Consider the following 57,671-nt stretch of genomic DNA (forward strand, 5'->3'; position numbering starts at 1 on the left):
ATGACTTTCGATAGAGACAAGCATCAACTGATAACTCGTTCTTGAAAAAAGCTCTACGGTTTTTTGTCCAAGCAAGCCGTTACTGCCGGTAATAAGAATTCGTTTCAACGTAAACTTTCTTCGAGGATTAGAGAAACATTTGTTTTCTCATCGCGATATTTTATGATGATTGGTGTGTATAGCGAAAGTTGGTACTCACGCGCGAATTGGTTATCCATCTGTCTGCTTCCCGGCACTATAACCGCTCCCTCGGGAATTGTTAGAGGGTTTGTAGCCGAACTACGGTGAATGGTTTTCTTCGCTATATCATAGACGGGTGTCGCTCTGGTCAGTATAACGCCGGCAGCCAGAACGGCGTTTTTCTTCACTATCGTGCCTTCATAAACACCGCAATTACCACCGATGAATACGTCGTCTTCAATAATAACTGGCATAGAACCAACAGGTTCCAGAACTCCGCCAATTTGAGCGGCTGCACTCAGATGAACCCGCTTACCGATTTGAGCGCACGATCCGACCAGCGCGTGCGAATCTATCATCGTACCTTCATCAACATACGCCCCGATGTTAACATACGAAGGAGGCATCATCACAACTCCCTCGCCAATGAACGCGCCGTCGCGAACGATACTGCCGCCAGGAACGATCCGAACACCGTGATTGACCGAGAATTGCCGGACACCCATAGTATCTTTATCGAAGAATTGAAAAACATCATCTTCCGACATTTCACTCAGTTCACCGATTCGGAAAGCGAGAATAATTCCCTTCTTGACCCACTGGTTAACACACCACCAACCGCTGTAGTAATCAGCCGAGCGAACCTCTCCGCGGTTCAATGCGATCTTTAATTCATCTATCGCTTGCAATGCGTCGTTTCGGTTTATTTCCTCAACCGGCATATCGTACATTTTCTCGATAATTTGTTGTAGAATCATTTTAGATTTAATTCCTTCAAAATATTTTTCATTGTCTGCCTGTGCTTGTCGCTCAACGGAACGAGCGGTAGACGGTAATTTTCTTCGATCAATCTCATCGATGAAAGAATCGCTTTCACGGGTATCGGACTTGATTCAATAAAATTAAAATTCATCAAATCAAGCAGATAGTTATGAAGTTTCAATGCTTTACTGAATTCACCCTTCAAACAAAATCTAACCATATCTGAAAATAATTTAGGAGTTATATTTGATACGACAGAAATAATACCATCAGCACCTAGGGTGATAAGAGGCAATGTGATTGCATCGTCGCCCGACCAAACAGCGAAACCGTCAGGTCGATTTTTGAGGATTTCCATAATTTGTCCGAAGTTTCCGGATGCTTCTTTAATCCCGACAATATTCGGAAAATCTTTTGCAAGGCGAATTGTTGTTGATGCGTCCATATTACTTGCTGTTCTACCGGGCACGTTGTACATAATAATTGGGGCGTCGATTGCAGCGGCGATTGACGCATAATGCCGGTAAAAACCTTCTTGCGTGGGTTTATTATAGTATGGACAAACGGAAAGAATTCCGTCCGCTCCCTCTGCCAGCATATGTTTCGCAAGCGTTATAGCGTGGCGCGTTGAATTACTGCCGGCACCCGCGATGATTTTTACTTTACCATTCACATATTTAACAACAGTCTTAACCACCAACGCCTGTTCATCTTCTGTCAGAGTGGCGCTTTCACCCGTTGTTCCCGCCGGAATGATCGCCTCAACACCGCCTTTGATTTGAAACTCAACAATTTTTTTTATCGACTTGATGTCGATTTCATCGCCGGCAGTGAAAGGGGTTATAAGCGCAGTGCCTGTGCCTCGAAAAAATATTTTTCTTTTCATAATATTTTAGATTGAAGTGATTACATCTTTCATTGTATAAATACCTTTTTTCCCTTTAAGAAATTCTGCCGCAATAAGAGCGCCCATCGCGAATCCTGTCCTGTTTTTCGCAGTATGCACAAGCTCTATCGTATCGGCTTCGGAATCGAAAATAACCGCGTGCTTGCCTACAACATTGCCGACGCGTGTTGACGAAATATGAAGCTCGTCGGGTTTCAATTGTTTGTGAGGAGTTTCTTGAAACATTTTTCTTTTCCGCCTCATATTGCCGATTAAAATTTGAGCGAGTGTTAAAGCTGTTCCGCTCGGACTATCTGTTTTACCTCTATGATGAGTTTCTTGAATAGCCGGATCGTAGCAGTCGAATTTTTCAAAAATATGCGACGTGGAAGATAATATTTGATAAAATATATTCATACCGAGAGAAAAGTTAGGAGAATAAAGAAAACCTATTTTATTCACCTTTACAATTTTCTCGACCTCTTTGATTTTATCGTACCAACCGGTTGTACCAATCACCATATTCTTACCGAGCTCGGCAACTGCCTTGATATTTTCAACGACGGCGGTTGGAACCGAGAAATCTATGCAAACATCAACATCTTTGAGGGCATCTTTTGTTATACCCATCGCCCTTAAGTTATTTTCGATTGTAAAAATCTTTTTGAGAATTATATTCTTTTCTTTTGCTAAACGCTCCACTTCCTTCCCCATATTTCCATATCCAAACAGTGCAATATTCATAACTCAATCTCCGTTTCTGAATAATCGTAAACTGAAAATTTTGATAACTTCTCGATTTGCTGTGAACCGGGAAGTTGGGCGTTGAGTGAGGCAACTCTGTTTGCGAATTTTGTCGCTGTCGAGATGTTTTTTAATTTTAGATAATACGCACAGTATGCCGCGCCAAAAACATCTCCACAACCTGTTGTATCTGTTGACGCATCCGGTTCGAAAGCAGGATAATCGATGCGCTTAATTCGTTTATGAACATCTATAAAAACAGTGCTTCCCAACTTTCCACGTGTAATATGCAGAGCTTTTGTATCTAATGCAAGAATTTGATTCGCAAGTTGTTCGTCGGATAATTTCTGACCGGTTATACTCGCCGCTTCTGCTTCGTCCATTTGAACCGCGTGCAGCATGAACAGCCACCTCCGCCATGTTTCAACTGCTTTATAATAGCGTGTGAAATCTTCTCTTATGCCGCAGGGCAAACAATGAACATCGAGATAAATGGGCGTCTTACCGTCGCGCGTTTCCATCCGTATCTCATCGAGAGTATCGAGATTTATATCGAATCCGGAAATCATGTTGATCAGAATCAAATCCGTTTGAAGAAACGGTTTTATTTTTTTCCACGGGATCGGTTCCGCGATTTGTTTTGAGCATTCAATTCTTTTTTCTTTTGATGAATATGTTAACCGGACCCGATTTGTTTGTCCATTGAATTTGAATATCCCCGATGTGTCAACATTGGGATAACGTTTCAAGATGTCGATGAAATCATCGTAATCCGCTTTTCCGATTCCGAATACAGGTAATATCCGATCATTGCTCCGCAAAATATTCGCGAGTGTTGCAACCGTGAAATATATCCCGCCCGGATTTTGAGTTTCTTTTCCGTCTGGTTGTTCAATCACATCGTAGCATGGATGACCGATTACCGTGATAGTCATGATCTTTAAGAATTATTTATGTCGTTGTTTTTCAAAATAATCATATTCATATTCTCGCCGTGTAAGGATAATTTCCTTTTTCGCACATGCGCCATATTTGTTGACAAGAAAATTTATTTTCGTACAAAGCCCTGCCGATGATCACCGAATCAACTCCGATCGTTTCCAACTTTTGAAGAGCCAGCAAGTCCTTAAGACTTGTTACGCCGCCGGAAACTGTAATTCTCATTTTAGTATTTTCAGCGATGAGTTTGATAGATTCCATATTGATTTCGCGCGAACTGTTTTTTGCAATGACATCGGTGTATATGATTCGCCTGAAGCCGAGACCCTTCGCGTTAAGCGCCACGGAAATCGGAGTTAATCCCGTATCGGCACCGTCTCTGAATTTTGTCCTGAAATTTTCCGCGTCAATCGCAAGCACAACTTTACTCGCGTTGAATTTATCGATACACTTTTTCGCTTCGTCAGGATTTTCAATAAACATTGTTCCGATAACGGCGCGATAAATCCCGTTATCCATAGCATCTTTCACCGCGTTAAAAGTCCGCAGACCGCCGCCAAGTTCAATCGGTATATCAACGGTTCGCACCATACTTTTGATGATATCGAAATTCACCGGGAATCCGGTTCTAACGGCATCGAGATCGGTTACATGAATAGATTTCGCGTTCTCTTTACGCCACAGTTTTGCCATTTCAATAGGATCGTTGCTATAGAGTTCGCCGCTGGTACTTCGCGTGGAACGGACACATTTCCCGGCTAAAATCTCTATTGACGGAATAACGAGAAGCATCGATCTATTTATGGATTATCATATGATTTACTAAATTACGATGAACTAAAAATGCAGAAAATTTATATGAAATTCAAACATTGGAATTCAAGGAGAATGATTTAAAACACCCCTCCCGCATCCGCTTCAGACTAACTTGAATTTCGAATATCGAATAGACGAATTATAAACTCTAATTTAAACTTTCAATAAAGATTTTACGATTTAACGATTAATTAGGATTGAACTTTCTCCCTGATTATATTTTATTATGACTCAAGCAAAACCGCTTCCAATAGATGCCGTCATCCCTGAACTTCACGCTGCGTTCAAACGCAAACGCAACATCGTTCTTTCTGCCGATCCCGGCGCCGGAAAAACAACGCGCGTTCCGCTTGCGCTAATAGACGAACCGTGGCTTAACGGGAAAAAAATTATCATGCTTGAACCGCGGCGTTTAGCGGCTACGCGCTCGGCATCGTTCATGGCACAACAGATTGGGGAGCGGGTTGGCGAAACAATCGGCTACCGGATACGCGGCGAGACACGTGTCGGTAAATCGACCCGTATCGAAATTGTAACGGAAGGAATACTAACTCGATTTTTGCAGCACGATCCGTCTTTGGCTGATGCAGGATTGGTAATCTTTGATGAATTCCATGAGCGAAGCATTCACGCCGATCTCGGCTTAGCGCTGACTCTCGATGTTCAGGAAAATCTCCGCAACGACCTTCGCATTCTCGTAATGTCGGCAACACTCGATGGCGTCGCAATCGGTTCGCTTCTCGGCGATTCTGAAATTGTAAAAAGTGAAGGCAGATCGTTCCCCGTTGAAACAATTTATCTTAAACAACAGCACAACGAATATATCGAACCGCTCGTTGCCGCAACAGTTGCGCGCGCGTTGCGTGAGAACTCGGGAGACATACTTGTTTTTCTTCCGGGTCAGCGCGAGATAAGAAGAGTGGATTCCATTCTCAGAGAAAAAAAACTTCCTGAAGATGCTGAAGTTCACCTCTTGTTTGGAGATGCTTCTCCCGCACTTCAACAGAAAGCTCTTGCTGCGGGCGTGAATGGAAAACGTAAAGTCATTCTCTCAACAAGCATTGCTGAAACAAGTCTTACTATAGATGGTGTAAGTGTTGTTATAGATTCAGGACTTTCACGCGTACCGAAATTCGATCCGAGACGGGGAATGTCGGGACTTGTAACCTTTCCTGTTTCACAAGCCAGTGCCGATCAACGGCGTGGGCGCGCCGGCAGACAACAACCCGGTGTTTGCTATCGGTTATGGACCGAACGGCATCATCCGCAGTTGCATAAATTTTCACAACCTGAAATTTTATCTACCGATCTCGCACCATTAGCATTGGAACTTGCACTCTGGGCCACGCCAAACGGAGAAGGACTTCGATTTCTCGATCCGCCACCGACACCGCATTTAAGTCAGTCTATTACACTTCTAAAAGAACTTGGTGCGGTCGACTCGAAAGGTGGTAAACTTACAAATCATGGCAAGGCAATGAGCGAACTCGGCATTCATCCTCGTTTCGCGCACATGCTTATTCGCGGTAAAGAGCTTCGCATTGGCGCACTTGCATGCGATGTCGCCGCACTTCTTGAAGAGCACGACCTTTTACGCGGCGATGCCGATGCAGAGATTGATTTACATTCGCGATGGGTCGCACTTCACGGTAAACGCGTTAAAGATTCATTCGCCCGTGACCGCGCCCTAGCACAGTCATCGCGTTTAATGGATTTGTTAGGTGTTCTCAATAAAAATAAATCCGGAGAAAAACTGGGTGTATTATTGGGACTTGCATATCCTGAACGAATCGCAAAACGCCGTGAAGAGGAAAGTTTGAAGTATCAATTCGCTGGAGGAACCGGAGGTATTTTACCTAAAGGAAGCACGCTTTCGAAAGAAGAATATCTTGCCGTTGCGGATGTTGACGGAGCGGGTAGTGAAGTAAAAATATTTTTAGCCGAACCGATTTCGGAAAAAGAAATTTTTGAGAACTTTGCAGAGCTACTTAACGACGAAGAAGAAATCCGCTGGGATGATCGGCTAGAGATGGTTATCGCGCGGAGAATGAAGAAGTTGGGCAACATCATCATTTCTGAAACCGCGATCAACACCGACTCCGACGCTGTACGTTCCGCAATGATCGATGGAATTCGGAGAATGGGTTTCGATTTGCTGCCATGGACGAATCATGCGACCTCGTTAATGGTAAGAAGTGAATGGCTCAGGAAACAAAATCTGAATAAATTAGATTTGCCAAATCTTGAAAGAGATCATTTGATGAATACAATTCACGAGTGGTTGCCTCCATACCTTGGGGGAATAACAAGGAAATCTCATTTATCTAAACTGGATACAAGTCAGATCATTGATTCATTTTTCTCTTACCAACAGCGGCGTGAACTAGACATTCTGGCGCCGACACATATTACGATAAAAAATAATAAGCGAATTGCACTCGAGTATCAAATTGGTTCAACACCCGTTCTAGCAGTGCGGCTTCAGGACATGCTGGGAGAAAAAACAACGCCAACTGTTTGTGGCGGAAAAGTGAAAGTATTGATACATCTCCTCTCACCCGCCCGCCGCCCGATTGCCATCACTCAAGACCTGCCGAGTTTCTGGAAGAATGCATATCCCGAAGTGCGCAAGCAGATGCGCGGAAGATATCCGAAGCATAATTGGCCCGAGGATCCGGTGAATGGTTAGTGGTAATTAGTTATTAGTTATTGGTGATTTGTGATTAGCGATCCGGAAAAAGTGATCTGCTATAGACACTCTAAATATTCACAGCAGTTGGTTCAGCCAAATGAATAATGCAATCCTTTCTGTATTTGCGCAGTTCATTTTTTGTTTACTCACATACTCAACTACTCAACAACTCACATACCTTCCCACTTCTTGCATCTCACCTCCTTTCTATGTAATTTTAAATTGAAATAATCGAAATTAGTGAATTGCCATTTTAATTTTCAATTATATCTACAATATCGAACGAACAATATATCATGTCTATTAAAACATTTCTTTTCATATTTCTTATGTCAGCAATAGAAACTATATCAGGTTCCGGGCAAATGTCGGATATGAGCCGGGCAGAGAGAGAAAAATTTTTCGGATCACTCTATTCAAAAAAAGAATTAGGATGCATCGTTAAAAAAGACGGAACAACATTCCGGCTCTTCGCGCCACGCGCATCTCAGGTGTGGGTGATAATTTATGAAAATTACGACGACGAAAAAGGTCAGGAAATTAAAATGGTGCGCGATTCAACGGGTGTGTGGGAATATTATTCGTTCGGCAGATTATACGGAAAACTGTACAACTACCGCATCGATGGGCCAAAAGGGAACGGAGAAAAATTTGATTCGCTCGTAACTGTCGGAGATCCATACTCTAAAGCTGTTGTAACTAAGAACAACTATCATCATCAGGCAAAGACAATAATTCTCGATACAAAATATAATTGGGAAGGCGACACTTTTATTGTTCCGAAAAATCATAACGAGTTGATTATTTACGAGGCACATCTGCGCGATCTTACCGCACATCGCTCGTCCGGTATCGATTCGCGCGGAACATTTTTAGGATTGACAGAAAAAGGAAAAACAGGCGGCTTATCTTATCTGAAGGAATTGGGTGTGAATGCGGTAGAGTTTCTGCCTTTACAAAAGTTCGGAAATATCGAGATACCTTATCGCGACAGCACTGTATTAGAAGATGGCGGCGAGTTCAATACATGGAATCCATACTCGCGAAACCACTGGGGGTATATGACGAGTTACTTCTTCGCGCCCGAAAATTATTACGCTTCAGACGGTACCATGACGAAAGAAGAATATAACGGAGTAGGCGGCAGAGCGGTTAATGAGATGAAAGATATGATAAAAGCGCTGCACCGCGAAGGAATTGCGGTTATAATGGATGTTGTTTACAACCACGTTTCGCAGTACGATTACAATCCTTTCAAGTACATAGATAAGTTTTATTACTTCCATACCGACTCGAACGGAAATTTTTTAAAAACATCCGGATGCGGAAATGATTTTTACACGTCGCGACCGATGGCGCGGCGACTCATTATTGAAAGTGTAAAGCACTGGATGCAGGAATACCATATCGACGGTTTTCGTTTCGATCTCGCAACCATGATAGATTGGGAAACCTGTAAGCAAATCGCCGAAGAAGCGAAGAAAATTAATCCGAATGTAATTTTAATCGCCGAGGCGTGGGGCGGCGGTAAATACGATCCGCCGGGATTCAGCGATATCGGCTGGGTATCGTGGAACGATCGTTTCCGCAACGGTGTGAAAGGACAAAATCCGTACAACGATGCCGGATTCATTTTCGGAAGGTTTCAGGATAAAAATTCCAAGCAATCGGTTATGAGTTTTGTTAACGGAACGCTGCGCGAGGACGGCGGAATGTATCTTCAAAAAGAACACAGCGTTAATTACCTCGAGTCGCATGATGATAATACGATGGGTGATTTTATTCGCATTGCAACCGGCACCGCGACCGAAACGACACGTGTTTCAAATCTCGATAAACATGTTAAGTTAACGCCGGTGCAATTAGCGCTCAATAAACTTGCTGCAATGTTCCTGCTAACATCTCAAGGACCGACGATGATTCACGAGGGACAGGAATACGCGCGAAGCAAAGTCATTGCACCATCCGGTTCACCCGATCCGCGAATTGGAATGATTGACCGCAACAGTTACGATAAAGACAACGAAACAAATTATCTGAATTATCACCATCGCGATTTAAACCGTGAGTTGTTCGATTATTATCAGGGATTGATTGAACTACGGAAACAATATCCAATTTTCAGTAGCGCACCTAAAGGAGCGGTTGAATTTTTAAAAAACGATTTTGAGTTTGTGATCGCATTCAAACTCGATTCGAAAAAAGCCGGTAAGTTTGCGGGCAAAACCGATTTCATAGTAATACTAAACGGAAGTTCCGCAACGGAGACAGTAAATATTCCAAAAGGAAAATGGTCGGTAATAGCAAACGATAAAAAGATTTCTCTCAAGAAACCGCTTGCCACAGTATTGAAGAGTGTAACTTTGCCTGCCACATGCGGAATGATACTTATGCAAACTGGAAAATAAATTAGCCAATATCGAACATCGAACGACCAACAACTAATAACCACTAACTACTCACCACTCACCAACCGCTACTCACCTATGACGATAGAATTCCTCGGAGCCGCCCGAACTGTAACAGGTTCAATGCATCTTCTTCACGCCAACGGATCGCGCATCTTATTAGACTGCGGATTATTTCAGGGTAAGCGGACTGAAGCAAATGAACGTAACAGAAATTTTCCGTTCGATCCCAAATCAATTGATGCGGTAATACTTTCACATGCGCATATCGATCACAGCGGTAATTTACCTAATCTTGTTAAACAAGGATTTTCCGGTAAAATTTATTCAACCACCGCGACAAAAGATTTGTGTGAAATCATGTTAGCCGATAGCGGGTATTTGCACGAACGGGATGCGGAGTTCATAAATAAGAAGCACCGGAAAAAGCACGAGCCGCAAGTTGAGCCGTTGTATACGGTTGAAGATGCAGCAGAGACAATGAAGCTGTTTGCCGGAATTCCGTATGAAAAAGAATTCGCGGTGTTAAAAAATATCACGGCAAAATTCACCGATGCCGGACATATTCTCGGCTCAGCCTCGATAAAAATTATTGCAACGGAAAAGGGGATCAAAAAAAATATAGGTTACAGCGGTGATATCGGTAGATGGAGCATGCCGATAATCAGAGATCCGCTTCATATGGGAAATGTTGAAGCGTTAATTACAGAAAGCACCTACGGCGGCAAATTGCACGATCCGCCCGACGATATGGAAAAACATCTCATCGCCGATCTTGAACGTACCATTAGTCGCGGAGGGAAAATTTTAGTACCCGCATTCAGTGTCGGCAGAACTCAAGATTTAGTTTACTCTCTGCATAAATTATTTGACGCAGGAAGATTGCCGCGGATTCCGATATATATAGATAGTCCGCTTGCGATTAACGCGACCGAAATTTTCAAGAAACATCCTGAATGTTTCGACGAGGAGACATTCAAACATATAGCAGAGCATCACGATCCGTTCGGATTCAAACAACTGCAATATGTCCGTACCGCCGATGAATCGAAACTACTCAACGATAAAAAAGAGCCGTGTATGATAATTGCGGCGTCCGGTATGTGCGAAGCGGGACGGATACTTCATCATCTTGCAAACAACATCGAAGACGCTCGCAATACGATTATGATGGTCGGTTATTGCGCCGAGCATACTTTAGGCAAGCGTTTAGTTGATAAAGAGGAATATGTGAATATTTTCGGTGTGCCGCACAAAAGGAACGCGGAAGTTGTGGTACACAATTCATTCAGTGCTCATGCAGACAGCAATGAGTTGCTAAAATTTATCGACCGTTTTGATAAAAAGCAGCTTCAAAGAATATTTATCGTACACGGAGAGATTGAGAGATCGAACGATTTGCAGAAAAGCATTGACAAAATCGGGAAGTACGAGAGTAGTATTCCACTGAGGGGAGAAAATATTCAGATCTAAACGGCTTCCGCGATTTTATAAGATTTAATCTTTTCATACAGTGTTGTTCGTTGAACCGGTGTGAACCCTGAATCGTGAATCAATTGAACTACTTCCCCCACTGTCGTTTTATTCACAAAATTGGCTTCGGCGTGAACGTTTTCTTCCAATAGTGTTCCGCCAAAATCGTCGGCGCCAAAATGCAACGCAACTTGTCCGATTTTTTTTCCTTCCGAAAACCACGATGCCTGTATATGATCAAAATTGTCGAGGTAAATACGTGCCAACGCAATCATTTGCAAGTAACGTATCGGCGAGGCAAAATGAGGAATAATCTTTTCCAACGGTGTATTTCCCGGCTTAAAACTCCACGGTATGAAAGCTGTGAATCCGTGAAATTCGTCCTGAAGTGAGCGTATTCGTTCGAGGTGCTCGATAATTTCTTCGTCATTTTCTAAATGACCGTACATCATCGTTGCTGTTGTTTTATAACCTATCTTGTGTGCTTCTCTCATCACGTTAAGCCAATCTTCAGCGGTACCTTTTTTGTGACCCATTTTTTTACGCACGCGATCCGATAAAACTTCGGCGCCGCCGCCCGGAATTGTCCTCAATCCGGCATCCCAAAGTTTCTGTAACACATCGGGGATAGATAAACCTGAAACCTCAGACATTCCGATTATTTCCGTCGTTGAATAAAAATGTGGATGAATTTCGGGAACTTCTTTTTTTGTCCGCTCGATCATTTCAATATAATATTCGAAAGGTATTGCCGGATTCACACCGCCCTGCAGCAATACCGTGGTCACTCCGTTTGCTGCCGCTTTTTTAAAATTCTGAATCATCCGATCAACGGTATAGGTGTACTCGCCCGATTCACCCGCGTGGCGATAGAAAGCACAGAACACACAATCAACATTGCAGATATTTGTGTAATTTGGATTAGTATCGATAACAAAAGTCACTTGCGGTGCGGGATTTTTTCTGAAGCGAATTTCGCTCGCTAATTCTCCCAAATCAAGAAGCTCGTTTTTTTGTAATAGATATAATCCTTCTTCGCTCGTTATTCGAACTCCGGATTTCACTTTTTCATACATCAATGAGTAATTCATAATTTTCATAATAGAGGTACTGAGATCATCCGGAGTGTTTACGCTTTAATATTAATCTCGTTAACCAATTTCCGGAAGATCGACATCGCTTCTTTTTCCCGCTCTCCCAACCGGTAGTTGAAACCTTCGAGGTATTCCTTTGTTTCGTTTGAACTCAGACCGATGGTTCTTCCATGACTGGCTCCGATTTTGTCATATTGAATCTCCGATTTGCTCAATGACGTACAGATCATTTTTTTTAATTCTTGTTTCCGCTCGGCACTCAAACTTTTTTTACATGCCCAAACGGCGAAAACGAACGGAAGTTTTTGCCAATCGTACCACTCTTTTGCAAGATCAAAAACGAGTTCGAAGCCATTCAATCCTATCTTGTTATACTTCAATGCATCATCTCCAATCAAGAGGATGGCGTCGTAATATCTGTAATCGTTAACCCCGGGATGCAGACGAACAAACTCTGTGCGAATATTATATTTCTTCTCTAAGATTACTTTTAACAGATGGACTGATGTTGCGGTATCATCTGTTATTCCAATCTTCTTTCCATTCAAACCGATCCAACCTTCTTTAGAAAAAAGCATGACACTTTTAACCTGATCTCTCGTCGCTATACACCAATCCAACAACTCAAAACTTTCTTCTTGATCAAAATAATCGATCAGCGAAAATAGTCCTGTATCAATTTGTCCTTCTTTGCTCAGCATTCCCATCCTGCGCGGTGCGACGGGAAGAATTTTGAAATCATTTTTTTCTAAATCATTATAAAACGGGACAGAATTCAAATAAGGAATTTTGCCGATAACATTTTGCGTATACGAGTTCAGCGGATTATAAAAAGCATCTCGTTCAACCGGAATCTTTCCGCCATCTGTTATTATTTTAATGAGTTTATCTTTCGCGAGCTTCATCGGACTGATTGCGCCTGCATCGTGAGCTATTCGTTCCTGCCCGACTGTTCCGTCGATATCATCCGCCCCGAAATTTAACGCAACCGATGCCACTTCTTCGGTCAACATTACCCAGTATGCTTTGATATGTGGGATATTATCGAGCATGAGTCTGGATATTGCAATTGTCTTTAAATCATCGATCGCTGAAGTAAATTGATTTTTGGGTTTAATGCCGGTATCTCCGGGTTGAAAAGCGAGCGGAATAAAACTCAGGAAGCCGGCTGTTTCATCCTGCGCTTCGCGCAGTTTGATCATATGAATCAAACGTTCCTCGATCGTTTCGATATGTCCGTAAAGCATGGTGCAATTTGTGGGAATGCCAAGTTTATGCGCAGTCTTGTGAACTTCGAGATATCCTTTTGCTCCGATCTTTTGCGGAAATAAAAGCTTACGCACACGCTCGGTAAAAATCTCTGCGCCACCACCGGGCATCGTACGTAAACCCGCAGATTGAAGTTGACTCAGAACATCTTCAATCGATAATCTGAATTTTTTATGAAAGAAGTCAATCTCGACAGCCGTATATGCTTTTACATCGGCATCGGGAAATTTATCATGAATGCTTTTAACGATATCTATGTATCGGTCCCATCGCCAATCGCGAGGCATTCCTCCGGTGATGTGAACCTCTTTTATCTCGGGTGTGATTTTTGAAAGAATTTCTTCGGTGGTCATCTCATATGCGTCCGGTTCACCTTTTTTCTTGGCGAAATCACAGAACTTGCACGAAAGAATACAAACGTTCGTATGCTCTATTTTCTGATTAAGTACGAAGTAAACCGCGTCGCCGCTTTTTTGCTGCTGAACGTAATGAGCCATTTTACCAAGGGAAATAAGATCGTTCGTATTGAAGAGGATTAATCCGTCTTCAAGCGAGAGACGTTCTGACCTGAGAATCTTTTCCCATATAGCGGTTAGTTGATTATCTTTAAACGAAATTATCATTCTACTGATTTGAAAAAAATATCATCGTAAGAGACATAAACAATCTGTTTAGAATCGGGAGACCAGCTTCCATCGGTAGTTTGCACTGCGATCTGCTGAGCGTTTCCATCAGATAAATTCATTGTATATAAATATGTTGTGTTTGAAGATCCGTATAGATAGTAACTTATTTTTTGTCCGTCGGGGGAATACCTCAGAGATGCTATCTGGGTATCGTCCGTAAAATGCAAGCGGCGGATAGTTGTCGCGGTAAAAACATTCGTCGTATAAACATCCGAATCATAGTTGAGATGTTTGGTGTAAAGAATTGTAGCTCCATCCGGTGACCAGCGGGTTGCATTAAAAAACGCAGAACTGTCGATAAGCATTTTTCCCGTACCATCGGTGTTAATAACAGCCAAGCCGTTTGTAGAATCACGAGAAAACACATATGCGAGTTGATTATTTGCAGACCAAGACACCGAGCCGGTATGTATTGAATCGGGTAGAAACAACGATGACACACCCGTTGATGCATTTACAATATTCAGTGACGGATGAAGGCGCGATCCGCGCAACGCCGAACAAACGATTTGTGAACCATCGGGCGACCAGTCTGCATCATACGTATACTTGAGCGAATCGGTTTTAATATATAAACCGATCGTATCCACTATATAAAGAGTCGACATTCTTCCGCTGTACAAAATAAATTTATCGCCAAGTGGGGACCATTTAATTCTATTCGGAGGCATTACGCGTTCATTTTTAAAAAGTTGTTTTAATTTGGTCTCACCGGTATCGGATATAAAAAGGGCATAATCCGGTGGCCGCACATTCTCCGTTACAACGTCTGACCCGCACCCCGAAGTGGCACCGATAACTTCATCATACTCGTCTTTAACTATAATGAGTGTATTGTATGAGGTCGTTGACCATTCCGCGGAGGCAACATAACGGAAGTGTTTATTCTCGCCTTTTTTTCCACACTGAGTAACGAGAAGGGCAATGGTTATAAAAAATATTATCCGTGCCGAATTTTGTTTTATTTTTTCCATATTTTATTCCATTTCTCGTCAACTCGTTTAATAATTTCTTCCTTCATTAACAACGGTTCGGGATAGCCGGGTTTCCACGTCGAATCAATTCCCATAATCCCTCTATATATAGGTGATATACCTGCAAGTTTTTGTTCGGTAAAAATAACGTCACGCTCGCAATCAAATCGCGTGAATATACCCCAAATGTAGCTTTCTTTATCGTGTATTTCGATATCTGAACTGACAATTGCGATCATCTTGATGGTTGATAATTCGGGCAATGAAACAAGTTTTTTTAGAAGTTCTTTTCCTGCAGTATCCTGGAGTTGAGAACTATTCTTGTCCAGAAAGGGATCCGCCTTCGGCGACGTGTATTGGATTGGCGCGTCAATTTTCACCAATAGTAATGTTTCATCAACTAAATTTAGATCAAGAATTCGTTTGTCACTCGCATAGAGTTTAGATCGTATAGCAGGAAGATCAAAAACTCTCCGCTCTCTGCTCTCTGCTTTGTACTTCTTCGTCGCGTCTATTATCATCTTGCTTCCTAAGTTCATCTTATAACTCGTGAAGTCGAGTGTATCAAGAGGAACTTTTGGTATCATTATGAAATCGAAATGAGGATCGAAGTTTTCTTTGATCTCACGAAGTACAGATTTCCAATCACGCACATCGACGCCTGCAGAAACAAGGACGATACATTTAGTAAGAGACAGTTGATCCGTTCCCATCATTCCGAGCGCAGCTTTAATCGCTTCTTTTTGATATCGTTGTTCAATTGAAGCAACAAGAAGATTATGAAATCCGGCTTCATAGTATGCCCAAATATCTGTTACTTCTTTGTGAATCAATTTAATCAAAGGACCGAGCATCTGCTGTGTGGCGTCGCCTAAAAATTTATCTTCCATCGGTGGTTTACCCACCACGGTCGCGGGATAAATCGGATTGCGCCGATGTGTAATCGTTTTAATTTGAAATATTGGAAATGCGGATGCGGCAGAATAATGCCCGAAATGATCACCGAACGGACCTTCCATCTTCCTGATTTTATTCGGGACAATTCCTTCCAAAACAAATTCAGTATCTGCCGGAACATCTATAGAGATCGATTTACCGCGAGTGAAATTTATTCTTCGGTTCTGTAAAAAGCCAGCGAAGAGTGCCTCATCGATACCTTCAGGTAACGCGGCAATGGTTGCGAGAGTAAGAGCGGGCGATGTTCCAAGCGCGACAGCGATCTCAAAATCTCTACCTAATTTTTCAGCGTAATGATAATGGAAACCGCCCCCTTTTTGAATTTGCCAGTGCATCCCTGTTGTAATCTTATCGAATACTTGCATGCGGTATACACCGATATTTCTTCTTCCATTCATCGGGTGATATGTGATAACTTGCCCTAACGTTAAAAAACGTCCGCCATCTTGAGGCCAGCAAATTTGAATAGGCAGCAAATCCAGATCGGGCAATTCAACAACTTCTTGAGACTGCGCGGTAAAAACTTGTTTAGGGCGTGATTGCCAAAATCTTTTTATCGTATTTTTATTGTTTAAAATTGATTGAAATGTCGGCGGAAATGCTTGTTCAAAAAAGCCTATTAACTCATCGCCGATGCTTTCCGGATGCCTGCCGAGCGCAAGTTCAATTCGTCGTGCACTTGCAAAATGATTAATAACAAGCGGATAGTTTGAATTTGTGGGATGTTCGACTAACAGAGCAGGTTTGTTTTCCAGAATAGCGCGGCGTGCGATTTCCGTTAATTCAAGAACGGGATCAATCTCGATTTCAGTTTTATGCAGTTCACCAGCATCTTTTAGCGTTTGTAAATAAGATTGTAAATCGTAAGAAGGCATCAATTTTCAAATTTGAATTGGCGATAATTATTATTGAAGCTCATCTTCGCGCCACCCCTTACCGATCTTAAAACCCAGTACTCCAAGTACGCGGTTAACGAATCCTTCTACATATTCCGAAACATTTTTCGGAACAAAATAGAGCGGTGGAGATATTGGCATCACGATAGCTCCGTCTCGTGAAAGCTTAGCGCATTGTTCAAGGGTCACCGTTGAAAGAGGTGTTTCACGCACACAAAGGATGAGTTTATATCTTTCTTTAAGGGCCACTTGCGCCGTGCGTGTGATCAGTGAATCTCCGATTCCGGATGCAATTTTTCCGATTGTGGAGGTAGAGCATGGAATGATAACGAAAGCATCGAATCGGTTCGATCCGGAAGCTATTGGCGCGGTGAGGTCGTCGTTCGAAAATTGTTTTTTCACGAAGGGTAGTAAATCATTTTCGCTCATTTTAATTTCATCTTTAATGAGAGCTTTCCCCCACTTACTTATAATAAGGAATTTATCTGCAGGGCATCTCTTTAAAAAATCTAGCGCATATATTGCACCGGAAGATCCTGTGATAGCTACAATGATTCTCATCGGGCAATAACCCCGGTTATAATCATTGCAAACACAACGAAACCGAGTCCTGCGTTGATTTTAAAGAATGCAAAATCCACATTGCGTGTACTTCTTTGTTCGAACCAAAGCAATCCTCCTGTTAAAAGAAGGAATGGTGTCGCGTACCATGTACGGATTGTGTTGAAAAAAAGAACGACTAATGCCACAAAACCGATGAAATGAAAAATTGCAGAATAGGCCAGAGCTTTTTTCTTTCCGAATCGCGAAACGAAAGAGAAAAGATTTTCTTTTTTATCGAACTCTTCATCAAGCGTCGCGTAAATTATATCAAAACCCGCACCCCAGAAAATCGTGAAGAGTGAAAGAAGAACAGCGGGAAAAATATTTTCAAAAGAGGGATTCACTGCGAACCAACCGCCTAAAGGAGCCATCGCCATGCTAACACCCACGCCAAAATGGGCGAAGGCGGTGAACCGCTTCATGTACGGATAAATAATAAATATTACAATCGGTATCGGTGAAAGAATTAAGCAAAATGTTGAAATCATCGCAGCGCATACAACGTACAGAGCAAGTCCGAAAATTAAGACAAGAATCGCTTCCGACAATTTCATTCTGCCGCTGGGAAGTTCTCTGTTTGCGGTGCGAGGATTACGGAAATCGATAGCTCTATCTATGATCCGGTTAAACGCAAAAGCCACTGTTCTAGCTCCTACAGCTGCAAGTAAAACCAGAGCAAGAATATTAAGCGGCGGAAAATTGTGCGAGCCAAGCATAACTCCGCTGTAAATTAGCGGAAGTGTGAATAAAGTATGTTCTATTTTGACAAAACTAAAAAACTTTTGCAAGAGAGGATTTCCATAATGATGAACTAAAAAATATATCGAAAAAAGGTATGGTAAACAAAAAACAGATGTGAATAGAGCCGTTTTTTTTGATTTTTTCACAAATTTTGGTTATACTTTCTATTCAATGTTTAAATTTCCAACCTAATATTTGCAATTGAAAGGAACTGCATATATGAAATTCACAATGGGGATATCCATCGTTATTATTATATTTTCGTCTATCTTCGGTTGTTCACCGAAATCGAGTGATCTCTTGGTGCTTGAAGTAGGTCAACAGAAAATATCACTCGCAGAATATGAAAATTTCTACACACGCAACAGCGGTGGATGGGAGATGGGACAAAAAAGTTCGATTGAAGAACGAGAACGGTTTTTAGACCTTCTTACAAATTACAAATTGAAACTCCAATATGCATACGATCATAATCTTTTAAATGATCCGGAAATTATTAACGAATTGCGCGAGTATAGGGCAACGCTTGCAACAACATTTTTAATCGAAAGAGAAATAACCGATCAGGGCGTTCGCAGATTGTATGATAGGCGACGTGAGGAGATCCGCGCTCAGCACATTCTGATAAAAATCACACCCGACGCGAAACCGGAAGACACTCTCCAAGCTTATTCTAAAACAATCGATTTGCTGAAACGCTTACAAGCAGGAGAAAGATTTGATTCACTTGCGCTCCAATATTCTGAAGATCCGTCGGCTAAATATAACAGCGGCGATATTTATTATTTCACCGGTGGACAAATGGTAACGCCTTTCGAGAATGCCGCTTTTAACATGAAGAAGGGAGAACTTCTTTCTTATCCTGTCCGTTCGGCATTCGGTTATCATATAATAAAAATTTTAGATCGCCAACCTGCGCGCGGATCAATCAAAGTCTCGCATATAATGACGCGCTTCCAAAAATCTGCTGCCGACTCTGCGGACACTTCTGCAGCATTGAGCAGGATAATAGATTTGCAAGACAGCATCAAAAAAGGTTGGGATTTTCATAAACTCAGTGTAAAATTATCGGAGGATGCGGGCAGCGCCCCACAGGGTGGTGATTTAGGGTGGTTCGAGAGACGCCGTTTTGTTCAACCGTTTGATGAAGCTGCATTTAAATTATCACCCGGACAAATTTCCCCGGTCATTAGAACACCTTTTGGTTACCACCTTATCAAATGCGATAGTGCTAAACCATTTCCATCGTACAAAGAATTACGTGAAGACATTAAAAAAGTTTATCAGCAACAAAGATATAACGAAGATTACAATCAGTACATCGCCAATCTTAAAAAAGATTTTGGTTTTATTCTCGATGAAACAGTGTTATCTTCTTTCATATCCGCGCTTGACACGACTAAGACAACGGAAGACAGCGCGTGGTCGGCAACCGTTCCGACTGATTTGAGATATAAACCTCTTATGACACTTAACCATAAAGGAATAACGCTCGATACCGTGATATCGATTCTTGAAAATAAACCCGAGTATCAAAATACACCGCTTAGAGAAAACGAGTTAAAAACCAAATTAAAGAAAATAACCGAAATAATTCTTTTGGAAGAAAAAACCATCGGAATGGAACAAAGATCAGCAGAATTTTCTTCTCTCATGAAAGAATATACCGACGGTATCTTACTTTATAAAGCCGAACAAATGGAAGTATGGAATAAAACTTCGGTTACCGACAGCTCACTTCGCGAATACTTCAAACTTCACTCCGATGATTTTAAATTTCCTGATCGTGTGAACCTGATTGCTCTCATTTTTGAAACCGACACGACGGCATTTCTGGTTTATGATTCATTGAAAAATGGAGCCGACTTTGCCGAGGCACAGAAAAAATATCATGAAAATCCCGCTCCGCGTTCCACGGACGGATCTCGCGGTTTACAATCGGTTGAGACTGATGAGATTACTAAGCATGCAAGAACATTGCAGATGGGCGATTTATCGGAGCCATTTGCGCTTGAAGACGGTTCTTACACCATCGTGAAGGTTGTTGGAAAGGATGATTCACGATTGAAGACTTACGAGGAAGCAGGCGCCGAAGTTTCCAATGCTTATCAGGAATTTTTATCCAAACAATTGGAAAAACAATGGCTCGACTCTATAAAGTCGCGCTATCCGGTGAAGCAGTATAAAGAAACACTTGTTAAAGCTTTTACTAATCCTCCACAGGATAAATGATTCGGATACTTTGCATACTCTTACTCGCGCTTGCAATTCCAATAGGGTGTCAGCGTGAAAAACCCGATGTTGTTTTGGCGCGGGTCGGAGATGCAGTATTAACCGAACAAAATGTTCGGAAACATCTTAACGATTTCAAGTCGATAACTGAAACCGAGTTGCGGCAGTATATTCAGAGATGGATTAACGAAGAGCTTTTGTATCAGGAAGCTTGCAGAAAAGGAATAGATAAAACGGAAGATTACACGGAACAACTCGAGTTGATCAAGCGACAGATCGCGGGTCAACAATTATTGGAGAAAGAAATATATTCCGATACTTCCACGATATCAGACAGTGCGACGCAAAATTATTTTGAAAATCATAAAGAAGAATTTCCGATTCGGGAAGATGTCGTAAAATTACAGATTGCGCATTTTGACGATAGAGATGTTGCCGCGTTTTTTGCGGCCACCCTCGCGCGGGGTGTATCTTGGGATAGTGCCGTAACGGTTGTTAATGAAGATGCCGGCAAGAAAAACTTCCTGATTAAGGCAACTCTTCCGGCCTATTATACCGCGCACACATTATTTCCGGAAGAACTGTGGAAAGTTGCAGCAACACTCAGCCCAAATGATATTTCTTTTCCGATAAAAATATCGGACCGTTATGCAATCATCACTTTACTTGAGAGAAAACGTAAAGACGATACACCGACATATGAAGTAGTGCGGAACGAAGTCAGGGAACGACTCAATATTGAAAAACGAAAATACAAGTACTCAGAATTACTCGATTCTTTACGCAAACGGTACCGGGTGGAAATAAATCTCAATAAAAATCAATTTTCTATAAATCAACAATAAAATAATTTCCATGATTAATAAAACAATTCGCTTTTCAATACTGTTTTTCATAGCGTATCTATTCATGCTAACCTATTCAGTTGCACAACCGACGGTTGTCGACCGCATTGTTGCCGTGGTTGGTAAAGAACCGATACTTTTATCCGACTTAAATGCACAGATAGAATTATTCGTATTTACAAACCGCGTAGATCCGAACATGCCGGGTTTACGCGAACAGGTTCTGGATGCTTTGATGAACGAAAAACTAATTCTCGCTAAAGCACTCGATGATACAAATGTAGTTGTAACGATAGACGAGGTGAATAACGAGTTAGACGCTCAAATTGCGCAGCGCGTTCAACAACTCGGATCAGAAAAAAAAGTTGAAGAGGCATTTGGAATGCCGCTCGCCCGATTGAAACGTGAATACCGCGACGGTATGAGGAAGCAGATTTTGTCTTCGAAACTCTGGGAGATGAAAAAAATGAACATAACTGCGTCCCGCAGAGAAGTGGAAGAATTCTTTACTCAATTCAAAGACAGCTTGCCCAAAGCACAGGAAGAAGTAGAATTGTACCACATATTCATTGTTCCTAAAGTCAGCAATACCTCAAAAAATTTATTAAAAGCGCAAGCTCAAAATATTTTAGATTCCATCTCGAACGGAGGAGATTTTGCTGATTTTGCAAAACGCTACTCCGATGATCCCGGCACCAAAGCGCTTGGTGGAGACCTTGGATTTGTGAGAAGAGGTGAATTTTTTGCCGAGTTTGAAGAATCTGTATTCTCGTTAAAAGATAAAGAGCTTTCCCAAATCGTTGAAACCCCGATTGGTTTCCATATAATTCAACTTCTCGAGCGACGGGGTGAGCAGGTTCACCCGCGTCATATATTGTTCAAATTCAAGCGCGATGTTTCTGAAGCGGATTCAACTATCGCATTTCTGAAATCTTTAAAAGACAGCGCAAGTAAAGGAGCGAATTTTTCTGATCTTGCCAAACGTTATTCCGAGGACAAAGAGTCTGCTTCGCTCGGCGGATTTTTAGGAAGAATCCCGATCGCACAGCTTGATCGAACAATGTCGGATGTGTTGAAGAATATGAAAGAAAAAGAAATCAGCGAACCGTTTGAGTATGTTTCTGAAAAAGCGCGTGGTTATCAAATCGTTTATCTAAAAAAACTTGTCGCGGAGCATACCTTAAATCTCAGTGACGACTGGTCTCGACTTGAACAACTTGCTACTTCATATAAAAGAAATGCCGAATATCAAAAATGGATTCAAGAACTTCGCTCTGAAATTTATTGGGATGTACGATTAAACGGAAATTAAATTGAAAACACAAAAAGAAATACAACAACTCACCGACGTTGAAGCGGTCAACGCGCTTAAAAAATCTTTCGATGAAATCAAAAATGAAATCGCCAAGGCGATCGTCGGTCAAAATCAAATAGTCGAGCAACTTATCATCTCTCTTCTTGCCCGCGGACACTGTTTGCTTGTTGGCGTTCCCGGGTTGGCTAAAACGCTTTTGATTAAAACTCTCGCGGAAGTACTTGACTTGAGATTCAGCCGCATCCAGTTTACACCTGATCTGATGCCAAGCGATATAACCGGTACGGAAGTAATAGAAGACGATCGCGCTACAGGTTCAAAATCATTTCGGTTTGTAAAAGGTCCGGTTTTTGCAAACATTCTTCTAGCTGATGAAATTAACCGCACTCCTCCGAAAACTCAGGCAGCTTTGCTCGAAGCGATGCAGGAACATCATGTAACTGCCGCCGGACAAAAATTTCTTTTAGAAGAACCTTTTTTCGTACTGGCAACACAAAATCCGATTGAGCAAGAAGGAACTTATCCCTTGCCGGAAGCTCAACTCGATCGTTTCATGTTCAATCTCTGGCTCGATTATCCGACTATGCAAGAAGAGGTTCAGATAGTACAATCGACAACCAGCATCTATCTACCTTCGCTCATACATATTTTGAATCGAGATGAAATTCTGTTCTTTCAGGAATTGGTGCGGCGAGTTCCTGTTGCCCAAAATGTTCTTGAATATGCGGTGAACGTTGTTACTAAAACCAGACCCGCCGAACCTGCATCTCCTCAGTTTATAAAAGATTGGCTGCGCTGGGGTGCCGGACCAAGAGCGTCGCAGTACTTAATACTCGGCGCAAAGACACGCGCGATCTTAGATGGCAGGCACACACCGGATATTGAAGACGTTCGGAAAGTTGTCGCTCCCGTACTTCGGCACCGTATAGTTCCGAATTTTAATGCTGAAGCTGAAAGTGTAACTCCTATACAAATTATTGAAAAATTACTTCAAGCGGTTTAACAGAGATTTCTGTAATATGTCGCAACACCTTCTCAGGTATATTTTTCTATTTGGAATTATTCTCCTGATATTGACTGCAAATGCTTTCGGTCAGAAAGAAAAATATTGGGTTTTCTTCACGAATAAGGGGTACTCAACTCAATCTACCGGATTGCTTCAAAAAGACTCACGAGAAAATGAAATCGTTGAATCGTATCTCGATAAGCACGCCCTGGCGCGCAGAGCAAAAACATTACCTGCCGGTCATTTAACAGATGCAGCAGACATTCCTATTTATGAACCATATATAAAATCTATTGAACAAGCGGGAGGTATTCTTGCACGCCAAAGCAGATGGCTAAATGCGGCAAGTTTTTATCTTTCATTGACTCTAAAAAATGAAATCCTAAAACTTCCGTTCGTTCAGAAAGTTCAACCGGTAATAATATTCCGTGGAAAATCTATTCAACAAAAAATTAGCGATGCTCAATCGGAGATAATGAAACAACAATCTTTTGATTACGGCAGATCGGCGGCGCAGTTGAATGTTATAAACGTACCGCCTTTACATACACTCGGCTTAACAGGCAAAGGTGTTCGTATCGGATTGTTAGACAGTGGTTTCAGATGGAAAACTCATGAGGCATTAAGTTCCCGCAAAATAATCGCAGAACATGATTTTATTTTCAACGATAACAATACAGCGAACGAAAAGAACGACAGCAACAATCAGGATGCGCACGGAACGCTCACATTTTCTATCATTGCAGGTTACCAGCTGGGTAAACTTATCGGTGCTTCTTTCGACTCGGAATTTCTTTTAGGAAAAACTGAATACATTCCAAGCGAGACAATTCAAGAAGAAGATAACTGGGTTGCCGGAATTGAATGGATGGAATCGTTGGGCGTTGATATTATCAGCAGTTCGGTTGGTTACGATATTTTTGATGATGGAACAGGTTATTACTGGGCGAACGGTGATTTTAACGGCAGAACATCACTTGTAGCTCGTGCTGCGGTTCGCGCCACGCAATTCGGCGTACTCGTATGTACATCAATGGGTAACGAAGGAAATGGAAACGGCACCGAGGGAACTTTATTAACACCGGCAGATGCAGACAGCATTATTTCAGTAGGTGGTGTTGAGTTCGATAAAAATAACAATTTACATTTATGGCAATCAAGCTCAACCGGACCAACAAACGATGGAAGAATTAAACCCGATGCTGTTGCTCTCGCAGTTGGTGTATACCACGCCACAGTTCCGGGACCCGCAACATACGGATCATCACAAGGTAACTCAGTGTCAACACCGCTTGTTGCGGGTGCAGCGGCATTGATTCTTTCTGCCAGGCCGGAATTAACGCCGATTCAAATTCGCAACGCGATTCGTGAAACCGCCAGACATGTGGACACTCTTAACTATCCTTCTTTCCCGAACAATTTTCTTGGATGGGGATTGGTAGATGCTTTCCGCGCGGCAACATATTATGGACCGATTTTCTCTAATGAACCATCAGTTATTACACGCTCAGGAAAGAGTATCGTTTCTGTTCACGCAATCTCATCATACGGTTTGAATCCGGACAGTGTATTAATTCATTTTACTGATGGTAGTAAGGCCGATCGTACATTAACGATGGTGCTCGACTCATCCGCATATTTTTCTACTTCGGGAAAATACATTATCGAAATTCCCGAAGAACAATTAGGCACAGCGATCAAGTTTTATATAACCGCCGTAGACAGTGCCGGAAAATCTTTTCAAACTCCTGCTCCTTCGCAAGATCGGTTTTGGTGGATTTATTATGGAATTCCCGGATTACAATCGGAACCTCAAATCGTCAGAACGATTTCGCTTCAGCAGAATTTTCCAAATCCGTTTTACTCGGCTCAAAGTTTTCCGGGTGGATGGATCCCCGGTAATATTACCGTAATTCCTTTCGAGTTAACGAAAACAGAAAAAGTGATCATAAAAATTTATAATATGCTCGGCGAAGAAATAGATGAAGTAGCAAACGGTATATACGGCGCGGGCCGCAATTCGGTTGTCTGGAATGCGGCACGATTTCCCTCGGGTATTTATTTTTACAGATTGTCTACTTCTGCCATGAGCACTACAAAAAAAATGGTATTTTTGCGATAAACGAATGATCCCGGCCAACATCTCACTTGCTATTAACGGAAACATTTTAGTTTTAATCATCGCGCTCATCGTTGCGGTCGCAGCCGGTTTCTTCTTTTATCGCTACACACTTCCACGTGTTCCTTTAAGCAGCCGGATCTTATTTTCCATGTTAAGATCGTTATCATTAATCTGTTTGATCCTCATGCTATTTCAACCGACGCTTCGCTTCAACACATCAAGTAATCAACTCCCGACAGTAGCGATATTAGTCGATGCTTCTCAAAGCATGACTCTGAGCGATAATAGTGGAAGCAGGTCTGAAATAATTTTGCAATACTTGCAAAGCGATGCGCTCAATGGTTTTCCGAATAATGTTCAGTTGAAATATTATTCATTTTCTTCAACGCTTCGCTCGATTCCTGACATCTTAAAAAATCCCATTTCATTTTCAGGAGAGGTAACCGATATCGCCTCAAGTATTTTGATGCTGAAAGATTCTTTGCTTACTCAAAATATTTCGGCAGTCGTTCTGATCACAGATGGAAATTATACCGAGGGAAAAAATCCGATCTATACAGCGGAAGAAATATCTATACCCGTTTTTACGGTTGGGGTAGGCGACACAACCGAGAAAAAAGATCTGGTTGTCTTACGTGCTATTACAAACAATATCACATACGCCAATACGAAAACACCCGTCGATATACGGATAAAATGTTCCGGTTATTTGGACGAGAATGTGGATGTTGTACTATCGGAAGGATCGAAGATCTTAAACCGCACAACCATTACACTTGAAAAGAACAAAAGAGAATATCCGGTCCGCTTATATTTTGAACCTGAAAATGAGGGAATAAAAAAATTAACGGTAAAAATATCTAAATTGCCGGGCGAGTTTACCGACAAAAATAATTCACAATCTTTTTTTGTTAAAGTTTTGAGGAGCAAAATACGCGTGTTGATGATTGCCGGCGCGCCAAGCCCGGATGTTTCGGCGATCCGTCAATCCCTGAATGAAAACGATCATTTCCGGGTTGATGCAATTATTCAAAAATCATCGGATGAATATTATGATTCACCAAAACTTAATCAACTTCTCGATAGCGCAGATTGCATGGTGTCGGTCGGATATCCCCAAGCCGCAACATCCCAAAAATTACTGGCACAAGTTGCCGCCGCGATTGAAAAGCGACGTGTACCGCTGCTATTTATCAATGCAAAAAACATTGATTACACAAAATTATCAGGCATAGCGGAATATCTGCCGTTTTCCTGGATGTTAGTAAATAACAATGAAATATTCATCCGCGGCGTTGTACCTGAGAAAGTAAAAAAGCATACGCTCATTTCTTTGGGAAGCGGAATTGATTATGAATCGTGGCAGAAGATGCCTCCGGTTTATAAAACTAAAACAATCTTCAAAGCAAAACCGGAATCGGAAACGATTCTTTCTTGTGAAAACCCGGATATTCAAAATAGTGAACCGCTTATAGGAATCAGGAATATTAACCATCATAAAGTTATCGGTATAACCGGTTACGGATTATGGCGATGGAAATTACTATCGCAATATGATGAGCGCACCGAAAAATTATTTTCATTATTTTTAAACAACTCTGTCAGATGGCTTACCACACCCGACGATAATAAGAAAGTTCGTGTAGTCCCGGTAAAAGAATTTCATACGACATCCGAACCGGTTGAATTTACGGCTGAGGTTTATGATGACCAACTAAGACCGGTGGAAAATGCGAGCGTTATCGTCCGACTGCATCAAGGTGATGAGACGACGCTTAGCTACGTCGGAAACGGTCGATATGAAGGTTCTTTTGAGAATCTCGGAAGCGGAGATTATTCTTATATCGGAATCGCCGCGAATAACGATTATCAGATTGGGACCGATAGCGGAAAATTTGCGGTTGGGCAAACCAACGCGGAATACATCGAAATAAAAATGAACAAATCTCTTCTTCAGCAAATTGCATTCAGAACTAACGGCAGTTACAACGATATCGAGCAAGTAGAACAGCTTTCATCTGAAATTTCTGAAAAAGTAATATTTGAATCGAAAGAAATAATAAAGACAGATGAAATTGAGTTGTGGAATTGGAAATATTTAGCCGGTTTAATAATCATTCTGTTCGCGTTGGAATGGTTCCTTCGTAAGCGGAGCGGGATGATTTGAAAAATGATACTCTATTCGCATTAGAATATTTTTTGAGATATTAAAATCTTATTCGGTATTAAATACGATTATTTTTACAATTATTTTGATCAAAGAATCAAAATAATTCCTTTTTCAAAAATTGTCCCGTGTACGATTTATTATTCTTTGCCACATCTTCCGGTGTGCCTTGTGCGATGATATAGCCGCCTTCATCTCCCCCTTCGGGTCCGAGATCAATAATCCAATCGGCAGTTTTTATTACATCCATGTTATGCTCTATTACAAGAACGGTATTTCCTTTGTCTACAAGTTTATTCAGCACCGAGAGCAGCATGCGAATATCTTCAAAATGCAATCCAGTCGTAGGTTCATCGAGAATGTAAAATGTTTTTCCCGTCCCGATTTTTGAAAGCTCGGTAGAAAGTTTAACGCGCTGCGCTTCTCCGCCGGAAAGTGTTGTTGCCTGCTGACCAAGGCGGATGTAACCAAGCCCAACATCAAATAATGTTTGGAGCTTCCTCTGAATGCGTGGATTATCTTTGAAAAATTCGAGCGCATCTTCAACTGTCATATTGAGCAGATCAGCGATCGATTTTTCCTTATATAAAATTTCAAGCGTTTCCCTGTTATAACGTTTTCCACCACAAACATCACAAAGAACGTAGACATCGGGCAGGAAGTTCATTTCTATCTTTCTTACACCGTCGCCTTCACATTCTTCACATCTTCCACCTTTTACATTGAAGCTGAATCGTCCCTGTTTATAACCGCGCATTTTTGCTTCTGGCAGTTGAGTAAATAAATCTCTTATGAATGTGAACAATCCGGTGTAAGTTGCCGGATTAGACCGTGGTGTTCTGCCTATCGGCGATTGATCTATATCTATAACTTTATCTATATGCTGAAGACCTTCGATTGATTTATGCGGTAGCGGAACATCTTTCGAGTGATAAAATTTCCTGGCAAGAATTCTATAAAGAGTGTCGGTGATCAAAGAGGATTTTCCCGAGCCGCTTACACCGGTAACGCATACGAATTTACCAAGCGGAACATGAAGATCAATAGATTGCAAATTGTTACCGTTGCAATTTTTAAGTTGAATATTTTTACCATTCCCATTACGACGTATTTGAGGGACTTCAATTTTTTCTTTGCCGGAAATATAAAGCGCTGTCAGCGACTTTGTACTTTTACCTCTACTTCCATTTTTTACTTTTGAAATTTTATTTTTGAATTGATTTGGCTTCCCCACCGTAACCACATGTCCCCCATGCTCTCCTGCGCCCGGTCCTAAATCAACAACATAATCTGCGCTCAAGATCATCTCTTTATCATGCTCAACAACAATTACTGTGTTACCCAAATCGCGGAGCTCTTTCAAGCTGTTAATCAATTTGATGTTATCACGCTGGTGTAAACCGATACTCGGTTCGTCCAGTATGTAAAGGACGCCGACAAGCTGTGTGCCGATTTGAGTCGCAAGACGTATGCGCTGAGCCTCACCACCGGACAAAGTGCGCGCGGAGCGGTCTAACGACAGATAATCCAAACCGACGTTAAGCAAAAATTTTAGCCGCTGGTTTATTTCTTTCAATATTTGATGAGCTATCTCTTTCTGTCGTTCGGTGAGCGAAAGGTTCGAAAAAAAATCTAACGCTTTTTTGATCGAAAAATTTACCGCCGTCTGGATTGTAGTCTCTTTTTTCGTTTTCAAATCGATTAGCTTGATTGCCAAACTTTCCTTCCGCAACCGCCCGCCTTTGCATTCATGGCATGGTGTGGTGTTCATATAAGCTTCAATCCATTGTCTCATGCCTTCTGATGAGGTTTCATCCCAGTAATGTTGAAGCGTTTTAATGATGCCGCTATATCGCTGTTTGTACGTTACCGATCTGCCTGAAGGGTGAGTATATATAATTTCTAATTTTTCGTCACCGGTCCCATTCAATAATAATTCAATATTTTCTTTGGAGATATTTTTAATGGGAATGTCAAGATCGATATTGTATTTCTTTGCAACCGCTCTCACCTGACTCCACAACCATGTTTCGCGCGGCTTACCGATTGGAGCTAATCCCGACTGATTAATAGACAGGTTGCTATCCGGCATAATCAAACGTATGTCGAATTCTCTTGTCTCACCAAGTCCGCTGCAAGTTGGGCACGAACCGTAAGGTGAATTGAACGAGAAAGAATTCGGCGCGGGCTCATCGTAGCTAATGCCGCATTCGATGCATGCAAGATGCTGACTGTAAAGATGATCTGCTCCATCGGCATCGATGATTACGAGTCCTGAACCCATTTGTAGAGCGGTTTCAATAGACCCGGCTATGCGGGATCGCATATCTGAATTTGTGAAGAGACGGTCTACAACTATTTCGATATTATGAATTTTATATCTGCCCGTCTGCATTCCTTTGGTGATTTCTTTGATCTCACCATCAATACGAACGCGAAGAAAGCCGTCTCGCAGAATTTCTTCGAACAACTCTTTATAATGCCCTTTGCGGCCCCGAACAACCGGCGCGAGAATTTGAATCTTTGTCCCCGATTTGTAACTCATGACCGAATCGATAATCTGATCGACAGATTGTTTTTGTACGATTTTACCGCACTTATAACAATGCTGTACACCCACTCGGGCAAAAAGAAGCCGGAGGTAATCATAAATTTCTGTAACAGTTCCAACGGTTGAGCGGGGATTATGCGAAACGGTTTTTTGCTCGATCGAGATTGCTGGACTGAGTCCATCGATGTAATCGACGTCGGGGCGTTCCATCACACCTAAGAACTGCCTTGCGTACGCGGACAGAGATTCAACATAGCGGCGCTGTCCCTCGGCATAGATCGTATCGAAAGCAAGCGATGATTTGCCAGAGCCGGAGAGTCCGGTTATCACAATGAGTTGATCGCGCGGCATCTCAACATCTATGTTCTTGAGATTGTGAACACGCGCCCCTTTAATTATTAATTTATCTTGTTCCAAATGAATAAAAAATGATTTGCTAAAAAATGATTAAAATAAAGTATAAAATGATGAAGAGAAATACAAAGGTTCAGCGCGGTTCGGCTGTGGTAAATTCCAATGTGAATGGGACTAGCGGTTTGCCTGATACCGATCTGATGGATGATGTCAGATTAATTGTGTACTTGGTTGATGATGCGAACGGCTCGGACTGATTGAACAATATTTTATATGATTTGCCATTGGTTCCCCAAAAATAATACTTGATGGGCGGCTCTATGATGATTCCATTTTTAATGGATGAAGTGTCGATTGGGGCTGTAAGCGAAAAAGATATTTGTCCCAACGTGATTGGAATATCCGTCGTTCCATTTTTAATAGATGTTGACGACACTCTATAAGGAATAGTCGTGAATGTCGATTTAAATTCTGTGGCAAGATAGTTACCAAACTTGTCGTGAGCGGAAGGATGTATGATGATATTATACTGAGTGTCGGCTTCTAATCGAATGTTCGCAGCTATGGAAGCTACTATTCGAAAATCTGAACTCAAAGACCACTTTAATGCAATCGGTGGTGTAATAACTATTGATGAAAAAATTGATGAGTCAATTTGACTATTAAAAGTTACACTGATTTTTGGTGTAACACTGGTATTAATCGACATATTCTTTGGTGTAACAGTGCGAACTCGAAAATATGGTTCGGGCGAGAATGTTGCCGAATATGGCGCCATCAAATGATTGTTATAAATATCACTCGCATCTGTTCCAATCCGAATTATGTAAGAGGCGCCCACTTTCCACACAACCGGATTACCCAATGAATCAGCAGCGCTAAAGGTTATAATGTCTCCTCCAACAGTTGAAAAATTCAATGTGTCCGGCGAAATCATTCCATCAGACGCGGGGAAGGTAATTGCTTTTCGAAGAGAAGTTAAATCCATTATTTTATTGAAACGTATTTGAAATAGATTGTAATTGTCGTAAGGACCACGACTATTATTGGAAGGATATGTATAAATCACTCTTGGATGTGTGAACAAATCGGCAAGAGTTTCATATCCTTTTCCATCGTAACCTTTCGATCCTGCAGGACCTTCAGATTCTTTGCAAGAACTTATAAATAAGAAAGCGACCGCACAAAACACGGCAGCCCAGATTTGCGTTAATTGCTTATGAGGAGGAATGATCATCGATTCTCAATATCCTGTGGTAAAGGAAAATATATACGGTTCAACAAGATGTTTGCCTGATTTGGTCCCAAGCGTTGTCGAAAGAGTTACCGTGTATTTTGTCGAAGCGGTGTATACTGACGTTGGAATAAAAGCAATATTAATTCCCCCCATTATGAAATATCCCTCTAGCGATGGCGAAATGCTAAAAGCCCCTCTAACTGTATTTGTGTCTATAATTCCATTTAATCCTATTGAGATCAACTGCAATGGTGAGACATTTGTTGACCCGTTTTCAGGATATGCTGTTGTAGCGCGAAATGGTTCGGTGTAAAAAGTAGAAGTAAAAATGTTTTGCAGTTTGTTTCCCCGTTTATCCATTGCTAAACTATCGATGCTGAGATAATATATTGTACCCGGCTCTAATAGTTGCAGGTGGTTAAATGATGTTTGAGTTGAATCGCTATAATAATTAATAAACCAATCGCCTACTAACGGTGGCGAAATATGTATGTGCGGAAATATCGATGAATCAACAGCACTATTAAAATAGATATCGAAAGAGGAGGAAACATTCACGTTGGATGCAGATGAAGGCGGATTTATGTTTTTTACGCGAAACATTGGCTCCGGTAAAAAAGTCATAATATATCTCTGCATCATAGTGTTGCCGTTAATATCTCTCGCGCCCGGCCTTATTTTGAGAGAACATACCTGACCGATATTCCATCGATTACTATAATTCTGGCCAAGGGAATCAACTGCGTTGAAGGTATAAACATCGCCGCCTATGGTTCGGAAACTGTTGGTGTCAGCGAAAATATTTCCAATCGATGAATAAAGTTTGACGTTTCTCCGAATCGAATTGTGATCCATTATTTTATTGAAACGCAGCATAATGGTGGAATTGAAATCCGTGTAAGGTCCAACGCTGTTTGCCGGCGGATTAGTATAAATAACACTTGGCTGAACAGAAGGATCTGTCAACGATTCTATCGAATTATTACCAGAATGACCCGCAGGTCCTTCGGGACCCTTACAACTAAATGTTATAAAAACAGTTATTCCCAGAAAGAAGATAATATGCTGCTTCATAAATTTTCTTTTAATGATAATATGCAAAGTACCAAATGGTAAAGTGAAATGCAAAAGATTAGAGCTGTATGATTCACTAACATCTCGCCAATCCTGAAAAATGTTCTATTCTATCCTATCCGCTGCCGCTTATGCAAATATTCAAAAAGAGCTTTATCGAATGGTGTTGCGGTGTCGAGCAGAACGTAATCTATATTGTGCTCGCGGCATTCTTTTTTATAATATTCGATGAATTTTCTCATTTCTTCCTGGTAAGCTTTTTGAATATGCCATGGCCGTGTCATCATTTCTTCGCCGGTTTCCAAATCTTTGAAGACGGCATCTTTTCCGAACGCAAAATTTCTCTCCAACGGATCGAGTATCTGCATTACAATCACTTCATTTTTCTTGTGCCTGAAATGTCTTAATGCCGACATCACCTCTTGTGGATTATCAAAAAAATCGCTGATGATGATTACGAGTCCTCGTCGTTTTATTCTCTCGGCAATTGTATGAAGCGAATTCGCTGTGGATGTTTTGTTGCTCGCTTTCAATTGAACAAGCTGATGCAGTATTTCTTTAAGATATGATTTTGTTGCGTGAGGTGGCATGTATAACCGCACACGTTCATCGTAAATTGTGAAGCCAACCGCGTCGCGCTGCTGAACCATAAGCTGCGCCAACGCCGCAGCGATATATGAACCATAGTTAAGTTTAGATATGCGGTTTTCCGAAGCATACGCCATTGATTTACTTGCATCAAGGATGATGTATGCTTTAAGGTTTGTCTCTTCTTCGAATTGTTTGATATAATAACGGTTGGTGCGGCCGAAAATTTTCCAATCGATCTGTTTTATCTCGTCGCCGGGCATATACTGGCGATGTTCTGCAAACTCTACGCTGAAACCATGGTACGGACTTTTATGCAGTCCGGTTATAAAACCTTCCACAACCAAGCGTGCAACCAATTCCATGTTGGCAAGTTTTGCAACAACATCGGGTTGCAAGTACTTAAGATAATCTTGCGGAAGCTGGTTCACTTCTTTCCGGTCTTATTATCTGTTGACAGTGCTGTTGTTTCGGTGCCGAACGCCTGTCCCGGATCTTTTCCCAGGGTTTCAAGTTCGAATTTTGCTGAAGCCGCTAGTTCATGCTCGGGATATTTTTGAAGAAAATTTTCGTAAGCAATTTTAGCGCTATCGAGAAGGTGAAGTTCATTATTGTAAACGAATCCGGAGAGGAACAGCATAGTTGGTGTGTGTTTGCTCGCGGGAAAAAGAGTTATGAAGCGATGATATGATTGAATCGCTTTGCGTGAATCTTTCATGTCATTATTATACATGAACGACAAGCGAAGGAGAGAGCTCTCGGCGTATGCCGTGGTTTGGAAGCGATCGATCGCTTCTTCATAAAGCTGTGCTGCGGTTTGAAAATCTTTTTTCTCTTCTGCAATTTTGCCTTCATTGTAAAGAGTGCTGTCGTTTTTTTTTGAACATGAAACAATTGCTAATAAAGCTATCATATATATAATGATTCGCATACCAATAAAAACCTTATTTATTTAATAGTTGATGGATTACTTATCTGTAAAGTAACAAATAGGTGGATGCTGGTCAAGTTTACTCTAAGCTGTCGAGCGCAAACTTCTCTTGTATTTTTCAGTAATTCAAAATCAGTTAACGGAAGATCCAAAAGGTTTTTTTGACCATCTATTTGTAAACTCATTCTGAATATTTAAAATAGCGGTGATGCTATACTTTAATTTTTGTGAATGTAGCTATTATCCATATTTTAATGCTTTGTTGGTTTTGATTTTTACGATCTATTTGTTTAAGTTTCTTCTCAATGGATTAAATTAACGGATAGAGATGCCCCATACCAAAATTTCATCAATAGGCGAATTCGGTCTTATAGATCGGATAAAGAAAATTGTCAACATCGAGATTGATGACAGATTGCTTATAGATGATTTATTGGTCGGAATATCCGACGACGCGGCAGTATTCAGACCAAAACCCGGCAAAGTGCAGCTACTCACTACCGATGCGTTTGCCGAAGGCATCCACTTCGATCTTACATTTACTTCTCTAAAACATCTCGGCTGGAAAGCTATCGCTGCTAACATAAGCGATATTGCCGCAATGGGCGGAATTCCAAGGTATGCAACGATGGCAATTTCACTTCCGCAAAAAATCTCTGTCGAAATGGTGGAAGAATTTTATCACGGTGCCGCAGCGGCATGTAAAAAATATTCCTGTAAAATTGTCGGAGGCGACACTGTTGCCTCAATGGCGAACACGATGATTACAGTAAGCATGACGGGCGAGGCAGATGAACAAAAAATAAAAACTCGCCGCGCTGCCACTCGGGGGCAATATTTATGTGTAACCGGACATTTAGGTGCGTCGGTTGCCGGATTAAAAATATTGACGCGTGAAAAGGAACGACTTGAACTTGCAAGCGATAAAGAAAAGTTTTTACCTAATTTAGAACCTTACTCAATCGCATTAGAGAAACATCTGATGCCGAAACCACGACTCGATATTTCCAAAATACTGACTGAGAAAGTAAAAATCGGCGCTATGATAGATATCAGCGATGGACTTGCCTCGGAAATTCATCATATCTGCAACAGCAGCAATATCGGAGCTGAGATTTACGAACATAATATCCCTCTTGATTCAATCACACAGAATATTTCGGAAGAATTTGGCGAACCGGCAACAGATTACGCGCTCTTTGGCGGCGAAGAATATGAATTGCTCTTCACTATCAGCGATGAAGAGTTTGCAAAACTCGAAAAATTGACAAGCGATGTTACAATAATCGGACGGGTTACTGAAAAAGAAAAAGGAATAACTCTTATACGCGAGCAAGGTGAAAAAGAACCGCTCCGATTTGGCGGATGGAATCATTTTGTATTTTAGATTTTGACATTCATTGGAAAAATAACTTTTTAAAAGGGCTCATTTATGATTACAAACCGTAGATCTTTTATAAAACAAGTAACCGGTGGTATTATCGGCACATGGGCTTTGGTTTCGGTTCCTGAAATCTCAAAGGCACGGTATATTATTTCGGGTAATCAACAAATCCCAATGGATGATGAACCATTCTGGAAAATTGTGAGGGACCAATTCCCACTTACACACGATCGTATTTATTTCAACAACGGAACAATGGGTCCTTCTCCTTTCGTTGTCCGAGAAGCAGTGAAAGGATTCATTGATAATATTGATGTATCCGGCGAGTACGGTGGGTGGGACACAGCACGTCCGAAACTTGCTAAGTTTGTGAACGTTGATGAATCTGAGATATCGCTAACGCACAATGTTACCGAAGGAATCAATGTTGTTGCTTGGGGTTTACCGCTGAAGAAAGGTGACGAAGTAATTCTAACCAATCATGAACACGCCGGAAACGCACTACCGTGGTTGAACAGGGCAAAGTACGATGATATCATTATTAAGATTCTGAAACCGGCACAAACTGCTTCAGAAAATCTAAACCGCATTAACGATCTGATAACAAAAAGAACAAGAGTAATTGCTATTCCTCATATCACCTGTACGATCGGACAAGTATTTCCAGCTAAAGAGATAACGAAACTCGGCCACGATAAACGTTTGTGGGTTTTCTTCGACGGGGCTCATGGTCCCGGTATGACGATGCTCGATCTCAAAGATATCGGGTGCGATTTTTACGCGACATGTTGTCATAAGTGGATGTGCGGACCCAAGGGCACCGGATTTCTGTTCGTTCGCAAAGAGATGTTAGATGTTTTGCAGGCAAAATGGATAGGTGGCGGTTCGGATATCGGTTGGGATATGACCGTTGATCCACCTGAATTCAAAGGATACGTAAACACCGCACACCGATATGATTTTGGAACTCAGAATGCCGCCATTTATCAGGGATTGAGCGCCGCGACAGATTTTCTTTATCACATAGGAATGGAGAATATTGTTCGCCGTGGAAATGCTTTGTCGGGTTATCTGCAGCAAGAATTGATGAAATTAGAAAAAGTTGAAATGCTCACACCTGTTGAAGAGCAGTCACGCGGTTTCGTTGTCGGATTCCGTCTGAAGAATATGTCATACGATAAGTTTGGAGAACATGCGACAAAAAACGGTTTTCGCATCCGGCTCGTTGGAGAGAACAATCTGAATTCTATCCGCATCTCGACTCATATTTATAATAACTTTGAAGAAGTGAATAAATTTATAGAAGTAGTAAAACAAATCTGAACCAGGATATTTTTGATTAGCGGATTACCATGATTCTAATCTGTTATGGTGATCCTTCTATTAAGATTCGGTCAACGGGGATGATGCAACGAATCATCAAATTTATCGTATTAAATGTAAGTTTCTATCATCCATAATAAATCAATATCAAAGGAACATTTCATGAATCGTTCTTTCAAAATCTTTCCGTATTTTTATATTCTCACATTTCTTGTATTCCATGATTTTATCATCTCCCAAAATAAATATCATTCGTATGATGAAATGACAAAACTAATCCATGCCTCTGTGTCTTCTCACAAAGATATCGCTAAAGTTGAGTCGATTGCGAAAACTATAGAGAACCGAGATATCTGGGCTATCGCTATTGGCGGAAAAGACGCAGATAGTCGACATGCGATTTTGGTGTTAGGTGGTGTTGAAGCAGAGCGGATTATCGGAAGCGAACTGTCTGTGAGGTTCATAAACTTCCTTCTTGATAATTACGGGAAAGTCGACAGCATTACTCAATTGGTGAACTCATCAACATTTTATATTCTTCCGCGTGTGAACCCTGATGCGAGCGAAGAATTTTTCAGAAAACCTTTAAATGAACGAACTCTCAATGCTCATCCAACCGACAACGACAGAGATGGGATTCTGGATGAGGATGGATTTGAAGATTTGAACGGAGATGGTTTTATTACAATGATGCGAGTTAAAGATAATCGTGGTGAATGGATCCCCCATCAGAACGATCCGCGCATTCTGCGTAAAGCCGATCCATCTAAAGGTGAAATCGGATTATATAAACTTTTCACGGAAGGAATCGATAACGATATTGATGAACAGTGGAACGAAGATGATCGTGGTGGAGTAGATTTTAATCGTAACTTCCCTCACAATTATCAATTTTTCAGTAAAGGTGCGGGACCTTATCAAATTTCCGAAGTTGAATCAAGGGCGGTAACGGAATTTTGTTTTTCACATCCTAATATAGCCGCCGTGTTCACATTCTCATCAAATGATAACTTGATGAATCCTTGGAAAAAAGAACAGAAACAAGGACCTCCCCCTTCAACCGAGGAACGATCCGGACGACGAAGAATAATGGATGATGAAGAGTCGGCACCGCGATTGATTACATCTGTGTTGGACGAGGATGAGCAATATTTTAATTTTATAAGTAAACAATATCAAGAGATAACAAAATTTAAAGGAGCTCCTCAAAGTACGAAAGGCGAAGGCGCATTTAGCGAGTGGGCGTATTACCACTTCGGCAGATGGTCTTTTTCAGTTAATCCCTGGTGGATTCCGGAGATCGGGCAGAAGAAAGATACATCAACTGTTGATTCGACAAAGATAAAAAAGGAAAATGACAAAAAGGGAATTGGTGATGAGAATAAAATAGACCTGAAAAAAGGGAAAGGTACTGATGAGAAACCGGATGAATATACAGGTCAGCTAAACGCGTTGAAATGGCTCGATGCCAATGGAATTAAAGACGGATTTATTAACTGGACGAAAATAAAGCACAAAGATTTTCCGGATAATGATGTTGAAGTCGGCGGTTTTAAACCGTACATCCAAACAAATCCACCGGCGGACAGCATTGGAACGATTGCAGAAAAAGAAAACACATTCCTGGCATGGTTGGGTTCTAAATTACCCGCAATTGAAATCAAGGACATAAAAATTAAGTCGCTTGACAATAAAGTTTACCGGGTTACCGCGTCAATCGTCAATAACGGTTATTTGCCAACAAACAGCGCGATGGGCAGTAAAGCACGTTGGCAGAGGAATGTTAAAGTATCAATCGGTTTATCCAAAGATCAAAAACTTTCTGCCGGAAAATTAATTAACATTATTTCCCCTATCAAAGGAAGTGGAGGAAGTCAAGAATTAACATGGCTGATAGTTTCTGCCGCAGGAGAGAAGATAACAATATCCGCAGAAAGTCCTGTTTCGGGAAGTTCAATTCAAATTATTACGTTGAAATAAGGAGATTATCATGATTGAAAAGATTATAAATATTGGAATAATTTTAACGATAAATTTTGGATTGGTAGTTTTAACTAACTCAATGTCATTCTGTAAGGCAGAAAAGGAATTAACACAAAGCTCACTCAAGGCTTTGGGTGCGCCTAATAATCCGAAGGTTGAAGTTTTTTGGAATCGCTATTACGACAGCAAGGAGATCGGCGAGATATGCAAAAGGATTGCAGAAGCATATCCGAAGTTGGCAAAGGTCAGCAGTATTGGCAAATCATATGAGGGAAGAGAAATATGGTTGTTGACTATTTCGAATTCAGAAAAAGGAAATCCGGATAAAAAACCCGCAATGTATATTGATGGGAATATACACGGAAATGAAATTCAAGGAGGTGAAGTTTCACTTTACACGGGGTGGTACCTAGCTGAGATGTACGGACACCTTGATTGGATTACACAACTCGTGGATGAGAAAACCTTTTACATCATCCCCACAATCAATCCCGACGGCAGATATCATTTTATACACGACGCGAACAGTCCGAATTCACCGCGTTCAGGTTTCGATCCGCGCGATGACGACGGAGACGGATTGATTGATGAAGACGGTGACGATGATCTTGATGGTAATGGCAACATAACACAAATGCGCATTAAAGATCCGAACGGCCGCTGGATAACCGATCCTGACGACCCACGAATTATGATTCAAGCGAAACCCGACCAAAAAGGAGAGTACGAATTAATTTGGACAGAGGGAATTGATAACGACGGCGACGGTCTGGTGAACGAAGATGATCCGGGTTCATACGATCCGAACAGAAACTGGCACTGGAAATGGGCACCGCAATATGTTCAGTGGGGTGCAGACCGGTACCCCGGCTCTTTGCCTGAAACCAGAGCCGTTGTTGATTTTGTTTCTAAGCACGACAACATCGCGGCATTTCAAACATATCACAACTCAGGCGGAATGATATTGAGGGGACCGGGAAACAAGGATGAGGTATCAACTTACAGGTGGGAAGATTTGCAGGTATACGATTTCCTCGGGAAATTAGGAGAGGAAATCTTGCCGGGTTACAGATATTTGATTGTCTATAAAGATTTATATCCGGTTTATGGTGGTGAACTTGATTTCTTCTATGGTGTGCGGGGTGGTATTACATTTTCAAATGAATTATGGACGTCTTTTGATTATTTCCGAAAAAAACAGGATGAAGAGCGCAGTTGGTTCGGCGGACAAAAGGAAACTTACCGGTTTGATAAACTTTTACTTTTCGGTGAGGGGATTGTCGATTGGAAATCTTACAATCATCCACAGTTTGGTATGATAGAGATTGGTGGAATAAAAAAAGCGTGGACTCGCACAGCGCCATCGTTTCTTTTGGAAGAAATGTGCCATCGAAATATGGCATTCACTCTTTACCACGCATATCACACTCCGCAGGTTCAAGTCGACTCTGTCTTCATAAAGGACTTGAAACAAGGTTTAACAGAAGTAACCGCTGTAGTAAAAAACTCGCGTATGATTCCAACTCACACATCGCAGGACATAGTAAATAAAATTTCACGTCCGGATTATATTAGTATAACAGGAGGAAAAGTGTTGTCGGGCGGAATTTTGGAAAATAGATTTACCGGCGAAGTTGTTGAACAAAAACGCAATCCTCAAAGTATCGAAGCAGAGAATATACCCGGGATGGGCGCGGTTTATGTTCGTTGGATCGTAGATGGTAAAGGGCCGTTTACAATAACCATTGATGCGTCTAAAGGCGGTATCAGTTCTAAAACTGTAAAATAAATATATTCACTCGTGAGACGCAGTGTTCATCTCTGCGTCTCGTGGGTGAAGCTCTTTTTTAGACTGTTAACTTCTGCAATTTTTAACTCCCTAAACTCACCCGGTTTTAAGTCTTTCAGATTCAAACATCCAATTTTAATCCGGATCAATCGCAATGTGGGATGACCTATTGCCGCAGTCATTTTTCTAACCTGTCTGTTTCTTCCTTCACGCAATACTATTTCAAGCCAGGCGGTGCCTACATTTTTCCGAAAACGTATCGGGACAGAACGTGGTGGAAAATCAGGTTCTACATCTAACAATCTTACCTCAGCCGGATAAGTTTTTCTCTTCTCAATTATTAAACCTTCTCTGAGTTTCGAGATCGATTCTTCGCTCGGAGTCCTTTCGACCTGAACAAGATATGTCCGAGGGCGGTGGTTTTTTGGATCAATGAGTTGATGTTTCAACAAATTATCATTCGTAAGTAAAAGCAAACCTTCGCTGTCGTAATCGAGACGCCCAACAGGGTAGACATCTTTAGGAAACGGACCATAATCTGAAAGAGTGTTCCTGCCCTCCACGTCTGTGAATTGAGATAATGTACCAAAGGGCTTATTGAATACGTAGTAATGATGATATTTTTGCGATAGAGTCAATTTTAATAAACCTGCAAAAAAAATTGAATTTCTTCTCTTTTGAGGTGACTTGACACACCTACGGTGACGATACACACAGAATACATCGCAGATTTTCTATTTATTGTCATAGAAAATTTACGAAAGCCAAAATTATGAAAGTAAAATATCAATTAAGGAGTACCAATCGGGAACAAAAGATTATATTCGAGCACTTACTGTTGAACGAAATTGAAAAACAACATTGGTTCTCGGTTGTTTACCTAAAACTCTGGAAATCAGTCGGATTAATTTGCACACAATAAATTAAGGAGTCGCTATGAAATTTTGGAAAATTTTTGGTTTCGCGTCGGGCATTTTGTTGATTACAATGTTTGCAAAAAAACACCGTGAACGATCGTGCTATACCGATGTTTTAGAAAAACGGTACGACACGGAAGATTTAATAACCGATCAAGAGCTTTGATTTTATTTACTTAGTGTCGAGAATAATCGGAAGCCCGTCTTTACCGCTTCCGATGATTACAACTTTAGCGTTTTGCGATTCGGCAATTTTCATCGTAGCTTCAATTCCCTTCCATCTCAACAACTGATCGCTAATTCCAGTTGCCACTATCTTCTGGAAATCTGCAATACCCTGCGCTTCTATTCTTTTCCTGTCTGCTTCTTGTTTTTCTTTCGTCAGAATAAATTCCATTCTCTGGCTTTCTTGATCTGCCCGTTGTTTTTGTTCAATGGCATCGGTGAGTTGTGAAGGAAGACCTACGTTGCGTAACGGTGTGGCTTCAATTATAATTCCTCTCGGAGCTACTACCTTTGCAAGCTCTGCCATGATTGCTTCTCCAAGCCGCTCGCGTTCTGTTGAATATAATGCGCTTGCTTGAAAACTTGCCGTTACCGCACGGCTCATTGATCTGAATTGCGGAATTAAAACAATGGTCTCGTAATCACCGCCAGAAATTGTTTTGTAAACACGTGCGGCTGAGTCCGGATTTAATCGGTAAAGGGCACTGATCTCAAGTCCGATAGTCAATCCCTCGCGAGAGAGTACCTGCATAGCTTCTTTATGCTCTTTAGTTTGAATCGAATATTTCTGAATCTTCGCCATCGGATTTACGGTATTTATCCCGGCTCCTAACGTACGATCCGAGACAATACCGAAGAAATCGACAACACCTACGTATCCCGCAGGTATAATGCTGAAAAATTGTGAGAGTGCAAGAATTACGGCAATCGCTGCGATAGTCCCGCTAACCATCATTCCGCTGCGAAACATAATATTGTGTTGTTGAACTACTTTTTTTCGCGCTGCTATCCACGCGAGTAATGCAACAAATGCTACAATAAGAAAAAATATGAAAAGCATGTTTTACTCCTTTATAAGATTAATAAATGTCCAATCCGTAAGAAGGTAAGAAAGTTACCTCAGATTAGCAATTCGAAAAACATTTTTTAGATATGTGTAATATTATTTTCCATTGTGCAACTGCCACAATTCGCTTAGGTTAGATCCACCAAATTTTATTAATCAAATCTTTCGCAATTTATCTCCCCTCTAAAAAGGAAAATTTTTCAAGGATGTAAAAGAATGAACAGAATAATGTCCGACATTTAGCTTGACTTAAGCGAGATAAATGTCGGACATTTATACAACCTTACTTTGACAAAACAGTTTTCTTCACGTCAGAATATATGCCTGCCCTCATCCGGATAAAATAGATTCCGCTGGGTAATTGTTGTGCATTCCAAGTGGCGGACTTGAATCCGGCAACCTGCAACTCGTCCACAAGTGTTGTTATTTCCTCACCAAGAACATTATATACCTTTAACGTTACCCAGCTCTCCTTTGGTAATTGATAATTGACAATCGTTGTTGGATTGAACGGATTAGGATAGTTCTGCTGAATGGCATACTCGGTCGGTATACATATTCCAAGATCTGTCACACCATCACCGAAGTCTGTGAAGAACGAAAATGTATCGGGTGAAGCAACAACATCATATCCATCGGTTGCTGAAACTGTCCAATTATAATATTGATGCATTTGTAATTGCGCTTCGATATCCATACTCACGGCTGTATCGCTTATACCTGTCAGCGTGGTGTCAATTCCAGGTCCTTTAATATTGATAGAGTAAAGAACTGAATCTTCAACGTCTAAATCTATCGACCTATTCCAGATAAATTCAATTGGTCCACCGTGTGGCAAGTAGAAAGTTGAGCCGTTACCCGGAAAACTTAAATTAACCGTTGTTGGTTTATGATTTATGATCGAGAATATCATGTTTGCCGATGTTCCGCCACCCGGTTCCGGATTCACGACCGATATATTTCTATCACCTAACATTGCATTCAGCTCAATAGAAATAAACGCGATAATTGTATCCGAACCATTATATGCTGCTGAATCGATTTTCATGCCCGCTCCAGCGTTGATTATTGTTTGACCGGGAATAAAGTTGCTTCCGACTAATACTACTCTCATCATCTGTCCACGATACCCGGAAGAGGGTATGATCGCAGTAAACGTTGGAACCGGATTCAGAGTAAGTGCGAACTTTACGAAAATTGAGTGATTGGCACTTACGTTATAAAATGTATATCCTGAAGTTGAATCCACAACCTCACCATCAACTAAAACCGAATCTACATGATAACCGATCTTAGGTGTTAATATAAATCGTTGGTCTGATCCATAATTTGCAACAACAACACCATTCGGAGTAATTGTACCGTTAGAATCAGCTGATGCTGTAATCGTAAATTTTGCAATTGAGAAGAATGCCGTTATCGAATGATTCGTGGTTATATTTATGAATATATAACTAAATGTAGAATCTACGCGGATTCCATCAACCACAACGCTGTCGAGTCGATAACCATTATTCGCAGCGATAATGAACTTCTGATCAACTCCTGAGTCTAGCCCTATCGAACCGGATGGACTAATTGTTCCACCTCCTATTGCAGATGCGGTAATTATATATTTGTTGATTGAGAAATATGCAACAATAAAATGATTAGCAGATACGTTTGTGAATGTATAACTCGCCAATGAATCTACTCGAATCCCATCAACCAAAATACTATCTGTTTTAAAATTAAGGTCAGGAGTTATTATAAATTGCCGGGATGAACCGTGAGTTACCCCTACCATTCCTACCGGGCTGATGCTGCCATTCGAACCGGCTGATGCAATAATAATGTAATTGTTGATAGCAAACTTCGCGTGAATAGTGTGGTTGGCCGTAATATTTGTAAATGTATAACTCGCTATTGAATCTACATGATTTTCATCCACGAATAAACTGTCGATGTGGTATCCTGCATCGGGTGAAATAATGAATTTTTGATTAGAGCCGTAAGGAATCGTAATATTCCCCGATGGATCTATCGTTCCACCCAATCCAGATGTTGCTGCTATAGTAAAAAGGTCAACCGAAAAGTTCGCAACAATAAAATGTTCCGATATTACATTGTCGAATGTGTAACTCAAAGATGAATCGACGCGAGCACCGTCGACCAACAAACTATCGAGATGATATCCGGTGGAAGGAGCGATAGTGAACTGCTGACTTCCTCCATGGTTTATTAAAATAGTGTCTGCAGGTGTAATTGAACCATTGCCCAATGCAGCGGCAATTATCCTGTATTTATTGATTGCGAATTTTCCCTCAATCGTATGATTTGTCGAGATATCTTTGAATGTATAAGAATCACTTGAATCAACAAAGATACCATCAACTAGAACAGTATCAACGTGATAACCATAGTTCGGTGTTAAAGTAAATCTCTGAGCCGATCCAAAAGTTACCAGAACAATCCCCATCGGATTTATTGAACCATTTGCGCCGGCAGTCGCCGTGATATTATAGATGTTGATTGAGAAGTATGCTGTAATTGCATGGTTCCCGGTAACATTATTGAATGAGTAAGTTGAAGCTGAATCAACGTGCAAACCATCGACCAATAAACTGTCAAAGTGATAGCCGGTATTGGGATTGAAATAAAAATCTTGGTTCGATCCGTACGATGTAATCACCGACCCCGAAGGAGTAATTACACCGTTCCCATTGACAGATGCAGTGATTGAATATTTATTGATGGAGTAATATATATGAATTGAGTGGTTCGCTGTGATGTTGGTGAATGTATAATTAGTGCTGGAATCTACAATAGAACCGTCGACTTTTACACTGTCGAGATGATAACCGAGTCCGGGTGCATATGAGAAAGATTGACTCCCGGCATATGCTACCGAAACAGCACCCGACGGAGTTATTGATCCGCTACCGGTGATCAACGATGTTATTGTATATTTATCTATTGAAAAGTATGCAGTAATTGTGTTATTGGATGTAACGCCGCTAAAACTATAATTTGATCTTACTCCCTGATTCACTCCATTCACAATTACACTATCGATATGATAATGTATTGATGGAGTAATCGTATAACTTTGAGCACCACCGCGAGTAACAAATGTTTCTCCGGATGGTGTTATTGTTCCGCTTCCAACAGCGGAACTTGTAATTTTCCATTGAGTTAAAACTGCTGAAGTGACTTCATCGGCACCCATATAAGGATATGAACTATTTCTAGCTTCTTCATCAAAGTCTGTAGAGACTGCAACAAGCGGCGTGCCTGATAAATTATTATCTCCAATTGAAACGCTGGCAAGATGTAAATTTCCTATTGCTGCATCTGCAAACGAAACAGGCACATTCATGGAATTAATATCCAAACCCGATCCTGATTTCCACTGTGCGAATGATGCGGCAGTTGTGCCGCCATCATAACTTCCCAAAATATTCGGATCGGATGAGTACAAAACATTGTAATCACTTGTCAGATTTAGCTGGTTGTTTATCGCGATAGCGGGATGTTTCCCCGTCCCACCCGAACGAACATTTGAAAAAATATTATTATTCAAAATATTTATACCGGGGTATTCTCGGAAAAACGCCGCCGAGTTACTGCTTCCCGAATCTACACTACCTCCGATGTAAACGGTATTATAATAGAAGTTGCTATTACCGGACGGCTTATATATTCCGGCGATGTTGTAATTGCCGTTTTCGTACGATCCCAAACTAATCATATTGTTTATGTAATCACCGAATCCGGCCGCGATCTGAATTCCGTAAATTGTAGAGCCGGGATTGGAGTTTGCAAGTTGGATGTTATAAACTTTATTCCTGTCTATTGTAAGTGTTCCACCCGATGTTCCGCTCGATTGTATACCTGAAGCATCAAGGGTGTCGACGCCGGAATTATTCTGAAATAAATTATACACAACATTGCGAGAAATTGTTGAACCGCTTTGTAATGGTAAACTCGTCATGATTCCAACCAAACCGGATGTCCGCAAGGAAGAATATGTATTGAGGTCATGTATAGAATTATTTTCTATTTTATACAAAGATAGACCGCCATTTTGGTAAATTCCACGTGTACCTGAATTGACATGAGAAGAGTTATCGGTAATATTGCTGATTGAATTGTTCATTATCCTTATCAAACCACCCGTTCTATTTGCATCACTGTAAATACCAGAAACTCGACACGTAATAATAGTTGGTGCGTTTATTAAACTGTCTATGATATTTCCCGATATAGTTCCTATTTCATAATCAGCATTACCACCGGTTACATAAATTGGTCGTAAATCACCGTAACCCGAAGTCCATAAAACATTTTTAATAATATTCCCCTGAATAGATGAAGCGATACCGCCGGTTCCGGCATTCAAGTAGATTCCAAAAAAATGTCCGCCCGATTTTGTCCATGTTCCATTTACGTTTTCAAAACTTCCACCGATTCTATTTCCGGAAATTGTGAAGCTATGTCCTGTATTATTATTGTTGACTGAAAATATTGAATACTGATCCTGCCCCGAAGTAAACGGACAATAAAAATGATTATTGCTTATAGTATAGTTACCACCCAAATATGCAGATGCTCTGAAATTAATCCCATAATTTGTGAAACCGTATATGCGGGAATTAGTGAATGATAGATTATCATTCTCAGCACCTAACGTTCCATCGATGTAAATGGCGTTGTATGGATTTCCACCGCTGCTGTTTAGAATGTGACAATTGTCGATACTGATGTTATCGTTGCCCGTTGTCCCCGAGCTGTTAGATATGACAATTACCCCAGATGAAGTTGATGTGTTTATTCCCTCTACAAAGATATAGTTGACCGAGTTATTCAAAGCATCGTTTATAAATCTGATTGTAGGATTAGTCGCGTTAAGATTGTTGAAACGAAGATACATCCCACTACCGGAAAACCTGCCATCGATAGTCACATTATCTGCTCCAGAAAAATTCACTAGAGGGGCTGCAACGTTTCCCGAAATTAACCTCTCTGTTGTTCCATCGGATGTAATTGTCACCGATGAATAATTCGAACTGCCTGTACCGCTTGCAAAAAGGACTGCAGATCCCGTTTCAGTAATATCGGACGTTATAACCAGATTAATATCACCAGTTAGCGTTCCATTGTTGATAGCGTTAAAAGCCGTCGCTAGTTTTGTGTATGTTTGTCCGGAACCGACGTATGTTTGTGCAGACAAATTTAAAACAGCTCCGATGAATATGAACAAAAGCGTAAGAATTTTGATAGTTTTCAAGTTACGAATCATAATAAAGATTTCAGAATAATAATTGTGAAAAATACGATGAGCAGTCAACGGCATCATATCCGTCCGCGTCTCGGGAAATTATGAACCTAATTTAAAAAAACTTTCTATAACTCAAAGTGAAGTGTGTCACCAATCTCATGCTTTTGAAATCCTCAAAATCCGACTGATTTCCTATAAAACGGGTCTTTTTATCTTAAAAGAAACTATATCGATATCCGTTCAATCTATAAATTGAGGACAGGAAAATAATATTATAAACATAACCACGAACGAATGTCATGAAAATATTTTATGGTAAGGGGTAAAATCTGCTGTCTTATTTGTTAAAGCGGGCACATATGCAAAAATTAAATGTGCGGATGGAACATTCCCGCATATTCAACACTCAAGTAGAATTATTTCTCAGAAGCAGTTGCGACTACGTCGGGTACTGTATCGTTTATTTTTTTCTTCGTTACTTTATTGTAGAATTTTTTAATAAAAGCTGGTACTGTTTCCTTCCACTCATCAACCTTCGTGTACACAACAGGAACAAGAACAAGCGTCAACAACAGCGAGCTTGTCAAGCCGCCGATTAACGCCAACGCAAGCCCCGACTTCCACTCAGAACCGGAGCTCAGACTTGTCGCTATTGGAAACATCGCTACAATCATGGATGCGGTGGTCATTAGAATTGGACGCAATCGTGTGTTACCTGCTTCAAGCAATGCATCATGAACGGAAAGTTTCTGTTCTTCCCTCATTTGATTCGTGCGATCAACAAGTAATATCGCATTTTTGCCAACGAGCCCAACAAGCATAATTATACCTAGTATCGTAAAAATGCTTAACGCTTTTCCGGTCAATGCAAGGGTTAATAACGCTCCGATCATCGCAACCGGAATGGAGAACAGCACGATAAACGGATAAATAAATGAATCGAACAAAGCAACCATAATCAAATAAACAAACAATATCGCGGCCATCAATGCCAACCCTAAATCTCCAAAACCCTCGGAACGGTTTTTCTCGTCACCGAGATATGTTACAATAATCTCGGGTGGTAAACCTTTTCTCGCAATTTCTTTTTTTATGTCGCTTGCAACGTCACCCGCTGGTCTTCCGATTACTTGAGAATAAACTATCACCGAATAATTCCGATCCTGCCGTTGAAGTTTGGTCGGACCGGTAGTGAGTATGGTTGACGCGAATTGCTTCAACTCAATCATCTGTCCTTTTCTGTTAAGAAACGTCAGGTTTTGGATATCGCTTGTTTTAGTTCTATCAAACTGATCGAGTATTATTCTAATCGGATATTCGCTTGCACCATCACGGAACTTCGAATCATCGTCACCGTTGAATGCCGTACGCAAGCCCGCCCCGACTTCTCCGAGATTCAAGCCAAGATCTGCCATTTTTTCTCGGTCAATCTCGATGCGCGTTTCCGGTTTTCCCTCTTCAGAAGAAAGTCTTACATCTGCCGTACCTCTCACCGATTTAACCATGCTCGATAATTTTGACGCAGCGGCACGAACTTCATTATAATCGGTACCGCTTACCGCAATCTGAACAGGAGACTGGTTTGCGGTTCCAAAAATACCAATCGGGCTCACGCGCACTTTCACTCCGGGCATCTTGTAAATCTTACTGCGTATCTCACTGCTTATATCATCGGTTGATCTGTTGCGTAACTCCTTTGGGATTAAAGTTACATTGATCTCGGCAACATTATTGGATGATTGTCCAATAAATCCTTCGGTTGAAACACCTGCATTAACATACATTTTCTGTACTTCGGGGATTGCAGAAACAATTTTTTCCGCTTGCAGGGCTATATAATTCGTATGCTCAAGCGTTGATCCCGGCGGGAGTTCCATGGTGACGGTAAATTCACCACGATCGACCGGCGTCATGAATTCAGTTCCGATAAAACCCAAAGGGATAAGAGCGAACGATGCTATAAATAATACAAGTGAAATGAGCGCGACTTTTCCACGATGTTTCAATCCCCATCTTAGAATCTTTTGATATTCTTCCGCAAATTTATGATACTGTGCCTCAAACCAAACAGCAAATTTACCGATAAGATTTGCTCTTGTTTGCCTTTCTAACTTTGCGAAACGCGAAGCGAGCATCGGTGTGATTGTGAACGACACAAATAAACTCATCAACGTGGAGAAGACAACAACAAGCGCAAACTCGCGAAGGATATTACCTACGATCCCGGAGACCAAAGCCAGAGGTACGAATACAACCACGTCTACCAGTGTGATAGACAATGCCGCAAAACCTATTTCATTTCTTCCACGAAGAGAAGCTTTTTTCCGTTCATCACCTTTTTCAAGATGGCGGTATATATTTTCCAGAACTACTATCGAGTCGTCGACAAGTATACCAATCACCAATGATAAACCAAGAAGCGTCATCAAATTCAGTGTAAACCCAAAAGCGTAAATAGCAATGAATGTTGTTATGAGTGATGTAGGAATCGCGATCATAACAATTACAGAGTTTCGAATGCTGTGGAGGAATGCTAGCATTACAACCGCGACGAATATGATCGCAAGCATGAGGTCGTGTTTCACCGCATCGGCTGCATCAGTTGTGAAGATAGAGCCATCCTGCGCAATCTCAAATTTTAATCCGATGTTGGTATAATCTTTTTCAAGTTTAGCGAGTTCTGCGCGGACAATCTGACTGACTTCTACCGAGTTCGCTTCGCCCTGTTTTTGAACAAGAATACCGATAGATGTTTTACCGTTTATACGGCTGAGAGTCGAGTAATCTTTCCGCCCATCTTCCACTTCGGCTATATCGGCAAGACGAATATCTCCTCCCTGCTTTGGCTGCCCAACAACCAATGTGCGCAACTCATCTATTGAATTATATTTACCTGCAAGCCGAACAATATATTGATAATCACCATCTTTTACTTTTCCGGTGGGGAAATCCATGTTGGATGATTTTATTAACTGTGTAACTTGCAGTAAAGACAATCCGTACGAACGAAGTTTTTGCGGATCGACATTTACTTTTATTTCACGCTCATCACCGCCAACAAGTGTAATTTGCCCAACTCCGGCAAGCTTAGCAAGCCGCGGCTGAATACGATCATCGAGCAATTGATAAAAATCTCTTGATGGCATCCTCGCTGTTACACCCATTCTAAGCACGGGAAGTTCGTCTAAAGCAAATTTTGTTATCGACGGAGTTTTCGATCCCGAAGGAAGCAGGTTGGAGACCTCGTTGACTTTACGCTGAACGTCCTGAAGCGCGACGCTGATGCTCGCCTTCATTGAAAATTCCAAAGATACAATTGAAACACCTTCTTGCGACGTTGCATATACGGTTGAAACTTTATCGATGCCGGATACCGCATCCTCCAATACTTTCGTCACCGATGTTTCTACTTCCTGAGGCGATGCCCCCGGATAAGCTGTTATTATCACCAAAAACGGAGGTGTAATTTTCGGCAGTAACTCGTATTTCAACTGATTGTAGCTGAATAAACCGAGTACACCTAATATCGTAAACACAACGATGACGAGAGTGGGTCGTTTAATTGATAATTCAGTAATTGTCATAATTTATTTTCCTTGCGTCCTGCCGGTGATTCCAAAAATATCAAGCATAAAACTGGCAGGTGATTATTTAATAATTGTTACCGCGACACTATCCTGTAAATTATTCTGTCCATTGGTAACGATAACATCGCCTTCTTTTAAACCTTCAAGCACAGAAATAAAATTTCCGACCTCGGAACCGGCGACAATATTTCTGATGCGCGCGATGTTTCCCTCTACAATATAAACCTGAGGTGTTTTCATACTACCCACAAGCGCTTCACGTGGAATGGCAAGAATTTCTGTATTCCCTTTTGATGTAAAAGAAATTCGTCCGAACATTCCTGCTTTCAACGGGTGTTGTTTAGAATTCTCGAGCGTTACTTCGACAGGATATGTGTGTGCCTCATCCGCTTTTGAGCTGATAGACTTAATTTTACCCGCATACTTTATTCCAGGATAAACATCGGTACCAACCTGGACTTTATCGCCAACTTTCAAACAGAACGCGTCACTCTCCGAAACGTTTATTTTTACTTTGAGCCGCGATATATCTACAACATTCGCGACGGGCATATTGTTGGAAACATAAGTGCCGACATCTACAGTTCTAGAGGTGACAATTCCTGAAATCGGTGTGCTGATTTTTGTATCGTTATATTGCCTGCGTGCCGCGATGTATTGCGCCTCGGCAGCTTTGATGGCAAGCCGGGCACCTTCTATTTGCTGTTCGGTTGCGGAATTTTGTTTATACAACATTTCAAATCTTTCAAGATCCTTTTTTGCTTTCTCGTAGTTAGTTTCGGCCGAAATGTATGCGGCTTTTTTTAATTCGTCGTCTACCTGAACTATCGTAGCACCTGCTATAACATGCTGGCCCACTTCGGCATGAACAGCAATTACTTTTCCCGATGTTTCTGAAATAATTGCTACGTCATTATTAGCGGCAATCGTTCCAACCATCGAACGTGTTGAGGCAATAGTTTGTTTTCCGGCTTTCGTCACAGATACCGACATTGAGCTTAACATTTCACTTGTCGATTTTGCGGTGCTGCGCGATTTGTTATAAAATAAAATTGCAATGATCGCCGCCAGCACAACCGCGGTCACGATTATTATTCTGATATTTTTCATTTTCATTATTCCTTTTGATTTCAATAGGTTTACCTACTTTGTCCGATCGCTTTTTGCAGCCGGGCATCGGCAAGATTGAAGTCGACAAGCGCCTGAATGTAATTCCATTTTGCTTGCATTTGAGCCGCCTCTGCGTCGAGAAGATCGGAATTTAATGCCAACCCCGATTTGAACTTATCGTTGGTAATACGATAATTTTCTTCTGCCTGAGAAACACCTTTGTGGGCAACCGAGATTCGTTCTTTAGATTGATTGAAGTTGTAATAACATTGAGTGATGTCCAGCGTTATCCCGTCTTTAATCTGTGCGTAACTATCGCGCGCTTGAGCAAGCTGTGCTTGCGCCTGATCGGTCTGATGAATTGTCGCTCCCCAATTCCAAATATCTAGAGAGGCGGATAGTGAAACATCCCATGTATCTTTGAATTTATCCTGAGCTGGAAAAATTCGCTGGTTGGGTCTCGCGTAATTGTAATTACCGATGAGGAATATTTGCGGGAACCAACCGGAGCGGGCAATCGATACACCCGTTTCACTTGCCTTCACACGCATATCCATCGCTTTTAGATCGGAACGGTTTTCAATTCCCTTTCGTATAAGTGAATTTAAATCCCCATATTCGTTTGGTTGATGTTCGGCAGGTGAAGCAATTTCAATATATGTTTCAAGCGGCAAACCGATAAGACTGTTCAGGGCGATCATCGAAAGCCGAACATTATTCAGCACATCGATTTGCATAACTTGAATATTTGAGAGTTGGACTTCCACTTTGAGGAGTTCATTTTTTGTGACAATTCCCTGCGCGAAAAAATTCTGCACATCTTTAAGGTGAGATTTAATCTGTTCAACATTTTCATCGATAACTTTTTTCGATTCAATCGCTTTGAAAACATTCCAGTATGAATTTTGTATGTTATAAATAAGATCAACTTTATCTTTCTCATAATCTTCCGAAGCCGCATCAGCGGAATAACCCGCAAGTTTTGAACTGTTAAAGAGTTTCAGACCAGTGAATATCGGCTGCTGAAGTGTAAGCCGCATGGAATAGTTATCGAGCACAGCGGGAGAAACCGTGATCTTTTGTGGCATTATAGGCCCGAACGGGCCAATTTCAAACGGTGGCACTTCGCTGAGTCGGGTGTATGAACCGCCGAATTTAAGTGTTGGAAATAACATTCCGGTCACCTCGCTCGATTTTGCATCTGCATACTCAACCTTCATCAGCGATGAATGAAGTGATTTGCTGTTTTCCAAACCCGAAGCAATCGCCTGCTCAACTGTGAGCTTTACTTTATCTTGTGCGTTTCCCGTGGTGCTAACCGTGAAAATTAGAATAAAAAAGAATATTTTGTTGAACATTTTTTATTTCCTTTTCTTTTTAATAATCTTATTATTGCGGTGAAGAAGTTTCGATTTTGTATTTTTTGTCATGATTCCTTCAAAAAATATTTTTACGATAGTTTCGTAAACCTGTGAAGCGGTAAAAGGTATTTGCGTTAAAACTTCGGGGCTGATAACGTTTTCAATCATGTTATTGTATATCATCAACATTAATTGCTGATCGATATCCTTTCTGAAAACACCTTTTGCTACCCCCTCTTTTAACAGCTTGCCGAAATCTTCCAAAATTCTTTTCGAACGGAAATCGGATATCTGCTTCCACACGTGCGGAGCGTTTTTTTCAAGATCCTCGATTAACGGTTTTCCCATTTTTGCAATGTGAAGCGCGGCATGCGTCATCATCTGTTGAAGTTTTTCAGCGAAATCCAATACCGGGTTCTCAATTATTTGTTTGCAGCATTTTTCAACTTCACTGAGAGTTTTCGCCGTAACCGCGCCAACCAAATCATCTTTGCTCGGATAATACTTATAGATTGTTTTTTTGCTCATTCCCATCTTTGCAGCAATTTCATCTACGGTAACTCTGCTGAATCCGTGGCTGAAGAATTGATCGCGCGCAGTAATTAGAATTCTGTTTTTAATTTCGGCTTCTATATCTGTCATTTTGAGCAATCTGTGCAATTAATAGTCGATTATTTGTGGTATTCTGGAAACTTATATAGTTTCTACGGTTTCCAATATAGGAAATTACATACTTAGGAGCAAATGTTCGATTGGGGAATTATGAATTTTATAGTTATATAAATAGTTGAATATTTGGTTGCCCCGTTGTGGAATTCACGAATAAAGCTTTTTTTGCAATTAACTACTTATATTCATCCCAGCTCTTTATCGACAATTCACTTGTAGAATATTTGTGAATCGCATTTACATATCTCCGCGCAAACTCGATGTTAGTGATCAATGAGATATTAAGGTCGACTGCTTTCCTCCGGATATTATAATCATTCTCCAACGACTGTGCATCGGCATCTTTCGGAATATTGATGACGAGATCAACTTTACGTTCAGTCAACACGGAAATCACTTCCGATATATTACCGTTGCGTTGCCAGTTTAGCGGTTCAACCGTAAGGTTATTTTCTTTCAAGAAGTTCGCCGTACCTTCGGTCGCGTAAATCTTTATTCCCATTTCTGCTAATAAGCGGGCTTCACTTAAAAAGTCGGTTTTGTTTTTGAGCGATCCGGTCGATAGTAAAACAGATTTCGGTGAAACATTCACACCTGTGGAAATCAAACTTTTTAGAAAAGCTTCATCAAAATCGTCGCCAAGGCATGCAACTTCCCCCGTCGATGTCATCTCCACACCGAGAGCGGGGTCCGAACCTTTCAAGCGCGTAAATGAAAATTGCGGCGCTTTCACACCGACGTAATCCAGATCGAATGCAGAACTTCTGAATTCCGGTACATCGGAATCTATAATTAGTTTTGTAGCAATATCGATGAAGTTGATCTTTAGAATTTTTGAAACAAACGGAAAACTTCTCGACGCCCGCAAATTGCATTCGATAACTTTCACGCTGTTCTCTTTCGCTATGAATTGAATGTTGAACGGTCCTGTGATTTTTAATTCTTCCGCGATTTGTTTTGTGATCCGCTTAATTTTCCTGATAGTCTCCAGATACGTGCGCTGCGCCGGGAAAACAATTGTTGCATCGCCCGAATGTACTCCCGCGTTTTCAACATGTTCCGAGATTGCATAGCAAAATAATTTCCCGTTTTGCGCAACCGCATCTATTTCAATCTCGCGCGCGTCCGTAATGAACTTGCTGATAACAACCGGGTGTTCTTTGCTGATATCGGAAGCTTTTATCAGATATTGCTCTAATTCGTTTTCGGTCAGAACAATACTCATAGCCGCACCGCTTAATACGTAACTCGGGCGAATAAGAACCGGGTATCCTACTTTAACTGCAAACTTTTTCGCTTCCTTCAGATCGGTTAACTCATTCCACGCCGGTTGGTCAATTTGGAGACGGTCGAGTATTGCAGAAAATTTATGACGGTTTTCAGCGTTATCAATCTGCTCAGGTGAGGTTCCTAATATTTTAACCTTTGATTTGTTCAGCTTCATAGATAAATTATTCGGGATTTGTCCGCCCATCGAAACGATTACGCCAAGAGGATTTTCTTTCTCATAAATATCCATCACCCTTTCATAACTCAACTCTTCGAAGTACAGCTTATCGCATATATCGTAATCGGTGCTCACCGTTTCCGGATTGTAGTTTATCATGGTAGTTTTATATTTCAGCTCGTTCAGCGTCATAACAGTATTTACGCAGCACCAATCGAATTCCACCGATGAACCGATACGATATGTTCCCGATCCGAGTACAATAATATTTTTTTCGTTTCCCGGCTGAACATCATCCTCATCGCCGTTGTAAGTCATGTATAAATAATTTGTCTTCGCCGGAAATTCTGCCGCAGTAGTATCGATTTGCTTGACCGAGGGAACAATACCGAGAATTTTTCTTTTCACCCTCACGTCAGATTCGGATGAATGTGTCAGCATTCCGATTTGCTTATCGGAAAAACCTTTCTGCTTCGCTTCTTTTATGATTGCCGGCGTCAAATTCTCTACTCGAAAATTCATTAGATTATTTTCAACTGCCACTATGTTTTTCATCTTATAAAGGAACCATCTATCAATCTTCGATAGCTCGTGTATTCTATCTATAGAATATCCCTCTTTCAGCGCCTCCGCGACGGCAAGAATTCTTTTATCTGTCGGCGATTGAATTTCTTTTTCCAGATCTTCGAACCGTATATCGTTACAAACGTAACCGTTATAACCGAGATCCAGCATACGCAGCGCTTTTTGTAAAACTTCTTCGAAACTTCGCCCCAAAGCCATCACCTCGCCAACCGATTTCATCTCGGAGCCGAGCAACGCGCTAACCTGTTTAAATTTCTGTAAATCCCACCGCGGCATTTTGAGCGCGATATAATCAAGCGCCGGCTCAAAGCAAGCGGAGGTTTCTTGCGTAACACTGTTCACAATTTCGTGAAGCGCGTAACCGAGCGTCAACTTTGTTGCGATAAACGCGAGCGGGTATCCGGTAGCCTTCGATGCGAGAGCCGAACTTCTGCTAAGCCGTGCGTTTACTTCAATGATCCGATAATCATCGGAATTAGGATCAAACGCATACTGGATATTGCACTCACCAACGATGCCAAGATGCCTGATGAGTTTGATTCCAATTGAGCGTAGTTTGAAATTTTCTGATGACGAAAGTGTTTGCACGGGCGCAACAACAATGCTGTCGCCGGTGTGGATTCCCATCGGATCGACATTTTC

The 57,671-nt window shown here is 41.2% G+C and carries 39 protein-coding genes (2 of these 39 cut by a window edge); 14 read left to right on the forward strand and 25 right to left on the reverse strand.

Annotated elements, in window-relative coordinates; genetic code table 11:
- The 6 genes in view from rfbD to HZB59_07570 are tightly spaced (at most 46 nt apart) and all read right to left on the reverse strand, a layout consistent with a single transcriptional unit that may run on beyond the window.
- Window positions 1-108, reverse strand: partial view of a dTDP-4-dehydrorhamnose reductase gene (gene rfbD / locus HZB59_07545; GenBank protein ID MBI5021270.1) — the beginning only. It extends 807 nt beyond the left edge of the window; 108 of the gene's 915 nt are visible here — the first part of the coding sequence; it begins with the start codon at window positions 106-108; the stop codon falls past the left edge of the window.
- Window positions 105-938 (reverse strand): 2,3,4,5-tetrahydropyridine-2,6-dicarboxylate N-succinyltransferase, encoded by an 834-nt coding sequence (locus HZB59_07550; protein ID MBI5021271.1) that lies wholly within the window; start codon window positions 936-938, stop codon window positions 105-107. The genes rfbD and HZB59_07550 overlap by 4 nt, the downstream gene beginning before the upstream one ends.
- Complete coding sequence (locus tag HZB59_07555) at window positions 935-1,828, reverse strand: 4-hydroxy-tetrahydrodipicolinate synthase (protein ID MBI5021272.1); 894 nt, start codon at window positions 1,826-1,828, stop codon at window positions 935-937. Before HZB59_07555 ends, HZB59_07550 begins: the two co-directional genes overlap by 4 nt.
- Window positions 1,829-1,834: 6 nt before the next feature.
- A complete protein-coding gene (gene dapB / locus HZB59_07560; GenBank protein MBI5021273.1) occupies window positions 1,835-2,572 on the reverse strand; it encodes a 4-hydroxy-tetrahydrodipicolinate reductase in 738 nt (245 codons plus the stop codon).
- On the reverse strand, window positions 2,569-3,507 hold the full coding sequence (locus HZB59_07565) for a carbohydrate kinase family protein (protein ID MBI5021274.1): 939 nt from the start codon (window positions 3,505-3,507) through the stop codon (window positions 2,569-2,571). Before HZB59_07565 ends, dapB begins: the two co-directional genes overlap by 4 nt.
- Before the next feature lie 46 nt (window positions 3,508-3,553).
- On the reverse strand, window positions 3,554-4,303 hold the full coding sequence (locus HZB59_07570) for a 1-(5-phosphoribosyl)-5-[(5-phosphoribosylamino)methylideneamino] imidazole-4-carboxamide isomerase (GenBank protein ID MBI5021275.1): 750 nt from the start codon (window positions 4,301-4,303) through the stop codon (window positions 3,554-3,556).
- A 250-nt stretch (window positions 4,304-4,553) separates the two neighbouring features.
- On the opposite strand from HZB59_07570, the gene hrpB reads away from it, so the two are divergent.
- The 3 genes from hrpB (at window position 4,554) to HZB59_07585 (ending at window position 10,900) form a co-directional block, all read left to right on the forward strand.
- Entirely contained in the window at window positions 4,554-7,016 is a 2,463-nt protein-coding gene (gene hrpB / locus HZB59_07575; GenBank protein MBI5021276.1) for an ATP-dependent helicase HrpB, read from the forward strand.
- A 299-nt stretch (window positions 7,017-7,315) separates the two neighbouring features.
- Complete coding sequence (locus HZB59_07580; protein MBI5021277.1) at window positions 7,316-9,427, forward strand: pullulanase; 2,112 nt, start codon at window positions 7,316-7,318, stop codon at window positions 9,425-9,427.
- A gap of 78 nt (window positions 9,428-9,505) precedes the next feature.
- On the forward strand, window positions 9,506-10,900 hold the full coding sequence (locus tag HZB59_07585) for an MBL fold metallo-hydrolase (protein ID MBI5021278.1): 1,395 nt from the start codon (window positions 9,506-9,508) through the stop codon (window positions 10,898-10,900).
- Here the strand turns inward: HZB59_07585 and mqnC are convergent.
- From mqnC to HZB59_07615, 6 genes are read right to left on the reverse strand one after another with little or no spacing between them, the layout of a single operon-like run.
- On the reverse strand, window positions 10,897-11,976 hold the full coding sequence (gene mqnC / locus HZB59_07590; GenBank protein ID MBI5021279.1) for a dehypoxanthine futalosine cyclase: 1,080 nt from the start codon (window positions 11,974-11,976) through the stop codon (window positions 10,897-10,899). The two genes, HZB59_07585 and mqnC, sit on opposite strands and share 4 nt — an antisense overlap.
- A 53-nt stretch (window positions 11,977-12,029) precedes the next feature.
- Window positions 12,030-13,886, reverse strand: coding sequence for an aminofutalosine synthase MqnE (gene mqnE / locus HZB59_07595; protein MBI5021280.1), 1,857 nt, complete (start codon window positions 13,884-13,886; stop codon window positions 12,030-12,032).
- Window positions 13,883-14,923 carry a PD40 domain-containing protein gene (locus tag HZB59_07600; GenBank protein MBI5021281.1) on the reverse strand — a complete coding sequence of 347 codons (1,041 nt, stop codon included), beginning with the start codon at window positions 14,921-14,923 and terminating at the stop codon, window positions 13,883-13,885. Before HZB59_07600 ends, mqnE begins: the two co-directional genes overlap by 4 nt.
- On the reverse strand, window positions 14,911-16,755 hold the full coding sequence (locus HZB59_07605; protein MBI5021282.1) for a UbiD family decarboxylase: 1,845 nt from the start codon (window positions 16,753-16,755) through the stop codon (window positions 14,911-14,913). Before HZB59_07605 ends, HZB59_07600 begins: the two co-directional genes overlap by 13 nt.
- 30 nt (window positions 16,756-16,785) lie before the next feature.
- Window positions 16,786-17,337 carry a UbiX family flavin prenyltransferase gene (locus tag HZB59_07610; protein MBI5021283.1) on the reverse strand — a complete coding sequence of 184 codons (552 nt, stop codon included), beginning with the start codon at window positions 17,335-17,337 and terminating at the stop codon, window positions 16,786-16,788.
- The gene (locus tag HZB59_07615) at window positions 17,334-18,167 is read right to left on the reverse strand and encodes a UbiA family prenyltransferase (protein ID MBI5021284.1); all 834 of its coding nucleotides are present in this window, start codon (window positions 18,165-18,167) and stop codon (window positions 17,334-17,336) included. Before HZB59_07615 ends, HZB59_07610 begins: the two co-directional genes overlap by 4 nt.
- A gap of 172 nt (window positions 18,168-18,339) precedes the next feature.
- On the opposite strand from HZB59_07615, the gene HZB59_07620 reads away from it, so the two are divergent.
- From HZB59_07620 to HZB59_07645, 6 genes are read left to right on the forward strand one after another with little or no spacing between them, the layout of a single operon-like run.
- On the forward strand, window positions 18,340-20,352 hold the full coding sequence (locus tag HZB59_07620; GenBank protein MBI5021285.1) for a peptidylprolyl isomerase: 2,013 nt from the start codon (window positions 18,340-18,342) through the stop codon (window positions 20,350-20,352).
- Complete coding sequence (locus tag HZB59_07625; GenBank protein ID MBI5021286.1) at window positions 20,349-21,197, forward strand: peptidyl-prolyl cis-trans isomerase; 849 nt, start codon at window positions 20,349-20,351, stop codon at window positions 21,195-21,197. The genes HZB59_07620 and HZB59_07625 overlap by 4 nt, the downstream gene beginning before the upstream one ends.
- A gap of 10 nt (window positions 21,198-21,207) precedes the next feature.
- A complete protein-coding gene (locus tag HZB59_07630; protein MBI5021287.1) occupies window positions 21,208-22,509 on the forward strand; it encodes a peptidylprolyl isomerase in 1,302 nt (433 codons plus the stop codon).
- A 19-nt stretch (window positions 22,510-22,528) separates the two neighbouring features.
- Window positions 22,529-23,515 carry an AAA family ATPase gene (locus HZB59_07635; GenBank protein MBI5021288.1) on the forward strand — a complete coding sequence of 329 codons (987 nt, stop codon included), beginning with the start codon at window positions 22,529-22,531 and terminating at the stop codon, window positions 23,513-23,515.
- Between the two features lie 16 nt (window positions 23,516-23,531).
- A complete protein-coding gene (locus HZB59_07640; protein MBI5021289.1) occupies window positions 23,532-25,640 on the forward strand; it encodes a S8 family peptidase in 2,109 nt (702 codons plus the stop codon).
- A gap of 4 nt (window positions 25,641-25,644) precedes the next feature.
- Window positions 25,645-27,807, forward strand: a complete 2,163-nt coding sequence (locus tag HZB59_07645) for a hypothetical protein (GenBank protein ID MBI5021290.1) — start codon at window positions 25,645-25,647, stop codon at window positions 27,805-27,807.
- A gap of 97 nt (window positions 27,808-27,904) precedes the next feature.
- Here the strand turns inward: HZB59_07645 and uvrA are convergent, their stop codons facing one another.
- From uvrA to HZB59_07670, 5 genes are all read right to left on the reverse strand, one after another.
- The gene (gene uvrA / locus HZB59_07650) at window positions 27,905-30,775 is read right to left on the reverse strand and encodes an excinuclease ABC subunit UvrA (GenBank protein MBI5021291.1); all 2,871 of its coding nucleotides are present in this window, start codon (window positions 30,773-30,775) and stop codon (window positions 27,905-27,907) included.
- A 70-nt stretch (window positions 30,776-30,845) separates the two neighbouring features.
- Window positions 30,846-31,949: an Ig-like domain-containing protein gene (locus HZB59_07655; GenBank protein MBI5021292.1), complete on the reverse strand. Its 1,104-nt coding sequence runs from the start codon at window positions 31,947-31,949 to the stop codon at window positions 30,846-30,848.
- Window positions 31,950-31,955: 6 nt separating this feature from the next.
- The gene (locus HZB59_07660; GenBank protein MBI5021293.1) at window positions 31,956-33,023 is read right to left on the reverse strand and encodes an Ig-like domain-containing protein; all 1,068 of its coding nucleotides are present in this window, start codon (window positions 33,021-33,023) and stop codon (window positions 31,956-31,958) included.
- A gap of 110 nt (window positions 33,024-33,133) precedes the next feature.
- Entirely contained in the window at window positions 33,134-33,976 is an 843-nt protein-coding gene (locus HZB59_07665; protein MBI5021294.1) for a DUF58 domain-containing protein, read from the reverse strand.
- 62 nt (window positions 33,977-34,038) lie between these two features.
- Window positions 34,039-34,542, reverse strand: coding sequence for a tetratricopeptide repeat protein (locus HZB59_07670; GenBank protein MBI5021295.1), 504 nt, complete (start codon window positions 34,540-34,542; stop codon window positions 34,039-34,041).
- A gap of 328 nt (window positions 34,543-34,870) precedes the next feature.
- Between HZB59_07670 and thiL the strand changes: the two genes are divergently transcribed.
- The 4 genes from thiL to HZB59_07690 all read left to right on the forward strand — a co-directional run bounded on the left by thiL (window position 34,871) and on the right by HZB59_07690 (window position 41,021).
- Window positions 34,871-35,929, forward strand: coding sequence for a thiamine-phosphate kinase (thiL, locus tag HZB59_07675; GenBank protein ID MBI5021296.1), 1,059 nt, complete (start codon window positions 34,871-34,873; stop codon window positions 35,927-35,929).
- 45 nt (window positions 35,930-35,974) lie between these two features.
- Window positions 35,975-37,249: an aminotransferase class V-fold PLP-dependent enzyme gene (locus HZB59_07680; protein MBI5021297.1), complete on the forward strand. Its 1,275-nt coding sequence runs from the start codon at window positions 35,975-35,977 to the stop codon at window positions 37,247-37,249.
- 162 nt (window positions 37,250-37,411) lie between these two features.
- Complete coding sequence (locus HZB59_07685; GenBank protein MBI5021298.1) at window positions 37,412-39,229, forward strand: hypothetical protein; 1,818 nt, start codon at window positions 37,412-37,414, stop codon at window positions 39,227-39,229.
- A 10-nt stretch (window positions 39,230-39,239) separates the two neighbouring features.
- Window positions 39,240-41,021 carry a peptidase M14 gene (locus HZB59_07690; protein ID MBI5021299.1) on the forward strand — a complete coding sequence of 594 codons (1,782 nt, stop codon included), beginning with the start codon at window positions 39,240-39,242 and terminating at the stop codon, window positions 41,019-41,021.
- Window positions 41,022-41,047: 26 nt separating this feature from the next.
- On the opposite strand, the gene HZB59_07695 is transcribed toward HZB59_07690, so the two are convergent.
- A complete protein-coding gene (locus HZB59_07695; GenBank protein MBI5021300.1) occupies window positions 41,048-41,659 on the reverse strand; it encodes a pseudouridine synthase in 612 nt (203 codons plus the stop codon).
- Window positions 41,660-41,957: 298 nt separating this feature from the next.
- On the opposite strand from HZB59_07695, the gene HZB59_07700 reads away from it, so the two are divergent.
- Window positions 41,958-42,104 carry a hypothetical protein gene (locus HZB59_07700; protein MBI5021301.1) on the forward strand — a complete coding sequence of 49 codons (147 nt, stop codon included), beginning with the start codon at window positions 41,958-41,960 and terminating at the stop codon, window positions 42,102-42,104.
- 6 nt (window positions 42,105-42,110) lie between these two features.
- Here HZB59_07700 and HZB59_07705 read toward each other — a convergent pair whose 3' ends face one another.
- The 7 genes from HZB59_07705 to carB all read right to left on the reverse strand — a co-directional run.
- Window positions 42,111-42,914 (reverse strand): prohibitin family protein, encoded by an 804-nt coding sequence (locus tag HZB59_07705; GenBank protein MBI5021302.1) that lies wholly within the window; start codon window positions 42,912-42,914, stop codon window positions 42,111-42,113.
- A 379-nt stretch (window positions 42,915-43,293) separates the two neighbouring features.
- Window positions 43,294-48,291 carry a T9SS type A sorting domain-containing protein gene (locus HZB59_07710; GenBank protein MBI5021303.1) on the reverse strand — a complete coding sequence of 1,666 codons (4,998 nt, stop codon included), beginning with the start codon at window positions 48,289-48,291 and terminating at the stop codon, window positions 43,294-43,296.
- Window positions 48,292-48,686: 395 nt separating this feature from the next.
- The gene (locus HZB59_07715; GenBank protein MBI5021304.1) at window positions 48,687-51,854 is read right to left on the reverse strand and encodes an efflux RND transporter permease subunit; all 3,168 of its coding nucleotides are present in this window, start codon (window positions 51,852-51,854) and stop codon (window positions 48,687-48,689) included.
- A gap of 63 nt (window positions 51,855-51,917) precedes the next feature.
- Entirely contained in the window at window positions 51,918-52,967 is a 1,050-nt protein-coding gene (locus HZB59_07720; GenBank protein ID MBI5021305.1) for an efflux RND transporter periplasmic adaptor subunit, read from the reverse strand.
- Between the two features lie 29 nt (window positions 52,968-52,996).
- The gene (locus tag HZB59_07725) at window positions 52,997-54,325 is read right to left on the reverse strand and encodes a TolC family protein (GenBank protein ID MBI5021306.1); all 1,329 of its coding nucleotides are present in this window, start codon (window positions 54,323-54,325) and stop codon (window positions 52,997-52,999) included.
- A 3-nt stretch (window positions 54,326-54,328) separates the two neighbouring features.
- A complete protein-coding gene (locus tag HZB59_07730; protein ID MBI5021307.1) occupies window positions 54,329-54,970 on the reverse strand; it encodes a TetR/AcrR family transcriptional regulator in 642 nt (213 codons plus the stop codon).
- 202 nt (window positions 54,971-55,172) lie between these two features.
- A protein-coding gene (gene carB, locus HZB59_07735; protein ID MBI5021308.1) for a carbamoyl-phosphate synthase (glutamine-hydrolyzing) large subunit crosses the window boundary here: on the reverse strand, window positions 55,173-57,671 show its 3' portion. The gene runs 696 nt beyond the window's last position; the window shows 2,499 of its 3,195 coding nt (coding positions 697-3,195); its start codon lies beyond the right edge, outside the window; its stop codon occupies window positions 55,173-55,175.

Source organism: Ignavibacteriales bacterium, assembly GCA_016214905.1.
Lineage (GTDB): Bacteria > Bacteroidota > Ignavibacteria > UBA10030 > SZUA-254 > PNNN01.

Excerpts from the sequence above, each read along its gene's own strand:
- HZB59_07550 (MBI5021271.1), bottom strand. The coding sequence starts at position 938 with ATGATTCTACAACAAATTATCGAGAAAATGTACGATATGCCGGTTGAG.
- HZB59_07555 (MBI5021272.1), bottom strand. The coding sequence starts at position 1,828 with ATGAAAAGAAAAATATTTTTTCGAGGCACAGGCACTGCGCTTATAACC.
- dapB (MBI5021273.1), bottom strand. The coding sequence starts at position 2,572 with ATGAATATTGCACTGTTTGGATATGGAAATATGGGGAAGGAAGTGGAG.
- HZB59_07565 (MBI5021274.1), bottom strand. The coding sequence starts at position 3,507 with ATGACTATCACGGTAATCGGTCATCCATGCTACGATGTGATTGAACAA.
- HZB59_07570 (MBI5021275.1), bottom strand. The coding sequence starts at position 4,303 with ATGCTTCTCGTTATTCCGTCAATAGAGATTTTAGCCGGGAAATGTGTC.
- hrpB (MBI5021276.1), top strand. The coding sequence starts at position 4,554 with ATGACTCAAGCAAAACCGCTTCCAATAGATGCCGTCATCCCTGAACTT.
- HZB59_07580 (MBI5021277.1), top strand. The coding sequence starts at position 7,316 with ATGTCTATTAAAACATTTCTTTTCATATTTCTTATGTCAGCAATAGAA.
- HZB59_07585 (MBI5021278.1), top strand. The coding sequence starts at position 9,506 with ATGACGATAGAATTCCTCGGAGCCGCCCGAACTGTAACAGGTTCAATG.
- mqnC (MBI5021279.1), bottom strand. The coding sequence starts at position 11,976 with ATGTATGAAAAAGTGAAATCCGGAGTTCGAATAACGAGCGAAGAAGGA.
- mqnE (MBI5021280.1), bottom strand. The coding sequence starts at position 13,886 with ATGATAATTTCGTTTAAAGATAATCAACTAACCGCTATATGGGAAAAG.
- HZB59_07600 (MBI5021281.1), bottom strand. The coding sequence starts at position 14,923 with ATGGAAAAAATAAAACAAAATTCGGCACGGATAATATTTTTTATAACC.
- HZB59_07605 (MBI5021282.1), bottom strand. The coding sequence starts at position 16,755 with ATGCCTTCTTACGATTTACAATCTTATTTACAAACGCTAAAAGATGCT.
- HZB59_07610 (MBI5021283.1), bottom strand. The coding sequence starts at position 17,337 with ATGAGAATCATTGTAGCTATCACAGGATCTTCCGGTGCAATATATGCG.
- HZB59_07620 (MBI5021285.1), top strand. The coding sequence starts at position 18,340 with ATGAAATTCACAATGGGGATATCCATCGTTATTATTATATTTTCGTCT.
- HZB59_07625 (MBI5021286.1), top strand. The coding sequence starts at position 20,349 with ATGATTCGGATACTTTGCATACTCTTACTCGCGCTTGCAATTCCAATA.
- HZB59_07630 (MBI5021287.1), top strand. The coding sequence starts at position 21,208 with ATGATTAATAAAACAATTCGCTTTTCAATACTGTTTTTCATAGCGTAT.
- HZB59_07640 (MBI5021289.1), top strand. The coding sequence starts at position 23,532 with ATGTCGCAACACCTTCTCAGGTATATTTTTCTATTTGGAATTATTCTC.
- HZB59_07645 (MBI5021290.1), top strand. The coding sequence starts at position 25,645 with ATGATCCCGGCCAACATCTCACTTGCTATTAACGGAAACATTTTAGTT.
- HZB59_07655 (MBI5021292.1), bottom strand. The coding sequence starts at position 31,949 with ATGATCATTCCTCCTCATAAGCAATTAACGCAAATCTGGGCTGCCGTG.
- HZB59_07660 (MBI5021293.1), bottom strand. The coding sequence starts at position 33,023 with ATGAAGCAGCATATTATCTTCTTTCTGGGAATAACTGTTTTTATAACA.
- HZB59_07665 (MBI5021294.1), bottom strand. The coding sequence starts at position 33,976 with ATGGAATTGGTTGCACGCTTGGTTGTGGAAGGTTTTATAACCGGACTG.
- HZB59_07670 (MBI5021295.1), bottom strand. The coding sequence starts at position 34,542 with ATGCGAATCATTATATATATGATAGCTTTATTAGCAATTGTTTCATGT.
- thiL (MBI5021296.1), top strand. The coding sequence starts at position 34,871 with ATGCCCCATACCAAAATTTCATCAATAGGCGAATTCGGTCTTATAGAT.
- HZB59_07680 (MBI5021297.1), top strand. The coding sequence starts at position 35,975 with ATGATTACAAACCGTAGATCTTTTATAAAACAAGTAACCGGTGGTATT.
- HZB59_07685 (MBI5021298.1), top strand. The coding sequence starts at position 37,412 with ATGAATCGTTCTTTCAAAATCTTTCCGTATTTTTATATTCTCACATTT.
- HZB59_07690 (MBI5021299.1), top strand. The coding sequence starts at position 39,240 with ATGATTGAAAAGATTATAAATATTGGAATAATTTTAACGATAAATTTT.
- HZB59_07700 (MBI5021301.1), top strand. The coding sequence starts at position 41,958 with ATGAAATTTTGGAAAATTTTTGGTTTCGCGTCGGGCATTTTGTTGATT.
- HZB59_07705 (MBI5021302.1), bottom strand. The coding sequence starts at position 42,914 with ATGTTTCGCAGCGGAATGATGGTTAGCGGGACTATCGCAGCGATTGCC.
- HZB59_07710 (MBI5021303.1), bottom strand. The coding sequence starts at position 48,291 with ATGATTCGTAACTTGAAAACTATCAAAATTCTTACGCTTTTGTTCATA.
- HZB59_07715 (MBI5021304.1), bottom strand. The coding sequence starts at position 51,854 with ATGACAATTACTGAATTATCAATTAAACGACCCACTCTCGTCATCGTT.
- HZB59_07720 (MBI5021305.1), bottom strand. The coding sequence starts at position 52,967 with ATGAAAAATATCAGAATAATAATCGTGACCGCGGTTGTGCTGGCGGCG.
- HZB59_07725 (MBI5021306.1), bottom strand. The coding sequence starts at position 54,325 with ATGTTCAACAAAATATTCTTTTTTATTCTAATTTTCACGGTTAGCACC.
- HZB59_07730 (MBI5021307.1), bottom strand. The coding sequence starts at position 54,970 with ATGACAGATATAGAAGCCGAAATTAAAAACAGAATTCTAATTACTGCG.